This is a genomic window from Glutamicibacter sp. AOP38-B1-38 (genome assembly GCF_052377485.1).
Classification (GTDB): Bacteria; Actinomycetota; Actinomycetes; order Actinomycetales; family Micrococcaceae; genus Glutamicibacter.
Genome location: NZ_JBQSWU010000010.1, coordinates 57,672 through 115,342, shown reverse-complemented (window position 1 = coordinate 115,342; position 57,671 = coordinate 57,672). Strand labels below are relative to the sequence as shown.

The 57,671-nt window shown below is 53.7% G+C and carries 30 protein-coding genes (2 of these 30 cut by a window edge); 29 read left to right on the top strand and 1 reads right to left on the bottom strand.

Annotated elements, in window-relative coordinates; translation table 11 throughout:
- From ACT3TP_RS07825 to ACT3TP_RS07790, 8 genes are all read left to right on the top strand, one after another.
- Nucleotides 1–735: the 3' portion of a sugar nucleotide-binding protein gene (locus tag ACT3TP_RS07825; protein ID WP_444620256.1), read on the top strand. It extends 687 nt beyond the left edge of the window; only the last 735 of its 1,422 coding nucleotides appear in the window; the start codon falls outside the window, past its left edge; its stop codon occupies nt 733–735.
- 251 nt (nt 736–986) lie between these two features.
- Nucleotides 987–1,946, top strand: a complete 960-nt coding sequence (locus tag ACT3TP_RS07820) for a hypothetical protein (protein WP_444620254.1) — start codon at nt 987–989, stop codon at nt 1,944–1,946.
- Nucleotides 1,943–3,247, top strand: a complete 1,305-nt coding sequence (locus ACT3TP_RS07815; protein WP_444620252.1) for a hypothetical protein — start codon at nt 1,943–1,945, stop codon at nt 3,245–3,247. Before ACT3TP_RS07820 ends, ACT3TP_RS07815 begins: the two co-directional genes overlap by 4 nt.
- The gene (locus ACT3TP_RS07810; RefSeq protein WP_444620250.1) at nt 3,244–8,682 is read left to right on the top strand and encodes a PKD domain-containing protein; all 5,439 of its coding nucleotides are present in this window, start codon (nt 3,244–3,246) and stop codon (nt 8,680–8,682) included. Before ACT3TP_RS07815 ends, ACT3TP_RS07810 begins: the two co-directional genes overlap by 4 nt.
- Before the next feature lie 2 nt (nt 8,683–8,684).
- Nucleotides 8,685–9,815 carry a glycosyltransferase family 4 protein gene (locus tag ACT3TP_RS07805; RefSeq protein ID WP_444620248.1) on the top strand — a complete coding sequence of 377 codons (1,131 nt, stop codon included), beginning with the start codon at nt 8,685–8,687 and terminating at the stop codon, nt 9,813–9,815.
- Between the two features lie 184 nt (nt 9,816–9,999).
- Nucleotides 10,000–10,590: a CDP-alcohol phosphatidyltransferase family protein gene (locus ACT3TP_RS07800; protein ID WP_444620246.1), complete on the top strand. Its 591-nt coding sequence runs from the start codon at nt 10,000–10,002 to the stop codon at nt 10,588–10,590.
- Between the two features lie 100 nt (nt 10,591–10,690).
- Complete coding sequence (locus tag ACT3TP_RS07795) at nt 10,691–11,980, top strand: Wzz/FepE/Etk N-terminal domain-containing protein (protein WP_444620244.1); 1,290 nt, start codon at nt 10,691–10,693, stop codon at nt 11,978–11,980.
- A 287-nt stretch (nt 11,981–12,267) separates the two neighbouring features.
- Nucleotides 12,268–13,263 (top strand): O-antigen ligase family protein, encoded by a 996-nt coding sequence (locus ACT3TP_RS07790; protein WP_444620242.1) that lies wholly within the window; start codon nt 12,268–12,270, stop codon nt 13,261–13,263.
- Nucleotides 13,264–13,328: 65 nt separating this feature from the next.
- Here the strand turns inward: ACT3TP_RS07790 and ACT3TP_RS07785 are convergent, their stop codons facing one another.
- A complete protein-coding gene (locus ACT3TP_RS07785; protein ID WP_444620240.1) occupies nt 13,329–15,698 on the bottom strand; it encodes a right-handed parallel beta-helix repeat-containing protein in 2,370 nt (789 codons plus the stop codon).
- A gap of 594 nt (nt 15,699–16,292) precedes the next feature.
- On the opposite strand from ACT3TP_RS07785, the gene ACT3TP_RS07780 reads away from it, so the two are divergent.
- From ACT3TP_RS07780 to metG, 21 genes are all read left to right on the top strand, one after another.
- On the top strand, nt 16,293–17,489 hold the full coding sequence (locus tag ACT3TP_RS07780) for a DUF1972 domain-containing protein (protein ID WP_444620238.1): 1,197 nt from the start codon (nt 16,293–16,295) through the stop codon (nt 17,487–17,489).
- 94 nt (nt 17,490–17,583) lie between these two features.
- The gene (locus ACT3TP_RS07775) at nt 17,584–18,024 is read left to right on the top strand and encodes an adenylyltransferase/cytidyltransferase family protein (protein WP_444620236.1); all 441 of its coding nucleotides are present in this window, start codon (nt 17,584–17,586) and stop codon (nt 18,022–18,024) included.
- A gap of 231 nt (nt 18,025–18,255) precedes the next feature.
- A complete protein-coding gene (locus tag ACT3TP_RS07770) occupies nt 18,256–20,817 on the top strand; it encodes a helix-turn-helix transcriptional regulator (RefSeq protein WP_444620234.1) in 2,562 nt (853 codons plus the stop codon).
- Nucleotides 20,818–20,852: 35 nt separating this feature from the next.
- Entirely contained in the window at nt 20,853–23,402 is a 2,550-nt protein-coding gene (locus tag ACT3TP_RS07765) for a helix-turn-helix transcriptional regulator (RefSeq protein WP_444620232.1), read from the top strand.
- Between the two features lie 388 nt (nt 23,403–23,790).
- A complete protein-coding gene (locus ACT3TP_RS07760; protein ID WP_444620230.1) occupies nt 23,791–25,143 on the top strand; it encodes a sugar transferase in 1,353 nt (450 codons plus the stop codon).
- Nucleotides 25,144–25,501: 358 nt separating this feature from the next.
- Nucleotides 25,502–27,097 (top strand): phosphoglycerate dehydrogenase, encoded by a 1,596-nt coding sequence (gene serA / locus ACT3TP_RS07755; RefSeq protein WP_444620228.1) that lies wholly within the window; start codon nt 25,502–25,504, stop codon nt 27,095–27,097.
- A 281-nt stretch (nt 27,098–27,378) separates the two neighbouring features.
- Complete coding sequence (locus tag ACT3TP_RS07750; RefSeq protein ID WP_444620226.1) at nt 27,379–31,458, top strand: heparinase II/III domain-containing protein; 4,080 nt, start codon at nt 27,379–27,381, stop codon at nt 31,456–31,458.
- A gap of 47 nt (nt 31,459–31,505) precedes the next feature.
- Nucleotides 31,506–33,311, top strand: a complete 1,806-nt coding sequence (locus ACT3TP_RS07745) for a heparinase II/III domain-containing protein (protein ID WP_444620224.1) — start codon at nt 31,506–31,508, stop codon at nt 33,309–33,311.
- A 37-nt stretch (nt 33,312–33,348) separates the two neighbouring features.
- Nucleotides 33,349–34,941, top strand: coding sequence for a hypothetical protein (locus ACT3TP_RS07740; RefSeq protein ID WP_444620222.1), 1,593 nt, complete (start codon nt 33,349–33,351; stop codon nt 34,939–34,941).
- A gap of 136 nt (nt 34,942–35,077) precedes the next feature.
- On the top strand, nt 35,078–37,876 hold the full coding sequence (locus tag ACT3TP_RS07735; RefSeq protein WP_444620220.1) for a hypothetical protein: 2,799 nt from the start codon (nt 35,078–35,080) through the stop codon (nt 37,874–37,876).
- Nucleotides 37,873–38,706: a hypothetical protein gene (locus ACT3TP_RS07730; protein ID WP_444620218.1), complete on the top strand. Its 834-nt coding sequence runs from the start codon at nt 37,873–37,875 to the stop codon at nt 38,704–38,706. Before ACT3TP_RS07735 ends, ACT3TP_RS07730 begins: the two co-directional genes overlap by 4 nt.
- A gap of 193 nt (nt 38,707–38,899) precedes the next feature.
- On the top strand, nt 38,900–41,200 hold the full coding sequence (locus ACT3TP_RS07725; protein ID WP_444620216.1) for a glycosyltransferase: 2,301 nt from the start codon (nt 38,900–38,902) through the stop codon (nt 41,198–41,200).
- 187 nt (nt 41,201–41,387) lie between these two features.
- Complete coding sequence (locus ACT3TP_RS07720; RefSeq protein ID WP_444620214.1) at nt 41,388–43,166, top strand: hypothetical protein; 1,779 nt, start codon at nt 41,388–41,390, stop codon at nt 43,164–43,166.
- Nucleotides 43,167–43,481: 315 nt separating this feature from the next.
- A complete protein-coding gene (locus ACT3TP_RS07715) occupies nt 43,482–47,897 on the top strand; it encodes a glycosyltransferase (protein WP_444620212.1) in 4,416 nt (1,471 codons plus the stop codon).
- Between the two features lie 117 nt (nt 47,898–48,014).
- The gene (locus ACT3TP_RS07710) at nt 48,015–49,928 is read left to right on the top strand and encodes a glycosyltransferase family protein (RefSeq protein ID WP_444620210.1); all 1,914 of its coding nucleotides are present in this window, start codon (nt 48,015–48,017) and stop codon (nt 49,926–49,928) included.
- A gap of 49 nt (nt 49,929–49,977) precedes the next feature.
- Nucleotides 49,978–51,153, top strand: coding sequence for a glycosyltransferase family 4 protein (locus ACT3TP_RS07705; RefSeq protein WP_444620208.1), 1,176 nt, complete (start codon nt 49,978–49,980; stop codon nt 51,151–51,153).
- A gap of 24 nt (nt 51,154–51,177) precedes the next feature.
- Nucleotides 51,178–52,908 carry a glycosyltransferase family 4 protein gene (locus tag ACT3TP_RS07700; RefSeq protein WP_444620206.1) on the top strand — a complete coding sequence of 577 codons (1,731 nt, stop codon included), beginning with the start codon at nt 51,178–51,180 and terminating at the stop codon, nt 52,906–52,908.
- Between the two features lie 131 nt (nt 52,909–53,039).
- Nucleotides 53,040–54,272 carry a UDP-N-acetyl-D-mannosamine dehydrogenase gene (gene wecC / locus ACT3TP_RS07695; protein WP_444620204.1) on the top strand — a complete coding sequence of 411 codons (1,233 nt, stop codon included), beginning with the start codon at nt 53,040–53,042 and terminating at the stop codon, nt 54,270–54,272.
- Between the two features lie 30 nt (nt 54,273–54,302).
- On the top strand, nt 54,303–55,487 hold the full coding sequence (gene wecB / locus ACT3TP_RS07690) for a non-hydrolyzing UDP-N-acetylglucosamine 2-epimerase (RefSeq protein WP_444620202.1): 1,185 nt from the start codon (nt 54,303–54,305) through the stop codon (nt 55,485–55,487).
- 123 nt (nt 55,488–55,610) lie between these two features.
- Nucleotides 55,611–56,615, top strand: a complete 1,005-nt coding sequence (locus tag ACT3TP_RS07685) for an NYN domain-containing protein (RefSeq protein WP_444620200.1) — start codon at nt 55,611–55,613, stop codon at nt 56,613–56,615.
- Nucleotides 56,616–56,672: 57 nt separating this feature from the next.
- A protein-coding gene (metG, locus tag ACT3TP_RS07680) for a methionine--tRNA ligase (protein ID WP_444620198.1) crosses the window boundary here: on the top strand, nt 56,673–57,671 show its 5' portion. 552 nt of this gene lie beyond the right edge of the window; the window shows 999 of its 1,551 coding nt (coding positions 1–999); its start codon is at nt 56,673–56,675; its stop codon lies beyond the right edge, outside the window.

The following is a 57,671-nucleotide window of genomic DNA, read 5'->3' as shown; positions in this document are numbered from 1 at the left end:
TTGGACCAACTTGATTGGTCTGCGTACTCGCATGTCGTCAATGCCGCCGCTTATACAGCAGTTGATGCCGCCGAAACCCCCTCGGGGCGAAAACGCGCGTGGCAGGTCAACGCTCAAGCGGTGCAGGAGCTGGCGGCGCGCTGCGTAGCCCACCACCTCGGATTGGTGCACGTCTCGACGGACTATGTATTCGACGGGATGGACAAGGTCTATGCCGAAGAAAGCAGTATCGCCCCCTTAGGTGTTTATGGGCAGTCGAAAGCCGCCGGGGAGACAGCCGTCGGTTCGGTGCCCCGGCACTACCTGGTGCGTACCAGCTGGGTTGTTGGCAAGGGCGCAAATTTCGTCGATACCATGATGCGACTAGCGCATAGCGACATCGATCCGCTGGTCGTTGATGACCAAGTTGGTCGGTTGACCTTCGCCGATGACCTGGCCGCAGGGATTCTGCATCTCATCGATTCAGACGCCGCATACGGAACCTACAATATTCAAGGCGGTGGTCAGCCGCTGAGCTGGTATCGGGTCGCGCAGGAGATCTTCGCTTTATGCGGGCAAGATCCGCAGCGTGTAGGCAGCACGACTACCGCGGAGTACGCATCCACGAAATCTCCTTTTGCGCCACGCCCGGCGTACGGAGTATTGGATACCTCGAAAATCCGCGCCTCCGGCTACGTGCCGGGCGACCAGTTGGATGCCTTGAAAAATTACGTGTCGCGGGCAGAGCGAAGGTAGCTGCCCAGCGCACACAGGCTTGCGATAGGGACCCATAGCGGTCCCTATCGTCAGTTAACTTGCCGTTGCGAAGGCCAAGGCTAGCAGAGCAGGTAGTTACGGTGCCGATTAGGTATCGATTCACACCCCAAGCGGGTAGTTAGATCTCTAGAGTTCAGCATGGGGAAAGTTTTAGATTCTGGGGGGGGGGAATCACCATGCTATTGAGCTCTATCGGCCATCTGCATAGCAGGAAAAAAGTTGCTGAATCCGTGGCACAACAGATTTCGTGTACGAATTTTGCCTCCGACGACAGCAGCATCAGCCACGGTGGTGTTGCGGCATCGTCCCGAGGCCATGAAGCGGAGTCGGTGGTACGCCAGTCGCGCACCATATTGGCGAGCCCCCCAGCTGCCACCGGCTCCTTGCCACGGGGCGCTACGCGACCGCAGGCACTGGCGCTCCGCGGTGCCGTCGTATTGGGGCTGGCGCTTTTCGGCATGACGGCTTGCACCATCCAGCCGGCGGAAACGCTGCGCTCACAACAGGCGCAAGCCGAAGCCTCACGGGCCGAACAGCAGCGCGCGCTGATTCCGCCAACGACTGCCTCCGGCGCACCGGAAACGGAAGCGACGAAAGCGCCGGCCAAGCAAACGCCGGCACCGAAAGATGCCGCGGAGCAACTTCAGCCAAGCACGGTGCCGACCGAAGAGCCCGAGTTCGAACCGAGCGAGCCATATGAGCATTCGGCCGTGGCCTATGAGGCCAAAGGCGATGGCTTGGCACCGGTTACGCGTGAAGGCAAGGAAGTCTCCGCGGATCAGAAGTTGCCAGTTTCCGAAAAACCTTCACAAGGCACCGGGACGTATTCTGACCGGCTCGAAGTTTCGGTGGATCTCAAGGACCAGGGAAAGGTTCAAAGCGAGGGGCCAGGCTACTTCACCGGCGCACCTTATGCGCTGTTCACCGTGACGGTCTCGAACCATGCCGAGCAGGAACTTGATCTTTCTCAGGTGCTCATCACCGCCGTCACTGCGCAGGGCGACATCGCCCAGCCGCTTTACGGAGAAATTGAAGCCTATGACTTCAGCGGCGTCCTGCCAGCCGGGGAGAGCCAAAAAACCGACTATGCCTTCATGATTCCGCAAAAGGCCGAGCGTCTGCAGCTGCACATCGATCTGGACGCAACTCATGAACCTATGATCTTCGACGCGACGATGGACAAGAAATGAGCGCGGCTTCCGCTCTCCTCGCGCGCTTGCGCGGTGTTGGCACGGCAACCATTGCCCAAGCCACGCAATCGGCTGCGGCTTTTACCGTGACGATGCTTGCCGCCAGGCTCCTCGGGCTCGAAGCGCTGGGCTTATTTTCCATCCTCTATGGCGCATTCATATTGGCCACGGGGATCGTCTCCGGGTTCGTGGGCGACTCGATGATGGTCCTGGACCGCTTCAGCTCGCGCATCCGGGCTGCGCTCGTTGGCTGGTTTGCCGTGCTCACCGTGCTGGTTGGCGCCGCCAGCTTCGGCTTCAGCCTGACCGGAACCGAATTCACCGTGGGTGCCGCGGCGCTGTACGCGCTGGCCTCGGTCAGCTACGTGGCGGAGGATCTGGTACGCCGAAACCACATGGCTACACTGACCTTCGGCCGCATCGCGATCATGGATTTGGCCGTGCTCTGCTGCACCGCGGCGGTGATCCTCGGGACTTACTGGCTGGGCACCATCCGGATAGAGTCCTTCCTCATCGCAATCATCACGGGGCAGATCGCAGGGCTGCTCGTGGGCTGGTTCACCCTCCCTGGCGCAGAGCGGCAACCGGTATCCGGCCCGGCGGCCTGGCGAGAAGTCGCGAACTACGGTTCCTGGCGGGCAGCGCTGCAGGGGCTGCGTCCGGGACAGCTGACGCTCACCCGGCTGCTGGTCGTCGCGGTGATCTCGATGACCGCGGCCGGGTCACTGGAAGCTGCCCGTATCTATGCGGCCCCCGCGATGCTTCTGGTTTCGGGAGTCTGCTCGTATTTATTCGCATCCATGGCACGAAACGTCTCCGAAAATTTCAAGCAGCAATTGCGCGTCACCGATCAAGCGGTGACGCGACTGGTGCTGACCACGGTGGCCTGCACCGTCATCGGCTTGCTGCTGCTGCCATGGGGCGGGCCGCTGATTACCGGGCATGAACTCTCAGGCATCGCGGTATCCGGGTGGCTGATCTACTCCATGGCCGTGGCCATGGCCACGCCTTACGGCTTGCTGGCTTCGGTGCTCGAAAAAGCCCGGGCAGTTTTTGTGGTGCGTCTTCTGGACAGCCTCTTGTCACTCGTTTTGGTGGCAGCAGTGGTGCTCGTCACCGGTGATTACCGGTGGGTTCCTTGGGCGGCAGCGCTCGGCGCGCTCGCCGGTGGCTATGCGATTCGCCGCTGGGTGCTCGGCGCCCTGGTTCGTGAAATGCAAGACTCGATGAGCAACAGGAAAGGAACCGAAGTGCCTCGTGAAGCCGGTCCAACTCCTGAGAAAGAGGATCGGTTCTCATGAAAACTCTTGTTCCTGCAAAGCACCGTGTGACTCGGGCATGGAAAATATTCTTGGCCATGTTCTCGGCGTTCGCGATGCTCACCGTAGGCTTGGTGGCGGTTCCGGCGGCTTTAGCGGCCGAACCGGAGGTAGAGCTGCCACAGACGGTGAGCTCGGACTTCATCGCGAGCCCGCAGCTCAATGGCGTCGCATGGGACCTTCGCGTGCGCGGCGACATTGCCTATGTGGTTGGCTCGTTTACCCGTGTGCGTCCCAGCGGTGTTGCCGCAGGCGGGGCTGGTGAGGTCGTCCGCAACAATGGGATGAACTTCAACATCACCACCGGGCAAATTCTTGATTGGAACCCGAACTTCAATGCTCCCGTGCTGGACATTGAATTCAGCCCCGACGGGAACATGTTCTATGCCGGCGGCCAGTTCAGCGCCGTGAGCGGACAGGCGCGGAGCAAGGTAGCGGCCTTTAATACGTCCAATGGTTCCCTGGCCTCCTTCAACGCCAGCGTGGGCGGAAGCGTCGAAACCCTGGCGGTGACCGGCGATGCCGTGTACATCGGTGGATCTTTTAATACCGTCTCCGGGCAGAGCCGGAAGAACCTGGCAAAACTCTCGCGCAGCGACGCAGGGCTGCAGAGCTGGGCTCCGGTGGTTGATGACATTGTGCATGGAGTGATCGCCACCGATTCCAGCGACAGGGTGATTGTCGGCGGACGCTTCCAGACGCTGAACGGTACGCCAAAAGTCGGCATTGGCGCGGTGCACAGCGACTCGGGAGAGATGCTGCCATGGAATTCGAATCCACTGCCGGCGCGAATCAGCGATAACCAACGCGCATGGGTTGTTGACTTGAAGCTAGAAGATGGAGTCATCTATGCGCCCAACAACGGCATGGGCTGGCACTGGTTCGACGGACGATTCGCGGCCTCATATGAAACAGGCGACCTGATCTGGTTGGACAACTGCTACGGTTCAACGTCCTCGGTCAGCGTGATGGGAGATATCCTCTATTCCACCCCGCACGCCCACGACTGCAGCTCGGTCAACGGCTTCCCGGAAGAAAATCCGATGATCTGGAAGCGCGCCCTGGCCGAGACGATCTACCCCACGGGCGTGGACCAGACGGCACCGTCAAATAATTCACCGGTGAGCAACCAGCCAATACCGACGTTGCTGCACTGGTACCCAGCAGTGAATACCGGCTTCTACACCGGCCAGTACCAAGGCGGCTGGGCCATGGACAACAACGGCGAATACCTGGTGATGGGTGGAGAGTTCACCCGGCTGAACAACACCAACCAGCAGGGTCTGGCGGTCTTCCCTAAGCGGTCCGACACACAGAACCGGCGTCCGGAATACACCCCGGAACTCAAGCCTTCGGTGATTTCCCAGGGCGCCGGAAACGTGCGCGTAGCCTGGCCGACCACGTGGGACTATGACGACGAGAAGCTCACCTATGAGGTGCTCCGCGACAATTCCCTGACCGCCTTGGATTCCCAGGACATGGAATCGATCTGGTGGAAGCAGGGCTCTCTGGGCTTCCGCGACAGCAGCGCGGAAGTTGGCAGCACCCACACCTACCGCATCAGGGTCAGCGACCCGGCCGGGAACAACTACATCGGCCCGCGCTCGGATGCGGTCACCGTGGAAAACGGCAGCGCGCATCCGCTCACCCAAGCCTTGCAGGATGCTGGAGCCGTGGATCACTATCCGTTGAATGAAACCTCGGGAACCGTCGCCTATGACCACCGCGGATTCGTCGACGCGGACGCCACCGAAGAACTGGCCCTCGGGCAGGAAGGAATCATCGAGTCGGACACCGCGGCCGGCTTCAACGGGCAAAGCCTGGCGACTCGAAGCACCACCCCGGCGCCGGACACCTTCTCCACCCAGGTCTGGTTCAACACCACCTCGACCAGCGGTGGCAAGCTGATCGGATTCGGCAGCAACCGGACCGGGAACTCAAGCAGCTATGACCGGCACGTCTGGATGGACAATTCAGGTAAATTGCACTTCGGTACCTGGCAAGGCTGGGCCGCACTGGTGTCTTCAACGGAAAGCTACAACGACGGGGAATGGCATCAAATGGTGGCAACCCTCGGCGCCGAGGGCATGACCTTGTCCGTCGATGGACTTCCAGTGGCGCAGCGCTCAGATGTCACCAGCGGGCAGATCTACACCGGCAACTGGCGCATCGGGCAGGACAACCTCAACGGCTGGCCAAACCAGCCCAGCAGCACCGCCTTCACCGGAAGCCTGGATGAGATTGCGATCTTTGATGCGCAGCTGGATGCCGAATCGATCCTGCAGCTATTCCAGGCGACCGGCCGCACCGCAGACGTTCCGGAACCACCGGCCGATGCCTATGGGCTGAGCGTTTATGGCGATGACCCTTCACTGTATTGGCGTTTGGATGAAACGAGCGGAGCCACAGCGCAGGACGCCACGATCTTCAAAATGGACGGAAACATCGACTCTTCGGTGAATCTGGCACAGCCAGGCATTCTAGAGCCCGGCAACGCCTTCGGCTTCGGCGCGGCAAATGCCGCGGTGGTGGCCGAAGCGCCGGTGAATAATCCGAATGTATTCACCACCGAAGCGTGGATTAAGACAACCACGGATCGGGGAGGCAAAATTGTCGGTTTCGGCAACGCGGCCTCCGGGCTGTCCTCCAGCTATGACCGGCATGTCTATATGCGAAATGACGGCACGCTGCTCTTTGGCACGTATTCGGGAGTGGAGAACGTGGCCACTACCACCGAAAGCTACAACGACGGCAATTGGCATCACGTGGCGGCATCCATGGACAGCGAAGGCATGAAGTTGTACGTGGATGGTGCCTTGAAGGCCACCAACCCGCAGACTACAGGCCAGAACTACAACGGTTTCTGGAGGATCGGCGGAGACCGGCTCTGGTCGGGAGCATCCTCGCAATGGTTTGACGGACTCATCGACGAGGTGGCCATCTACCCCCGCGCGCTGAGCGGCAGCGAAGTAGATGAGCATTATTCCCTCGTCGGCGCGCCGAATTCGGATCCCAGCGCCGCGTTTGAACACACCGCGCAAGGCCTGAACGTCCAATTTGACGCTTCGGGTTCTGCCGATACCGATGGCAGCATTACCGAATACGCGTGGGACTTCGGCGACGGCACCACCCAAGCGGCCAGCACCGAGGGAATCACCCATCTCTACGCCGAGGCAGGGGAGTACACCGTCACGCTGGTGGTCTCCGATGATCGTGGAGGCAGCGCCACCACGAGCCGCCAGGTAGCCGTTGAAGAACTGCCGCAGCCGCCGGTCGCGGTGATTGCGAGCGAGCAATCCGGGTTGAGCGTCTCGCTCAACGGCGGTGAATCCACGGATCCGGACGGCTCAATCACCGGCTGGCTGTGGGATCTGGGCGACGGGAGCGAGCCGCAAACCAGCGAAACCGTGAACCACACCTATGCCGAAGACGGAAGCTACACCGTGACGCTGACCGTCACCGATGACCAGGACCTGGAGCACACCGCCACCACCCAATTAGTGGTTGCCAACGCGGCACCGCAGGCGGCCATGCAGGTCAGCCTGGACGGGCTTGACCTGACGGTGGATGGCTCTGGCTCCTCAGATGCCGAAGCCGGCAGCCTGAGCTATGCCTGGGACTTTGGCGACGGCAACAGCGCCACCGGGGCCACCGCGGAGCATTCCTACACCAGCGAAGGGAACTACCAAGTGGAATTGGTGGTGACCGACGAGCATGGCGCAACCGATAGCACCACGCAGGAAGTCAGTGTCCAGCTAGCCAACGTGGCCCCGGAGGCCTTGTTCGACAGCACTATCGATGAACTGACGGTTCAATTCGATGCGTCGGCGTCCAATGACCCGGACGGAGAAATTCTCGAGTACGCCTGGGACTTCGGGGACGGCCAGACCGGCACCGGGCCAACCCCGGAGCACACCTACGCGACGACCGACGCCTACGGGGTGACCCTGGTGGTCACCGACAACGACGGCGCGACGCACAGCCTCACCTCGGTAGTGCAGGTATTCGCAGCCGAAGTACTGGATCCAACGGCCGCCTTTACCTCGACAACAGATGGGCTGGTGCTTTCGGTAGATGCCACGAGCTCTTCACCGCCGGAAGCCGGCGGCCCGATCACCGGTTATGCATGGGACTTCGGCGATTCGGCAAGCGCAGATACCGTCACCGCGACGCATACCTATGCGCAGCCCGGAACCTACGAGGTGAGCCTGACCGTTTACGCGGGGGAGCGGAGCAGCCAGATCACCCAGACCGTCAGCATCGGCGCGGTGCAAGGACCGAACCCGGAATTCAGCACGCAGCTGAACGGGCTGGCCCTGGAAGCTGATGCTTCGGCCAGCACTCCGGGAGACGCACCGATCGCCGAGTACCAGTGGGACTTCGGAGATGGCAGCACCGGTAGCGGGGAGCAAGCCAGCCACCGGTATGCCGAAGACGGAGAATTTACCGTCACGCTCACGCTGGTAGATGGCAATGCGGCTACGGCCAGTACCAGCAACACCATCAACGCCGCCAACGACCTGCCGGTTGCGGCCTTCAGCGCCACGGTCAATGCCTTGACTGTGGAACTGGATGCCTCGAATTCGGCGGATCCCAATGGCGCGCTGGAATCCTATGCCTGGACTTTCGGAGACGGGGCTGCCGGCAGCGGAGTGCACGCCACACATGAGTACGCCGAGGATGGCGAGTACGAAATCACCTTGACGGTCAGCGATGAGGACGGCGCAGAAAGCACCTTGACCCAGACGGTTCAGGTCGAAGGGGTCAGCACACCCCAGATACTCGCCCGTGATGATTTTGACCGTTCGGTCACCGACGGATGGGGATCCGCCGATCAGGGCGGAGCCTGGAGTACGAGCAGCAGCAATTCGAACTTCGCGGTGGGCAACGGCATCGGCCAGATCCGCATGGCCAGTCCGAGCAGCGGACCACGGATCTATCTGCCGGTGGAAACCCGGCAGTCCGAGCTGAGCGTGAAGATCGGCCAGGACAAGAACTCAACCGGTGGCGGCGTGTATCACTACGTGATGGTCCGCGACGTGGTCGGAGTCGGCAGTTACCGGCTGAAGCTGCGCACCCTGTCCAACGGGGACGTCGCTGGTACCTTCGAACGGGTCCTGAACGGATCGGCCAGCACGCTGACCGCGGAAACCGTGATTGGCCAGGTTGCCGGCGGAGCCGGCGAACAGCTGCAGGTGAAGATCCAGATCACCGGTTCGGCTGACACGACCCTGCGCGCGAAGGTCTACAACACCGGCGGCAGCGAACCAGGCGATTGGCAGATCATGGCCAATGATTCAAGCCCAGCACTGCAAACCGAGGGCCGTTTTGGCCTCGGCGTGTATCTATCCGGCTCGGCATCCAACGCGCCGATCGAGGGCTCCTTTGCCGATCTGCTCATTACGGAGGTGCCTTGACCATGAAGGGAAAGCGCCCGAAGCTCCTGCTGATCCATTCCTCGGATGAGCTCTACGGCAGCGACCGAATCCTGGTGGAAGTGGTCGATGCGCTGCGAGAGGACTTCGAGATCTTGGTGTGGCTGCCAACGGATCACCAAGACGGCAAACGGCGTCTGTTCCACCTGCTCCGTGAGCGGCAGGTGTCCGTTGAGCACGTGGATATGCCCATTCTGCGCCGGGCTCTGCTGAACCCGCGGGGGCTGGGCCGGATGCTGCGGCTCGCGCCGCGGATGCTCAAGCTGATCAGGGGGGCCCACGCGGATCAGGTGTACCTGATGACCAGTGCGTGCTTATTGCTGGCACCCCTGGCTCGGCTCGCTGGAGTGGCCAGGGCGACAGTGCATATCCAAGAGCCTTGGGGAAAGCGCGAATCGCTCATCTTGCGCCAATTGGCGCGCTTGACCCAACAACGCATCGCGATCTCTGAGATGGTGGCGCAAAGCACCGGATTCGCAGACCAAGACATCTGCGTGGTCAACAACGCGGTGGCGCGGCTGGACCGGGCAAACCCGCCACGGAAGCTGCAGCTTGAACGGGACGCGTTCGAACGCCCGAGCTACGTTGTGGCCAGCCGCTGGGCGGCGCACAAGGGCCACGAAACGTTACTGCGTGCGTGGGAGCAAGCCGATTGCCCCGGATTCTTGTATGTCCTGGGCTCCGCCCCGGACGGGCCGCACGGCGTGGACATTGCGGCACTGGTTAGCCGGCATGTATCCAGGCCGGAAACGGTGAAGATCATCGGGCAGGTCGACAATCCGCAAGATTGGTTTGAATCCGTTGATGCAATGATCCTTCCCACCGATACCGTCGAGGGATGCGGGCTTGTTCCTATTGAGGGATTCCGGCATGGGAAGGCGGCCATAGTCTCCGATTCAGGCGGTCCAGGAGAGGTGGTGAATCACGGAAAGGATGGGTGGATCTTTGCCACGCGAGATGTGCCAGCGCTGGCACAGATCCTGCGTAGCAGCACCAAGAACGACCTTTCGGCTTTGGGGGCCGAGGGACAGCGAAAGTACGAAGAAAAATACACACCCGAACGGTTCAAAGAAACCATGAGGGAAAAAATGTCGGGGGTTCTGCTGGGACGATAGGTCCGCAGAAACTCCGCAGGCAGGGTCAATGGGGGACTCAATGTTGCAAAATGCTGGGGGATACCGTTGGGCGTTGACGGAATTAAACCAACGCCAGAAAACGTCCAAGGGAGCGCCCGCGTATTCGCGGTACGTCAACCGTCCACTGGGGCGAAGGCTGGCAGCTCTGGCCTATCAATTGAACATGACTCCTAATGGAGTGACGGCGGTCAGCGCCTTGTGCACCTTTAGCGGCATTGCGCTGATAGCAGGCCTTGCGCCGAGCTGGCAGCAGGGAATCGGCGTGGCAGGGTTGCTGGTCCTGGGGTATGCCTTGGACTCGGCAGACGGGCAGCTAGCCAGGCTTCAAGACAGCGGCTCTCCGGCGGGCGAGTGGCTGGACCATGTGGTTGATTCGGTGAAGACCGCACTGCTGCATCTTGCGGTCTTGGTTAGTTTCTACCGTTTTACCGACCTTGACCAGCGCTGGTATCTGGTGGCTATGAGTTTTCAGGTAGTCGCCTGCGTGCAATTCTTCGCGATGATTCTCACCGATCAGTTGCGCCGGCTCAATCAAGGGACCAAAACGCATTTCTTGCGGGGTTCGGGAAAATCCTCACCGCTCTATTCGCTTGCGGTGCTGCCTACCGATTTTGGCTTGATGTGTTTGGTGCTGGGACTGATGTTCTGGCAGCCGGGTTTCCTTGCCATCTATTCGCTGTTGCTGATCGCGAACTTCTTGTTCATCGTGCTGGCACTGAGTAAGTGGTACCGGGAGGTGCGTTCCTTTGACTAAGAGTGCAGATGTCACGGTACCGTCCTCGGTTCCCACGCCCAGAAGGCCAATGCGCGAAATTTACCGCATGGATCCGCACTTTTCCACAGGAACGCAGGCCATGGAACTCAATGACTATTTGCGGGTGATTCGTACTCGTTGGGTATGGATTGTCTTGGCCACCGTGATTGGCGCTGCGGTGAGCCTTGGGATCACCTCGATGATGGCTCCGGTATACAAGTCCAAAGCCAGCCTCTTTATTCAAGTCGAATCTCCGGGAGACACCTCCTACGCGCGCAGCCAATTCGCCCTGCAGCGCGTGGGGTCATACCCGCAGTTGATTAACGACCCATTGCTGATTAACCAGGTAGTGGACGAGCTGGATCAAGAACTGGATTTTCAGACGGTCAAGTCATCGCTGATCGCCGCCAACCCGAGCGAGACCGTCCTTGTTTCGGTCACCGGTCAAGCCGCCGATCCACGGCAAGCCGCGGATCTGGCCAACGTTGCCGCTTCGGTGCTCGCCAAGAATATTGAGAAGCTGGAAAACGTCAATCCGAAGGAACTGACGGTTACCGCTCAGCTTTCGGTTCGCGCCACCCCACCGATCGATACAATCTCACCACGCAAGTCACTGAATTTGGCTTTGGGACTGGTAACCGGGTTGAGTTTCGGACTGCTGCTGGCGATATTGGTGGACCGGATCGATCCACGGATCTTGCGGGTCAAGGACACCGAGAGGATCATCAAACTTCCCGTATTGGGGGATGTCTGCCGCGAACAAGGCCACGGCCAGCACGGCAATCGACGAAAAGCGAATGGCTATCGCCAGCTGATTTCAAATGTGCTGCTTGCCAACGACGGACACCTGCCGCAAAGGATCCTGGTGCTCAGCGCCAACAAGAATTCCGAATTTGATGCCGAGCAATTTGCGACAGCTCTAGCCAGCATGGGGAAAAAGGCGGTAGTGATCTACGGAGACGAGCAAGAGTTCGCTCAGCGGGATGATGTGCTGAGTGAATTTGGAGTGACGGAGGTTTTGACAGGCCAGGCGAGTCTGAACACCGCCGTGCAAGTCCACCATGAGATTCCCATGGGTGTGCTTCCAGCTGGTGCGAAACAGCCTTCACTGCGGAAGTTTGATGTGGTCTCGCAATTGGAATCTTTGATCTCGGAGTTGGAAGCGTCCTATGACGTCGTGATCGTGATGACAACCATGAATACCGAACCGATCGATGGAGCCGCGGTGGCGTTGCATTGTGATTGCGTGTTGGTCACTGCAAAGCTGAAGAAAACAACCTACGGCAAGCTCAAGGCGGTCATTGAAGATCTCACTGCGGTGCGGGCCGGGGCTACCGGACTGGTGATGACACGGCACACGGCAGGTGGCTTGCGATGGCTCAATCGATAGTCTCGCGTAGCTCCATCACGGCGCAGTGGCGATCCTTAGGCTCCACCGCTTCCAGGCCGGGCGGTGATTCTGCGGATCCGGGTGTATTCCACCTGATCGGTATCTGCTTTCTCAGCGTGGGTTGCGTTGTCGCGTGGAGGCAAGGAGCATTCTTCACCGGAGGGCTGGACCCGGTGGTGGCGCTCAAGGCCTTGATGCAAACCGTCGCCTTGGGCTGGGCTTGGTTGGTCTCCAAACGCCATGGGGTTCGGTACCCGTTGGGCATTCGCAGCTTGAACTTCTTGTTCTTGATCTTGCTGATCAGTGTGCTTGGTGCCTTTGCCGGTGGTAACCTCATGGCCTCGGCAGTCATTGCAGTGCGCATTTTCATGATGGCGCTGACCATCGTCTTGGTGATGCGTTCATTTTCTACCGCGCAAACCCTGCTGGCGCTGTGTTTATGCTTGGCTATTATCGGTGTGGTCAGTTCTTTCAGTGGACTGGCGCTGGGCGGAGGTGCGCGTCTGTCAGGCGGGATCCCGCCACTGAGCCCCAATGAGATCTCACTGCTCGCTGGCCTCCCGGCCTTGGTGCTTTTGCATGAGGGCTTGCGGGCACGAATCCACTGGTGGCATTTAGTGCTGCTGGCGCTACTGGTGGGCCTGCTATTTCTCTCCGAATCGCGTACCGCATTGATCGGGGCAGCCGCAGCGGCCGGCATCATGCTACTGCTGGTGAGACGGTTTCCCATTCAAACGGTAATTACCGCGCTGGTGGGGATACCGGTGATGCTCTATATCGCGTTGCTGACACCGGCTTTGCGTAATATCGTGCTGCGCGATGACAGCGCTTCGCTGATGACCCTGAATTCGCGAACTATCAGCTGGTCAGTGGTGCTGAACTATCCCTGGGACTCGTGGGAGCGCTGGATCGGTTCGGGGCTCAGCATGAAAACTATTGAAGTTGAAGGCCAGTACTGGGAAGAACAGGTGTTCGACTCGTCATGGATCTCGTTGCTGGCGCAGAGCGGGATTGCAGGAGCGGCGATAGCGGTATTTTGGGTCTTGAGCTGCGTGATGATGGTTTTGTCAACGGCCAAACTCCGCACGCTGTTTCTTCCCCTGCTGACATTCGTCTTGGTTCGTTCATTTATGGAGAATGGGCTGATCGACGCCGGGGCGATGTTCCTTGTATTTTTTGTCCTTTCGCTGAGCCTTGAACGGCCCAGTATCGCTCAAAGCCTTGATTGGCAACAGTGCGGGACCTTGAATCTCAGAGAGAGCCCAGCGCGAGAGATGCGGTAAAAGCAACATGGTGGCGGATCCAGAGAGATGGATCCGCCACCAAAGCATGTGGGGGAGTACTTCGCTTAGCGCGAGTACGCTCCCAAACGCTTGCTTCCGGCATTTTCTTCGATGAGTGAGGCAATCGATGAAGGCAGCACCGTAGCACTGCTTGCCTTACCGGTGACTGCTGACGTTGGCTGGTGGTCGCTATTGAGCACCGTTGACGCAGTTACCTCGAACGAGGAAACATCTTGTCCCTCGGCTTGCTGGAATGCTGCCAAAGTAGTGTAGACCGAAGGGTTGGCTGCGGCATTGGACCAGACCGATGACCAGCGAGGGTTTGTGCTGCCGGTGCGGTGATAGGCGTTGGAATCCAAAGTGATCTTCATTTGCTCTGCGGTGAGCTGCTTGGAATAGTCTTCAACCGCCACGATGGCGTTGCCGCCGCCGGTGTTGGACAGCACGTTATTCTTCACGGTCACGTTCTTGATCACCCACGGCATGGTGGAGTCCGGGAATGACTGGCGCGGGTCATGGCCCGCGTCTGACTTGTTTGCGCCGCGACGTGTGTCCTGCACGATGTTCAACACGCGGTTCTTCCCGCTAATAGTGTTGTTCCAAATGGCTACGTCATTGGTGTTGTTCAGCTTAATGCCGTTTCCGCCATTGTCGATGATCCGGTTGTTCGCCACGGTGGCCTTAGCGGAGATCTCCAGGGATAGGCCATGACCGGTGTTGCTGATCAGGTCGTTGTTCAGAATCATTGAATTGTAGACCGACTCATCAATCCACAGACCCGGACCATAATTGTTCTTCATCACGGAATCGGTCACCGCGATGTTGCGCGAACGGGTGATTTTCAAACCACCGGAGACCGGTGAAGAGTTGAACTTCTCCACGTTGTTCGATGACGCATTCAGCTTGCTCACCTTGAGGCCGTCGGCATACACGGCGTTCATGCCCAACATGCCTGAGCGCTGAATCGAGACATTTGAGATTTGGTTGTTGACTGCGCTCACGTTGATGCCGGTGGTCGCCGAATCTTCCACCGTCAGGTTCTTCAGCGTGATTCCCGGCTTCTCTGCCGTGACCGCTCCCATGTCAGGGACGGAGGGCGCAAACTTGCGCACATTGATCCCGTCGACGCTCGAACCATCGGCCCGAATGCTCAGGGCTTTTACTAGCGTGCTCGCCTGCACTCGCTTGCCTTCGGGATTTGTTCCCAAGGTGAGTTTGTTTCCGGCCTTATCGACGTGAAAGGATCCGGGCTCCACCGAGGCAAGGGATTTGACCTGCTTTTGACGCACCCCATCGATCCAGACCTGTTCGGGATGAGCGGCCATTGGATAGCTGTCGTTGACGAATCCCCAGGCTTCTTGCGTATTGTCCTCGGCACCGCGCGTGTATGTCGGTGAAGAGTCGAAATCATACTTCCAGGCGGTGCTGTATCCGTTGGAATTGCTGGTGAACCCGTTCAAGGTGGACGAACCATCCAGCCAAACTTTTTCACCCGGGTAGTTGCTCAGGTGCAGTTTCTTGCCCGCAGGTATTTTCAGGGATTCGTGGTAGCTTCCAGCACGAACCACGATGCTCTGTCCTGCATCGGCTTGAGCGACTGCAGCACCAATGCTGCCTAGCGGGGACTGCAGGGTTCCTGCGGCACCGGAGCTGCCCTCGGGGGATACATACAGGGCGCCAGCCGGGAGGTTCTGCTCGGGGCTAGGAGTCGGCGTCGGCGTTGGTGTGGGCTTCGGCGACTCGGTCTCCTGCGTCGGAGGGATGTCAGCTTCCAGCGGCTTCGCCTCAGCAAGAGGCAGGTCAAGCTCCAATGGCTGCGCCTCGGCGACATCCAGTTCTGAAGCCGAGGCTGCACGCAGATTGTCTACGTGGATTCCCGCTGATTTGCTGGCCGCTGCCGAAAGATACCCGCCGATACGCAGGCTGCCAGCGGTAGAAATTACCGACGCGCCACTCTGCGTGGCCTCGATCTGCCACTGCGGAACGGAATCACCAGCGTAGGCACGTGCCTTGAGCGTTGGGGCCTTTGCTCCGGTTACCTCGAATTCAATTCGATAGGCCTTGCCGACGGTCGCTTTCGACGCAATGAGGTGTGAGTCGATCACGGTCTTCTTGCCGGCGATGGTCTTCGAGACCTCGAGGGTGAGCTTGCCCGAAGAGGTCAATCGCAGCGAAGATTCGTAGCGCGAGTCGCCCGAGTGACGGAGCCCCAAATGCGCGTAGACGGAGCCTGACTGCGGGAGGGAATCAAAAGAAACATCAAACCGTGCAGAGACATTCGCTTCCTGCAACGGGCTGGTGGCGTAGCTGTTTTTCCCTGGCAGGATCTTCATGGCACCGACGCCTTGAGAGATTGAGAAGCGGTTGGCTGCGTTCAGCGTATAGGGCGACCCGACGTTGGGTGTGCCCCACCCGGAATCGCGCGACCTGTCCATGGAGTCAACCAGGAAATTCGTCGCTGCGCTCGCCGGAGTCGCAGAGTTCGGGAGAGGCGCCAGTTGAAAGCTGGTCGCCAGTAGGGCGCCTAGAGTGGTGGCGACCGCAACATGTCGCAGAGCCTGAAAGTTCGAGGCCGGACGTTCGGTTTTGTTCGTGGGGGATTGGTTAAAAGGGGGACGCAACAAAGAATATTCCTCGTTGTGCCCGCCGCGCTCCCCAGCAAATCGACGTGGCACCTGATCGGTGTGTATAGACGTGTAAAAACGCAGATTCGCGCAAAACCTGCAGTTACGAGTCTGCCACGGTAAGTATCGTTATGTAAATGTGACATTCGTCCGTTGGGCCAAAAATACCCCTAGATTTCGCCGATCAAATGCACTAACTGACGCTCTAGAGTAGCCGTGCAAGTATTCGCGAACCGAAATGAGTAGTGCATTACCCATGTGTCCGAGTAAAACGAACCATAGTATCGGAACCTAGATCAGCGCACAGATTGACGCGGATTGTGGTGCATGCGTGGGGACGCAACATCACATTATTTCCGCGTTGGGGGAACTTGTGCTGAATAGGCATGACTATGGGGGAATGCAATGCTGGGCTCGAAGCGCCACGAAAATGATTCGTCGCTAAGAATTTCACTGATCGGTACTCGGGGAGTGCCGGCCAGGTATGGCGGATTTGAAACCGCTATCGAAGAAGTCGGTCGCCGGCTGGTGCAACGTGGGCATACGGTCACCGTGTACTGCCGCGGTGTTGAACCTGACGATCGAGAATCCAAGTACCTAGGCATGGAGCTTGTGCATTTACCTGCGTTGAAGAAGCGCAGCTTGGAAACCTTGAGCCACACTGCATTGTCAGTCGGGCACGCGATGTTCAATCGTCCACAAGCGGCCTTGGTGTTCAACGCAGCAAATTCTCCGCTGCTGCCACTTTTGCGCATGGCTCAAATTCCGCTGGCGACCCACGTAGATGGTCTGGAATGGAAACGCGCCAAATGGGGTCCCATTGGACGGCGCTACTACTTGATCTGTGAACGCTTGGCCGTCTGGTGGTCTCATGCATTGATCGCAGACGCCAGCGGGATTGCCGATTACTACACGGAGAAATTCGCCGCTGAAACGAGGCTGATCACCTATGGGGCACCGGTCATTGCAGATAAACCAGCACAGCGAATTGCAGAGCTTGGCCTGGTATCCAAGCAGTATCATGTCGTGGTTGCACGTTTTGAGCCGGAGAACCATGTAGAGATGATCGTCCGTGGTTATGCGCAATCCGGGGCCAAACTTCCTCTGGTGGTCATCGGCTCCGCACCATATGCGGAGGAATATACCCAACAGGTCCATGCTGCCGCCAATGATCAAGTTTTATTCCTTGGCGGAATATGGGATCAGGAACTGCTGGACGAGCTTTACGCCCAAGCATTGGTCTATTGGCATGGCCATTCGGTGGGAGGCACCAATCCTTCCTTGCTGCGAGCCATCGGTGCAGGCACCGCGGTGAACGCATTCGATGTGAACTTCAATAGGGAAGTTCTCCTCGATTCCGGCAAGTTCTTCGCCAACTCGGCTCAGGCCGCCGGGCTGTTCAATGAAGCCGAAGCAGACCAGGACGATATCCAACATCGTGCTGGCCGCGCCAGGCAGCGAGCCAAGGCTTATGACTGGGATGTGGTGACGGATGCCTATGAGTCGCTTTGCATGGACCTCGCTGGCGTTGGCAAGAAATCCGTCCAGGCCAAAGGCAGAAGAGCTGGGGCCTCCGGGAAGTCCCGACTGCCCGTGCGCTGATTTTTAGCTTCGATGGCCACGCGAACCATCGGATGAGGCCGCAGTATTGACAAGCAGAAAATGATTGCACGCAAAGTTTCTTGGGGGAACAATCATGATCATCGGTTACGCAGCAGGTGCCTTCGACTTATTCCACGTCGGTCATCTCAATATCTTGCGTCAGGCAAAATCTCGCTGTGACTTTCTCATCGCTGGCGTAGTTTGCGATGAACGAGTCGAGTTGGCCAAGGGGTATCGGCCGGTCATTCCGACGCGAGAACGCGCGGAAATCGTTGAGAACATTTCATACGTGGACAAGGTGTTTATCGAAACGAGCGAAAACAGGCTCGATACGTGGGCCGAAGTCGAGTTTGATGTGTTCTTCAAGGGAGACGACTGGAAGGGAACCACCAAAGGCCGAGAACTCGAACGACTCTTTTCGACGGTGGGTGTCCGAGTCGAATATTTCCCTTACACGATGCATACGTCGAGCACGAAGCTTCGCACGGTATTGGACACGCTATCTGGTGCGTTGCCAGGCGCCGTGAAGGCTTGATTTATTGCAAGCAGTCCTATGGACGGGGTCGAAGTTGGATGAATGGGCCACGCCTTGCGTTTGTGAAAGGAAAACATCGAGGAACCATGAATTAAATCGGGTAATTCAATACTGTTTTGTGAAATGTGGGCCCATCTCGTTGGCTGGGCTATAGACTAAGTTGTTAGTTCGCGTAGGAAATTCTTTGGGGGAATTTCCAATCAGTACAGCGCGGGTTCTTTGGGGGAACAAGTGAAAACTGCAGGAAAAATTGGGGATAACTCGTACGCGGAAGCACTTGCCGGCAAGACTTCGGTTTCTTCCGTTGTTGAATGGATGGCAGAGCGACTGCAAGGTGCACTCGCAGCGCCAGGGGCTTGCGGCGCCGTAATAAAAATGGGCGTGCATGCGCAGTATCAAAGGCACATAGATCAGGCCATTGATCACCTGCCTGGGTCGCCAGAGGCGGTTCGAGTCTCGTGCAGCAAATTTTCGCAAAAATTGGGCCTCGGAGCTCTCTTATTCTTGGTCTCTGGCAGCTCCGCCACCGACTTGAGCAGCGACACCGAGGTATTTCATGCGCTCAAGAGACGATTCAGCGCCCAAGCCACGCTGACGCCAATCACTGTGGTCGCGGAACATGCACACCTGATGGATACGCGCAGCGAACGTGTACTCAGCCGATTGGTGGCTTCCGGAACTATCAAACTCTTACTTCTCACCAATCACGCTGAGCATCTTGGCCCTACCTTTAGGTCGCTTTCACGACAGCAAAAGCTGCCGGTATTCAACGAATACTTGACCGGCAGCGTTGAGCTTGGCGACTACCTCGAACGACGCTTGGGAACACGCACGTCGCCCAGCATTGCGGCGCACTACTGGGCCGCAACCAGGGGTTCTCTGGACCGGCTCGCATTCATTGTCGAATGCGACTTGGCCGCGCAGCGGCTAAGCCTCGAAAACGGTTGTTGGGTTCTGGACCCAGCACGGTCGCAAGAATCCTTGCAAGATCGGTCAAATTCCGATGAGTTTGTACAGCTTGGGAGCAAGGAACGCGAATTGCTGGTCCGGATTGCCGGTCAACGCTATCTGTTGGCCAGCGATGTGGCACGGGACAAAGAGAGCGCAAATTCCTTGGCGCGGCTATTTATGCTTGGGCTGGTAGAGAATATGGCAGCCGGACGCATAGGCCTCAAAACTCCCTCCCGGCAACAGCTTATTGCGAACCAGCGCCCGGTGCATTACGGAATGCCAGTCGGCGAGACCGGGCATTGCCCAGTTTCATATGAGATCGAAAGGATTGCCGCGGGACACCACCTGGACGCCATCAAGAATTTGGAAAGTACTACCTACGATTCCCGGCATCAATGCGATGTTCAAGACTGCCAGTGCATCCGTGACCTTGCTGTCTATTGCGCCAAATTGGATATTGATGATGTTTCGGGAGCACAAGCAACCCTGGATCGGACGTTTGGTGCTCAGGCTGTCCACGGGAGAGCTGCTCAGATAGCAGCTTCCGAATTAGATGTGCAGCAGTGGTATCTCGATTTACGCGCCGGAAAAATACCACAGGTTACTTTCAACGATGACTCCGCAGCAGGCATCCTAGCCTGTCTTCACGATGCGCGGTGGAAAGATGAATCAACACGGATCATCGGTGTGCTTTGCGTTGCCTACAACTGGCAGCATCGTGGACTGTCCACCGGAAGCAAGCGCTTGGTGCGTTGGGCACTTGAGGCGTTTGAAGGAAGCCAATTTTTCCTCCGTGATGAACGCGCCACTTTGTGGATGCCGCATATTGTGTTGCTACTGAGCTACTTATCCCTGTGCCACCAAGACTGGCGCTCGATGGACCGTGTCGATGAACTACTTGCTCGTGCCGAACATACTGATGAGACCGCCTCCGGATTTGCGGCATATTTCGGTGCATTGCGATTGCTGAACCACGGTGAAATCCAGAAGTCCCGAGATATCTTCTCAGTGCTCTTCACTCCAGAGCGAGGGACCGTTCCGCCGAAGATGTGGGACTCCTATCGAGAGGTTGAAAGAGTGCTTCTCGCAATGGACGGACATTTGCTGAGCAAGGAAATAGCCGTCGCTAGCGTTGATCATGATTTTGATACAACGACCGTGATTCGATGGAATGCCGCATACACCCGCCTGCTGCAACGTGCTTTTCAGGAGCCGGAAGAATCCTTAACTGCTGATCTCCACGAGTACACCGATCGCCTGCTTGCGAATGGCCAAATTTTCTCAGCTACGCAAGCTGCAGCCCTCTGCTTGAGCCTAGGTCGGCCCGTGCAAAAAGCACACATGCAGCACATTGCGAATACGGGGGATAACGACTACGTCCACGCGCTTCAACTGCTCAATAACGCCATCGAGTCCGCCGACGAAAATGCAGTTGTTGAGTTCTCTTGCGACTTAGCCAGTCGAGGTCTTTATTTTCACGCCGCGCTGCCTCTGCAACGAATCGACAAAGGCAAAACGGTGCTCCGCCGTAAACTCCAACGTAGTATCGTGAGCCTCGCCGCCGCTCGAAAAGATCAACCGGTCGGGGTACACAAGCGGCAGAACGCAGCAGTGAGCAGCGGGGAGCACGATCAGTGGTGCGCACCGCTGACCAGTCGTGAGCGCAGCGTTGCGGTGATGGCTGCGAAAGGTTTGAGAAATGCCGAATTGGCAGAACATTTTGGCATTTCTGTACGCACCATCGAGGGGCACCTCTATCAGATCCAAGTCAAGCTGAACCTGAGAAATCGTCGAGAGCTTCGTGAACTTGTGGCCAATGAACCCCAGGGGAGGTTCAAATGACGTGCCCTGCCTACGCAGAAGATTCAAGGCATTTGGTGGCACGTGAAGTTCTCGACTCGATGGCAGACGGAATCCAGAACTTTGGTGTTGTTTTGGCTCATTTCGGCTCGGGACAGGCCGAGTTCAGTTTTGCGCTGCGAAGCCTTGCTGCGCAGAATCGAAAAAATGTTCTGACCGTAAGCTGTCTGCCTAGTGAACTGAACACTCCCTTTGGCACAGTGGGCGCGCTGCTTGATGAGACACCAAACCAGGCCGACTTGCTTTCGGTCATGAGGCAACTGGAAAGCAGAATTTTCCAATCGAAAGCATCCTTGTCGTCTCGGACACTTCTAGTAGTGGACAACGCCCAAGATATGGATCAAGAGTCAGCGTATATCTTGACCCAATTAGTTCAGGCGAGAAATCTCGACCTGGTGTTGATCACTACGGAACCCGTGAAGAACCTAGCTAACCTAGAGCCCTTCGAAGCGCTGGGTGCGGAGCTGTCTACGGTGCTCGGCCCGTTAACCGACATGCAGATGGCGGATGCTTTGCGGCGGATAACTGGCGCTCCACCGACTAGCGGTAGTTTGGCGATGATTCGGTCACTCACCGGAGGAATCTACGAAGTATTCGGGAGTCTCTGCGAGGTCATTAGGGGCGAGCGAGTTTGGCAATTGGTGGCTGGGTATAGCGTAATTCCGGTAGAGCATCTCCTTGAACACCCTCGGATGAGCGACGCACTGCGGTTGCTGCTTGATCAGGTCGAACAGGATGATTTGGAGGTATTGTCCGCAGTATCTTTAGAACGAATTAGCTCGCGAGAAGCCGTTCGCAGCGCCCTGCAGGGGGAGATTTCGTCAATCATTGATTCCGGCTTGCTCACTTTGCTCGGCGAACATGAAGTGGTGGTTGGTGCTGCCTTACTGAGCGCATTAATCATTCGTACAATTTCACCGGCTGAAGCCGGAAGGCTACTGGAATCCTGGACATCATTCGCTGCAGGTCAAGAACTATTGGACTGGCGGAGGACACTTTGGAAAGTGGCCGCAGGAGAAGCAGTTTCGGAGGAAGAACTGGCCAGCTCTGCCCAACAGGCGAACGCCAGCGGACACTACAGGGAAGCACATGAGCTGGCCACTGCGCCGACAGGCAGAAAAGCATCGGTTCTGCGACGGATCCAGGAGCTCGTCGCAATTGCCAGTTCGGGGCAATCCCTTGAAGCCATGGCAGAATTTGCACAACTCGCCGAAGAACCTTTATCTTTGGTCGAGATTGAATCCTTAACGTCGTCGTGGATGACGGTGCTGCCGCTGCTTGTGGGCCATGAAACGGAATTCGAAAAGGCCCAGGCGTTATGGACCGAGCTGGTGGGACTTTATGGTCTTGAAGACAACGAACAGTTGAGCGCCAGGATTCATGCGGTCCGACTAATTGCCGAGAATGATGGTGCAGCTGAGGCAGCCATGCAATTGAAAGGCATCATCGCACAGCGTCCCACCGCAGATGTTCTGTTTCTTGTGCTCACGTTTGGCCTGGAAAATATGCTCCTGGAAGTCGATGATCCAGAAGTTCTAGCAGCAGTCTCGATCTTGACGGATGACAGGTCTTTTGGAATTCGGGTAGGAACGTATGGAACGGCCTTACTAGCCCAAGAAGTCAGCGGAAAAGAAATCGCAGTGCTCTCTGAATTGTGGCGAACTCTGGTCGGAAACGAGCGAGTAATTCGTCATCTGTCTGCATTGGACTCAATGAGACGTGGTTGGGAAGCCGAGCGAGACGGACGATGCGAGCAGTGCACCGCTGAGCTGATTCAGGCAACTGCCGATTTTGCGGCCGCAGGAATGGCGCGGCACGCGCAGTATGCAGCCATCAATGTTATGGCTCGCAATCCGCTTCTGGAGGATTCAGCCGTTACTGCCCTGGTGGAGGACGCAAGGGAAGGGGTAAGGGTGGGAAGCCCGCTGTTCACCGAATTCACTTCGCTGTCTGGGCTCATCGCGTACCAAGACGATGTGCCGGCCTTGACGAAGTCGTTGGAGGAGCTGGTTCGTGGCGCGAGCCCAGCAATGGCGCTTCAAGGACTATGGCACGTCTACCGTTTCCACTCTGGTGCGGCTCGGCAAGTCATTTCTGAGATGAAGGAGCGCGTGCATTACCTTTCACAACGCACGAGTTCCCCGCGGTATCGCCTGATTGGCGAGGTGCTCACTAGGGTGAATGATCATCCTGAAACGCTAGTAGTTTCGCCTCACGTCGAGAAACTACAGCTCCATCCCGAAATAGCCGCTGTAGGTTGGGCCGCCGCGCTTGCCTCAGACTCGGTTAATGAGGAACTAGCTGCCAATGCGCGTCGATACCTCTACCGAGGTGTCAAGAATTATTCGAATATTCCCGTGGTATCCGAGGCCTTGGAAGCTCACGGGTTGTCGTCCCGCGAGTTGGATATCGCTAAACGCGCCGCACGTGGAAAGAGCAATAAGCAGATTGCGGCTCAGATGAACTTGTCGGTGCGAACCGTTGAGGGGCATCTCTACCGCGCATTTGCCAAGTTGGGATTGAAAGACCGACGGGGATTGGCGCCGTTGGGGTTGGAAAAGACGTGAACCCGAGAGCTCTAGGTAGCAACTACTGCATACCCAAGTACAACCAAGTACGCCTCTTGGGGCAAATCTGCTGATCAAGCCCACCTTCGGGTAGTCGGCACTCGTGTGTTTGGCCAGGCCACCGCATAGATTGTCAATTGTAGAGAGTTGTGGGGAACTTCTAGTCGTTCAAGCAAGGTAGCTTGAGTCCCGGTTGGATTTTGTGGTTCCCCGCATTCCCTCGACATATTGCGATCTATGAGGGGAAGTGGAATACATGGTAAGTGGGGTAGGGGAACCTCGTTTATCTAGTCCTAAGGTTTTGGGGAAAACCTGGACAAGAACAGAAACGCGCGAAGCCGCGCATACTTGGGCTCCAGCCCGCCATCGTAGGCAACGCTGGGTCAATATGCTTGCATCCATTGATGTCCTAGTCTCTGGTGCCTGGATGCTCGCAGCTGCCGTAGTGCTGAACATTGGAATCGATTCTCAGTACGTGGGTTATTTGGTTTCCACGCTTTGCATCTGGCAGCTAGCTTTGTATCTGAAAGGTTCTCGACGTACCGATACCTTAGGCGTTGGTTCCGAGGAGTATAAGCGTGTCTTGAGTGCCAGTCTTTTCACCGCAGGAATCGTGTCAATCGCTTCGATGGCAGGAAGCCTCGAAGTCGGTCGCGAGCTCGTGCTAGCCGGAATTCTGCCGGGAACGCTGATGCTTTTGTTCTCGCGATGGATGATGCGGCGTGTACTGCATATGAGAGCCAAGCAGGGCGCCACTTTGCATCGAGTCATTGTTGTGGGTGAGGCAACTGATCTTACCTACCTCGCCCGCCAGATCTCTGCAAAATCAGCGGGAATGTACCAAATTGTGGGACTGATAGAGGACACCAATACACCGGTTGCCGTGGATGACGTTCCAGTATCCTATTCGCTGGATGACCTTGACTACATGATTAAAATCCACGGTGCCGACTCAGTGATGGTCGCCGGCACCTTGAACGACGGACCCGAAGCCGTAAAGAATCTGGGTTGGAGATTGGAAAAGACGAAAACCGAGCTGATACTGGCATCCAACCTTACGAATGTTGCGGGTCCCAGAATCCATATGCGACCGGTAGAAGGCCTACCCCTGATGCATGTTGAACCACCGGCTTTCGACGGTGCGAGGATGTGGGCGAAACGGATACTCGACATGGTGCTGTCCGTGAGTGCATTGCTTGTACTGATCCCAGTATTTGCGCTGATCGCGCTCGCAATACGTATCGATTCGGCAGGCCCCGTGTTTTTTGCGCAGCGCCGAGTGGGCAAGGACGGCCAAGAATTCACCATGCTGAAATTCCGAACAATGGTGATTGACGCGGAAGCGCGGTTGAAGGATCTGAAAGGTTCGAACGAAGGCGCTGGACCTTTATTCAAACTCAAAAATGATCCGAGGGTAACGCGGATAGGAAAGGTCCTGCGGAAGCTATCGCTGGATGAATTGCCGCAGATCGTGAACGTCATGCGCGGGGACATGTCGCTGGTTGGGCCTAGGCCTCCGTTGCGGACTGAGGTGGACTGCTACGAGCAACACACGTTCCGGAGGCTCCTGATCAAGCCAGGTCTTACGGGTTTGTGGCAGGTCAATGGGCGAAGCGATCTGAGCTGGGACGACAGCGTTCGGCTGGACCTGTACTACGTGGAGAACTGGTCGGTGGTGGGTGACCTGATCATCATGTGGCACACCTTTAAAGCCATGGTGAGACCTCAAGGCGCCTATTAGGCGTTTTGATGAATCGGAGTTTTGAGCCAACGCGAAACTTTCGATTGCGACCCCTGTTTGGGCCCCCGCAAATAGGGGAGCGTAGCCTCGTGTCTTCCCAACGATGCGAGGCTACGCCTTATTAACGCGCCGCACGGCGCTGCAACGGAACAGATAAATCAGAAGCAATGTTCTCTTGGCCGAAGTACATTCTAATCTTCAAGTGAAAGTTTTCACAAAGTCGCCCTGAAGCTGCGTAATATGCGTAAATTCAACGGAGTCTAGGACTGCCCGGCGATAGGGTGGAACATGTTGGCGATCATCAACGATCGCCAACATGCCAGCATCAGCCCAATGAAATCGCAAAGGTGCCACACCCGTGTCTGACAACAAGCCAATCGTACTTCTGGCCGAACAACTATCCCCAGCAACTGTCGCTGCGCTCGGTCCCGACTTTGAAATTCGTCAGACAGACGGAGCAGACCGCTCCCAGCTGCTCGAAGCTGTCGCCGACGTAGATGCAATTCTCGTCCGTTCGGCCACCCAGGTGGACGCCGAGGCAATCGCCGCGGCCAAGAACCTGAAGATCATCGCCCGTGCGGGCGTAGGACTGGACAACGTAGATATCAAGTCCGCCACTCAGGCTGGCGTCATGGTAGTCAACGCTCCGACCTCGAACATCATCTCGGCGGCGGAACTGACCGTGGGCCACATCGTTTCGCTGGCTCGCCGTATTCCTGCCGCGAATGCCTCGCTGAAGAACGGCGAGTGGAAGCGCAGCTCCTTCACCGGAGTCGAGTTGTTCGAAAAGAAGGCCGGCATCATCGGCCTGGGCCGTATTGGCGCCCTCGTCGCAGCCCGCCTGCAGGGCTTTGGCATGGATGTCATTGCCTATGACCCATATGTCACCCCGGCTCGTGCTTCGCAGCTTGGTGTCACGTTGGTGACCCTTGATGAATTGCTGGCTCAGGCCGACTTCGTGACCATCCACATGCCAAAGACTCCAGAGACGCTGGGCATGCTGGGCAAGGAAGCCTTCGGCAAGATGAAGAAGAGCGCCTACGTCATCAACGTGGCACGTGGTGGCCTCGTTGACCAGGACGCGCTGTATGAAGCACTCAAGAACGAAGAGATTGCCGGCGCCGGCATTGACGTATTCGTCAAGGAACCAAGCACCGACCTTCCATTCTTCGAATTCGAGAACGTGACCGTCACCCCGCACCTCGGCGCATCCACCGATGAAGCACAGGAAAAGGCCGGTGTATCCGTTGCTAAGTCGGTACGCCTGGCACTTGCCGGCGAGCTGGTTCCGGACGCGGTGAACGTTGCCGGTGGCGTCATCGACGAAAACGTGCGCCCGGGCATCCCGCTGATCGAGAAGCTCGGTCGCATCTTCAACGCCCTGACCTCGGGCTCGCTGACCAGCATTGATGTGGTGGTTGCCGGCGAAATCGCTTCCCTGGACGTGAAAGCCTTGGAGCTTTCCGCACTGAAGGGTGTCTTCATGGATGTCGTTTCGGACCAGGTGTCCTACGTCAACGCTCCGGTTCTTGCCGAACAGCGCGGAGTGGCTACCCGCTTGGTCACCACCCCTGATTCACCTGAGTACCGCAACCAGCTGACCATCAAGGGCGCAACCAATGAAGGCACGCAGCTGGCGGTCGCTGGTACTTTGACTGGTCCAAAGCAGATCGAAAAGCTGGTCGGAATCAATGGCCACGAGATAGAAATCCCGATCTCGGATCACATGATCGTTGTGCGTTACTCGGATCGTCCGGGCGTTGTCGGTTCGCTGGGCAACGTGCTGGGGGAGCAGGGCATCAACATTGCTGGCATGCAGGTTTCGCGCGACGAAGAGCGCGCTGAGGCCGTTGCCGTGATCAATATTGATTCGGCTCTACCACACGGTGTGCTGGATGTTGTTGGTGCAGCGATTGGTGCGAGCGTTGCGCGCGAGATCAACCTCGCTGATTAGAACAACGTGAGAGTTGCCCAGCAAAACGGCTAGTACTTTAACGAAGAGTATCAACGAATTTAATCGTTGATACTCTTCGTGGCTAAGCGACTGTGTTTTACTCGGGAATCGTACTACTCGACTGCTTGATGATAGTTTGCCCGAAATGGTTATGAGTTGGATAAAAGCTACGAATATACCCTCCTGACAATTCGTCGTGCTGGCTTCAGATGAGCGTAAATTATGTAAGGGTATTGCGTAGTAGGATTTACCCTGAGCTCGAGGAATGAGGTCCTGACTTAATGAGAAAAAATCTACGCAGAATGGTAGGTATCGGCGCGGCTGGGGCGGTGCTCGTGGTTCTTCTGTTTGCAGCGGCATCATTCACTCGTCTGTGGTACTTGGCGGGAATCGCGGCAATTATCGGAATCGCCCTTATCGCAGTTGGCTACTTAGTCACTATCCGAATTGCTGAATACAGTGCCAGCGTGAATTATCGGATGTCCACTCGGGCGAAAAACCTCGAATCGCGTGAGCGGGACCTTAGCACGCGCATTCAATCCTGTGAGCAGAACGGACTCGCGGCGAATACTCGATTGTCGAAATTGGATAAACAAATCGAATCTTGTGCGCAAAGCGATATTGCGGCGCAAGTTCGATTAGCGAAGTTGGAACAGACCGAACACGACAATGCTCAAAAGCTTGAAGAGTTGCAGGAGCAACGGGGGCGCATCACTGTCGAACTGGCACGCCTTGAAAAATCAGCGGTATCATCGGTAGCTAGTGTTGCGAAGGAGGCAGCGGCGCTACGCCAGATGCTCGAGGCTCAAACAGCGTCCGTCGACGATCTGAGATCAAGACAAATTAGTACCAAAGAACTTGCTGATCGTAGTAACAAGGATTTGCGTGTACTGCGCAGTCGAGTTTCGGCAGAGTTTAAGCAGGAATTAATTGCTGACCTAAAACAACTAAAGAACTCGTCGGACGAATACAAACAGTCGTCGCGCGAACTACTACGCACGACATTTGAATCTTCAATACTTCTCGGACAGAACCCAGCCACAGTCCTTTCGCAGTTTCGTGCGAAGACCCTGTTGGATGAGTACCTTGAAGCTGGCGACGTGGTGCGCACCCGTCCCCTCATAGAGAATTTTGACCTGCTCGATGAATTGCGACTTCCAGAGTTGCGCAAGATTTACCGAGGTTTCAGAGCCGCGGGATATTGGGAGCTCGCTGCGAAAGTCCTCGTTGTTGTATCGGAAAAGTCCAAAAACGAGAACGACGCCCGAGCGGTAGACAAGATCGAACATGAAATCCTGGCCTATTCGTGCGATATTCAGGAGAATGCGGTTTCCATTGGTGGAGACGCCTATGACCCAGAAGGTCCGATCATGCACATGGTGGGGCGGGTGCTTCCGGAAACCCAAACTGGGTATACGTTGCGTACTCAATACACTGCAAATGCCCAAGCGCGTCGAGGACTGCCGGTAGTGATTGTCGGGCAACCGGGTATTACGGAGCGTCAAGTCCGGGATATTGAACAGTACCGATTTGACGATATCGACTACTATCTCCTTCCAGGCCCTTCGCGAAAAGACGCCTTGCTGGACGAATGGTTGCTCGGTGCCATAGAAGAACTCTCTTTGCTGGTACAGGACGTACGACCAAGTATTCTGCATGCACAGTCAGACTTTTTTAATGCACTAATCGCACTAGCTGTCGGAGACCGGTACGGCATTCCGACCGTCTATGAATCCCGTGGCTTCTGGGAAGAATCGTGGCTCTCAAGGACGATAACATCACAAGGATGGGATGCTGACGCTGACAAGCTATTCGAAATGTACGGCTTCCCTGACGCGTACACTTTGCGACAGCGAGCCGAAGAAATTGTTCGCGAACGCGCTGATCATGTCTTCACGCTGGCGGAAGTCATGCGAGATCACATTGTCGAATCGTCGAATGGGGCAATTGATCCAACTCAGGTTTCTATTGTCCCGAATGCAGTAGAGCCGACGAATTTCCCAGTTCAGGAAGTCGACCTCGACTTAAAGAGCAGTCTGGGAATACCGGTAGATACCGTCGTGGTTGGTTATATTTCGTCTATCGTCGAATATGAGGGGATCGATACGCTCCTTAACGCTTATCATCGTGCCGTTGGAATTTCGGAAAGTCCAATATGTCTTTTGCTTGTGGGAGATGGAGACTATCTTCCCACCCTCAAGGACCATGCTGCTCAGTGCGGTATTCAGGACGTTTTCTTTACTGGGCGCGTCCCGCATTCCGATGTGCTTCGTTATTATGGGCTTATTGATATATTTGTCGTTCCCCGAAAACCTGCTGCAGTATCAGAGTTAGTAACTCCGCTAAAACCGTTTGAGGCGTTCGCAACGGGTAGAGCTGTAATCCTTTCCGATGTCGGTGCCTTACAAGAGATTGCTCGTCAATCACAAGCGGTGGAGAGTTTTATCGCGGGTGATTCCGAAAGCCTTACTCAGAAATTGTTATTGTTGGCTAATGATCCGGAGTACCGTGCTGATTTGAGTCAACGTGCGGCTGCGTGGGTACGCAACCATAGAACTTGGGACAACAATGTTAGTGGTTACTTGGATGTTTACCGACAGCTTGGCTATGAAGGTACATCTTCTCAGATCCTCGAATCCGAGTTGCGTCTACGGCAGCGCGGTATGAATGCTGGTGAAATTATTGATAAGCTCGCTGAAGCCGAATTTCCGCCATTGACCGGGTGGTTTATAATGCAAGAGACTACGCAGAAGGCTCAAGATATTTTAGCTAACGGCTGGGTTTTTGCGGAGTTCGCACCTGTATTCGTTGCTTCCAGTCTAGTTTGGAACAGCTATAGCGAGGAACACCGGTCTTGGGGATTCCATCTACATGCATTCGAATTTATGGATCCTTTTCTGCGTGAATTCTACGACACAGAGGACCGTATTTGGCTTGATGCGGCCGTCGACATTGCACTTGGCTGGCTCGATGCCCACTGCGGTCAAGAGCCTTTAGGTGATTCGATGGCTTGGTACGATATGTCGTTAGCGTTGAGAACTCCACGATTGTTAAGGCTTTTATCCCTTACAACCAGATTCCAAGATTTACGCTCCAGTTCAATGATTCTCATTGACGGGATTTTACGCCACATTGATGAGCTGAAAAAGGATGAAGCTTTTAATGCCGGTAATAACCACGGTTTCTACACCGCGGCAGCACAACTGCACCTGGCTCGTTTTGGCGATGCCATCCCGGGATCACATGAGGCTGGTGAACTTGGAGAGCGTCGGATGAGAATTATGGCCGAACGTCAGTTCGCGGCAGATGGTGTGCATCTAGAACATTCGCCAGACTATCACCGCATGTTGCTCAGTTCTTTCGAAAGCGCCATCCATGATGGATTGATCGATGACGTTGAAGTGTTCGACCGTATTCAACGAGCGAAATATGTGTTGAGCTGGATGATTCAGCCCAACGGACACTTAGTACAGTTTGGTGACACTCCGAGTAAATTGCTCGAACTTGCCGATGTTTCAGAACCACATCCTGAGACTGAGTTCCTCATATCCGGCGGAGCCTCAGGTCAGGCTCCCACATCGGAATTAGCCGTCTTTAATGACGGAGGCTATGCCTTTGTGCGTTACCCTGCGCCAACGAACGGTATAGAGATCTCCTCTGCATCGTACTTGGCATTTAGCGCAGCGTTCCACTCTCGGGCACATAAACACGCTGATGATTTGAACTTTGTTTGGTATGACCAAGGCGTAGAAATTCTAGTTGATTCAGGTCGCTTCGGATACGGAGATCTACTTCCAGCCGATTCCCAACTGCGAGAACAAGGATTCTATTATGCAACTCCTGAGCGTCAATACGTTGAAGGAACGACGGCGCATAATACGTTAATGATGGATGGTCTCGACCAGTCGCGGAGGGACCGGAAAGCATATGGCAGTGGAATTCTTGAGTGTACACAGAAAGACAATGTATTTGATCTTTCTGCACGCGTAAGCCATGAAGACTATATACATCGACGAAGGATAGTCTTTCGTCCGGGCCAAGAGATACTGGTTCTTGATTCGGTTTTCTCGCAAACGGAGAAAATGCGAGAAGCTATTATTTGGTTTAACCTGGACGGCAATTTCGAACTTATATCATCTAACGGAAAATTAGTGTTCAAGCGTCTCCTTGGAGACGAACAAATGCTCCTCGAGATTACTGGACCGGGAGAACTGATTGAGCCAGTACGTGGGGCAGAATCACCATTGCGAGGTTGGAGATCTCGTTTAGACCGCCAGCTCGAGCCTGTCTGGTCAATTGGTTTTAGAGTGCCAGTGGAAACCCGTGCCTCCGTATCTACACGTTTTCGTATCATTCGCTGAAAATACCAACATGTCACGAGTGACGTCCAAGCAATTAGGAAGAATTGATGACGCAAGAATTTTCTGGTTTCGACGGCGATGCATTTATGGAATCACTGACTCCTGTGGAAGACGAACTGTATAAATACGCCCGATCTGCTTTGCAATCACGTGGCGCGGACCCCGACGAAGTCGTAGCCTCCTTGGCTATAGCAACGCTTCCGAGTCTGAAGGGCTGGTTTACTATCAGCCGTAGTCGTCAAGACCCACGCGTGATCCTCGCGAGCGGATGGAAATTCGCTAAGTTCGAACCTGTGCCTGTATCTACACTCACGAATTGGGCGAAATATGGCGAAGAACATCGTTCTTGGGGATTTCATTTACATGCATTTGAATTTATGGATCCCCTTCTACGTGCTGCCGACGAAACTAAAGATCCACGATGGCTACAAGAGGCCGTAAAAATCGCCTTGGGGTGGATCAAATTGCATAGGCAGCTGGACGACGAAGTTGACACCATGGTTTGGTATGACATGTCGCAGTCTCTACGAATGCCGCGTCTCATCGCATTGGCGATGCGTGCAGCACGAGTACCAACTATGCACGAGCATGCAGTCGTACTTGCAGAAGCGCTAGCCTGGCATCTAGACGAACTACACAAGGACCGCGCTTTCAATCCGCGGAATAATCATGGGTTCTACACCGCCGTTTCGCAAGTTCATGCAGCCAAGCACTTAGGAATGTTTCCCGACGCCGTTGAGACGGCAACTGAAGGAAGCACCCGACTAGCGCTTATGGCTCGCTCGCAGTTTGGACCAGATGGAGTGCACCTTGAGCACTCGCCTGACTATCATCGAATGTTATTAAACTCTTTCGAACTGGCGGTGCGTGACGGTCTAATCAATGACGATGAAATCCGGTCTCGTATTGTCAGAGCAGCGCACGTACTCGGTTGGATGGTACAACCTGACGGGACTATCGTTCAGTTCGGCGATTCGCCTGCTACAAATGTAGTATCTTCAAACGCTGAATCCATCGACGCGGCCACCCGGTTTATTCTCACTGACGGAAAATTTGGATTGGCAAATGACCGCGAGTTAGCTGCTTTCGCAGACGGCGGTTATGCCTTTGTCAGATCCCCTCAGCCTAAAAACCCGGGCGAACTAGCGAAGACTGGATACCTAGCTTTTAGCGCAGGATTTCATTCTCGCGCACATAAACATGCCGACGATTTAAACGTTATTTGGTACGACCGCGGCCATCAGATTTTGACTGATGCTGGTCGATTCGGCTACGGAGATCTGCTGCCAGCAGATTCCGAGCTTCGTAAAGAGGGCTTCTACTACTCATCTCCCGAGCGTCAATATGTGGAAAGCACAATAGCGCACAATACGCTGATGATGGATGGCGAAAACCATAGACGCGTTCGCAGAACACCATATGGAAGTGCCCTCGGAGAATGCGTCGCCAAATCTGGCCGCTTCGACCTAAGTGGACGTGTCCGGCATACGGATTACGTTCACCGGCGCCGTATCATTTACGTTCCAGGTGAAGAGCTGCGTCTGCTCGACGCCGTTCATTCGGCTAAGGAAGAATCACGCGAAGCTATCGTTTGGCTTAACATAAATGGTGCCTTTGAACTTGCAGACGTCTCTGGTGGCACCGTGAAAATGACTCTGGATGATGCCGAGCATCCGTTGTCCTTGACTCTATCCGGACCTGGGAAATTGGTAGCGCCCGTGCGCGGTCAAAAGTTGCCAATGAGAGGATGGCGTTCGCGTGTGGATAGGGATTTAGAACCGACATGGTCAATCGGCTTCAGAGTCAAGATCGAAACTCGTGCAAATCTCGAGACAGTCATTAAATTATCCTGATCTGATTAATTACTTCTTCCACGACAAAGGAACGAACTTGAATATCACATTTGCTTGTATCGCTCGAACCACACCAGCTAAACAACTCCTTCCACGCCTTTTCGAAGCTGTCGTAGAAGATGCTCAGAGGATATACGGCGAGGCTAAAGATCACCATTATCTGGATGAGAACATGGCTATGTTCAACGCGGACAGAATGAGCGGCGCGTGGAAACCTGCAACCTGGCATGAGTCTGAAGGGCATATTTTTGCAGTCTCACAACCTCCGGTGCCAGTTGATGTGGATTCTAGCGAGGACTCATATTGGCAAACAGTTGCGCCTCTGATCATCAATGGCCAACAGTCCAGGCTCCTGCCCAACCATTCAGGGATGCACCGTCGACCAGATGGTTCGGTGCAAATTTGGACCGATAGTCTCGGCCTTGGCCGCTGCTATTACGTGATTACACCGCATTATGTAGCAGCATCAAATCACATAGGAATCTTGACCTATTTTTTGGATGGCCCCGTAGAACCAGATTTGAAAGCGATTGGTCGATACATCCATGCAGGATGGTTCACTGGCGACGATTCACCGATTCAAGGTATTCACCGTCTTCGAGAATCTGCAACCATAAACATTTCAACTACTGGTGAAGTTGCAATGGGTGAACACACGGATCTGAGTTTGCTTGTTGGGAAGCGCGACGTTCGTCCTGATTTTGACGAAGTAGTCGATCAGACCAGCCGGATTGCCCGCAATCTAGATAAGTTGAGCGTCCGTACCTCCAGTATTTACCTCAGTGGTGGTCGCGACTCGCGAATGACTGCTTCTGTTTGGCTGAGCGGCGGTGGCGATGCCAAGGTGGTAACTCTTGGTACATTGCAGGATGAAGCTGATATTGCCCAGGAGCTGATGTCTCAATTCGAGCCAGATCATGCCAATAATCAAGATGTACGACATGTGATTACGTATCCGAATCCGGTCTCAATCACGATGGGGTTGGAAGAACGCTTCAAAAATGCGTTCGATATGTGGGATGGCGATGCAGCACCAAGTAATGTCCGTCCAAATGTACGCATACCCGAAGGCCGTTCGGGTCTAAGCATTGGAGGAGTGGGCGGCGAAATCATGCACGGATATTATTATCAGCGCCCAGGCGATGCTGATCGTATCGCTAAGCTTGAGAACCCGGTTGATTACGCCGCAAAGAGTTTTAGGAATCCGTTTGCCACCAGCGAAGCGGCTGGGGCCATGGACGGATTTTTTGATCAAAATTACCTATTGGCACGTAAACGAGGTCTAGACGACATGGGTTCTCTGGACTACCTCTATTTAGTTGAGAAATTCAGGCGCTGGGGAAACCAAGCCCTTGGTTCGATGGCAGCAATCATGCTTTCCGGCCCCGCGTATGTCAGGGCATGCTTCGACCTCACGCCGCAGGATAAAGTTGACAAAGTATTCCCAGACGAAATCGTGCGCAGAGCCTTACCGGTATGGAGCGATGTCCGATACTACAAGGCGAATAGCGCTGATTCGAAGAAGAGTATGAAAAAAAGCTTGCCACCTTCGACACTGATCCAGATTACTTCTATGACGTATTCAAGAATCCTCGGCTGTGGCCGCAATACCTTCAGGAAGATCAAATAGATAAGTTGTTGGAATTGGTTCGTGCCGAGGAAGCATTGCCAGTCCATGAGTCTCGATTGAATTATGCAATGTGGATTGATCATATTGGAACGCACGTGAACAAACTAAACCGCCGTGTAGCTGAGGTGCGTGCACGATGAACCGTAGTCTACTTACCGGGCTAACTACAGGATACTTCAGCGATCGATCTACTGATGGCAAAGATGCTGTACTCCTCAGCCAGGGGCAATTAATACTTGGCGAACACACCCTGAACGTCACGAATTCAGCGACTTTCGATGATTTGGGAGATCTGCCTCGTGTGCACATGCTTGCACTCCTGTCGCTTCGATGGATAGACGTGCTTCGCAGGTCGAAACTAAGCGTTGTCGACGCGGACGTCGCGTGGTTGAAAATCTTCAAAGCGTGGTCGAGTTCTAAAGTCGCTCAAGATCCGTCTTCAGATGCGTGGAGACCGCTTCCCCTCGAACAACGTGCGATCGCTTTGGCTATCGGTGCGCCGAAGTCTGAAGAAATCAAAGAGTTCATATCACTGCACATTGATCGTGTGTCCCAGCTTGCATCGAAAGACGTGCCTGCCGAACGACGTTTGCAGCTACTTCGAATACGGCTAGCTTTGATGACGCGTCGTGGTGACAGCGAGCATGATCTTCAACGTGCCGGAGTCGAGGCTGCTTCCGCTGCTTTTACTGAGGATGGCTATGCAATAGCAAAGGATTTGTCGGGAATACCGAAAGCTGCACACCAATGGGGCCAGCTGTTAGGACAAATCGGGGTACCGAGGGATCACGAAATCTATACGCGATTTGTAGCTTCAGAGTTCTGGCGACATGCAATGGCGCCAGATGGAACACTTATCCCCGTGGGCGGCGCACTTCCTGAAGCTGTGCCTGGCGCTGAAACGACGCAGACACGTTACATCCTCACAGGCGGTGCGGAAGGCTCTGCACCTGAAAAAATTTCGCGCATAGACAAAACCGGTTTGGTTAGCTTGCGCAGCGGTTGGGGAGAAACTGAGAAGGACGCTAGCGATGAGACGCTGACCACCATGGTTTTGGGTCCAGTAAGGGACGGTACAGCGCATCAGGATCCAGGCCGAATTACCTATCATTCACAGGGCCGGGCTTGGCTCATCGATCCCATCGACGAAATAGCCTCCGGCAAGGAAATGCACTCTATCGTCGATGTTGAAGATGTTCGTTACCGCTCACTTGGAGGTGCAAACCTCGTGCGTCACTACGCAGATGACCAAGTAGAAGGATTGGTTGTCTCGACTGACGTTCACCTACAGGTTCAGTGGCAACGCCACGTGGTTTTTGCGCGCACCGGTAATTATTTGGTCGTTGAGGATGTTATCCGTTCGTCGAGACACTACGACGCGCATCTGCAATGGATGGTGGCTCCGGACGTCGAGATCGAACCTACATCACAAGGATTCCGGCTACACGCTGATAATCGCACTGTCGCATTACATATTTCTACAGCGACTTTAAAAGACTACGCAATCGATGAGGTCCTGAACGTAGAAGGGCTCCGGATTGCCTGGCGAATTCGCGTGCCACTTTCAGGCACGAGTAATCGAGCGGTTTCTATAATTGCAGATGTTAATGACTCCGAGGTATTCGAAGCCCGTCGTATTCCCCGGAGCGGTAAAGAATTTACAGTGAAGTTGCGCGATAAGCAACTAGCCGAAACTCTCGTCGTCACACCAGAAATTTCTGCAATAATGCCCTCAGAGCTGGACGTTGAAGAAGCGGTGACGAGAACAGTTGCCTACGGTGCAGCAGGCGAGCTTAACCTGGAAGAGGCACTTGAACAGAGGGTTCTAGTGCGATCTGTAATTGAAGAAGTGAAGAATGCTATTCGATACGAGGGCGGCGACCCCTCAGCTCGACTAAGGGGAATCCATAACCTAATTTCCGCTGGTAACGATCTGAGAGTTTCTGGACTACGGGACCATGGCTTTGGTGCCGCATTGGTCGATCTTGCGGGGACTGATTTGAGGGGGAACATTGAACATCACCCGCAGATTGGGAACTTAAGGCGAGGTCCACTGGTTAGATTCGCCGATGAAAATCTAATCCAACCAAATTATTCAGTACCGGTCCGTACCACTCTTGATTCCGATTCTGTTCCTGATGATGTGCAAGGTTCTTTTGTATGGAGTGTTGATTTAGGACAGCTAGTCCCTTCTGCGTATGTACATGATGCGCCCGGTGATGTACTTACTGTGTATTTCCACGGGGCAACGGATCGTACTAAGTTCACGATGCCGCGTTATGAGCGTCTCCGTTCAATGCCTTCTTTAGGGCTGGGGCCAGTACTATTCTTTTCTGATCCCTGTCTAGATCTTGATTCAAGAATGTTACTTTCTTGGTATGTAGGTACCGAGGAACGAGATCTTCATCGTGAAATAGCACAGATGATTGACGCCTATGCTCGTCGTCGAGGAATTGAGAAAGTTCTCATTGTAGGGAATTCTGGGGGTGGTTTTGCCGCACTTCAGTTGGGCGCGTACTTGAAGGGCACGAGAGTAGTGTCGTTTAATCCGCAGATCCAGATAGATCGGTATGTACCTCGCATTGCCGAATCGGCGCACTGGGCTTTATTCGGACGTGATACTGTCAGCGATGACGTTGAACAGGCTCCTCGGATGGACCTAATAAAACGCTACAAACAAATTGCTTTCGATCAAGACGTGCTGATGATTCAAAACCCTGGTGATGACCATCATTATAAGGAGCACTTCATCCCGTTCACCAGTGACTTCGAAGAATCAATAGGGCGGAATAGGCTCCGTACACTTACGCCTTACCTTGGTCCAGGTCATAGAGTCCCCAGCCCAGCTGAATACATGAAAATTGTTCATGACGAGTCCGTCGCTGTCCTTGAACAGCCCTGGTCGCTCCAAGGTCTAAGGGGTTCGGACGAGTGAGCGTTAGGATCAACATTCCATCAGACACGGAGGTCTTGATTCAACATGAAATTCGGAAGACAGCTTTCCTTCATGCGATGGGCGGTCCTCTCGACACAGGTGGCCGAGCAGCTATAGCACTAAGATTCGATCATGGCTTGGCTAATTTTGCCCGATATATATTGCCCTTGACGGTCGCACGCAGAATAAAAGTTGCACAAGCATATAATCCTCGTAATTCACAACTGCAAGAGAATAGGGGGGTCTCCTTTGCAGAGATTGATGACTGGGTCAAAAATAGGCATGTCGAAATTTGGAACCACTCCGCCTCACACACAGCTGTACCGACCAGCGATCGGCTTTTCGACGAAGTTGTTAACTCAATACCTGAAATCGAGAGCCAGTTGCCCTCAGTTAAAGGGGCCATATGGGGATTTAACCCCCCAGGTATACCCGGCCATGACTATTTCGGTTTTCGTAAAGGCGCCACTGCGGAAGAATGGGCATCGGAAGCAGGGAAGCTCATTCTGGCACATCACGCCGTTGCTTCAGGGCATATTCCGGGTACAACGCAGAGGGTTCTCGACGGGAATATTCGCAACGGTCTCGCCCACTTCACAATAGATTCACGATCAGTTTCAGAAGTAATTGAGCGAATTGATAAGACAGTACAAAAGCGCAAAGGATTGCAAATAATGTTGCATCCGTCTCGATTGGGTCGAGAGCAGATGCTATCTGTCGAGGGATTCACAACAATCCTTGACTATCTGGTTCGTTTACGAGATGAAGACCGAGTGATCATAACTTCGCCCTACCAGCTGACACTTGCCGACGCTACAAACTCGTCTTAGTTGACTAATACCAGAGCATGAACGAAAGTCGATGAGTTATGCAGCTAAATGGTAATAGTTCTTGCTTTCGCATATGCAGGGTTAAGAGTAGTTGGAAAACCAGTCTACGTCGGCTGCTACCAATTTAAACACTCCTCTCCGAAAACCGTGTCATATCTTGAATATTAATCATTTATACTCAGCTAAGGAACAAATGAAGATTGTTAGTAGATTTTTTGAGTCTAAGATAATGCTTTTGGCGTTACCAGTTCTCTCGGTGATAGCCTTAATTAGCTTCCTATTTTCCTACGGGACTGTTCCTGGCCACAACTTTTACGCTTATTGGCCATTGTTTTTATTATCGTTCTCTATAGTCGGGTTTTCGATCACTATCACTTTGATAGTAACTCGGATTATCAAGTTCCGAGTCAGGCGTTTGGAAAAGTATGCAAATATCACTCGGAAAAGTGTTGAATCTTTTGAGAAAAAAAGTAGTGTTATTACTCGTGAGAATTTAGATAAATCGACGAAATCTATCGGGCTTCTTGGTCGAAGAGTGAAATTGATCGAAGACAAGCAAGCGGAACTCAGCATTCTTTCCGAAGAACTATCTGCTGTAAAAGAGCACCTTAACTCTTCTGATTCTTTTCTTAAGTTCGCCCATTCCGAATTGTTAAATAGCTCTATGGAGAAGGCTAGGGTTGATAAATACGTCCGATCTGTTCACGATGAGATCGCGATACAACGTGCCTCTCTGCTACGAGCAGCAGAAACTGAATTCCAGCTTGGATCAATCCAAAATCAATTGGTCTCCCGGGATGAGTTTGATGAAAGATCAGAGTCATTCTCCCAAGAAATTCGCAATGAGATAAAACTAGCACGTTCCAGAGATCTTGTTAAGATGTTCTTCTTTGCTAGCCGACTTGACCGCTGCGACGGGATATTCAGTCATGAAGACTTAGCAATGCTCGCAGAAGAAACAACAAGTTTTGATCCACTAATGGTAGCCTGGATTTTTATTTCTCATGATGCAATTTCTCTACTTCCCATGATCGAAAAACGTCGTCTCACGACCGTTACCAGGCAGTTAGGGTACTGGCGTATAAGTAACCAGATACTTCGATCCATTGCTGAAGATACAAAAAATGAACGCGATCTCACCGCGCTCTCTTTGCGAATGGACGAATTGGAGGTTTTCGAAGGAAAGCGCGCACCAGTGCTTGATATCGTTCCGGAGCAATATTTGCCGGAACGAGGGCATTTATTGCACGTAGTGGGAAAGGTCCTTCCCAAGACTCAGAGTGGTTACACGCTGCGAACTCACTATTCGGCCAGCGCTCAATTGCGCGCAGGTTATAAGGTGTCTGTGGTGGCACTGATTGGTGAAGCTGAGAATTCACCTCGCCGAACGAATGAATTGATAGATGGAATCGACTACTACGGGCTAGTAGGCCTTGCGCGAAATAAATGGGAACTTTCGAAATGGCTACAAGCTAACGTCGACCAACTAGCAGAACTTGTTAATGACATTCGTCCTTCAGCGCTTCACGCGCATTCGGATTTTTTGAATGCCTACGTTGCAAGTACAGTGGCTCGGAATTTTAATATTCCTGTTATTTATGAATCACGTGGATTTTGGGAAGAATCTTGGCTTTCTCGAATCTCGAAATCTTTCGAAATTGAAGATTGGTCCGAAACGGGGCGTCATTTTGGTCTCCCAGAAGCATACGCGCTGCGTCAAAAAATGGAAGTTTCTTTACGTTCGAAGGTCGATCACGTTGTGACTCTGGCCAATGTTATGAAGGAACATATCGTTTCTCTGGGCGGGGAAGCTGACACGGTCACGGTTATTCCAAACGCTGTGGATGCTACGGAATTCCCTGTGTCACCTCCTGACCAAGCGGTGGCCGAGGAGATAGGAATACCTGCTGGAGCGGTCGTTGTCGGATACATTTCCTCCATAGTTGAATATGAAGGAATCGACTTATTGATCCGTGGTTTCAATGAGCGCGCGACGGAGGAACTTATAGATTCGCATTTGCTTATTGTTGGTGATGGAGCTGAATTAGAGACGTTAAAGAATCTAGTTCAAGAACTGGGTACCCCTCGTGTTCATTTTACTGGACGAGTACCGCATGCTTCTATTTTGAAGTTCTACTCGATAATTGACATTTTTGTGGTTCCTCGACGACCAGTAGAAGTCTGCCATTTGGTCACTCCACTTAAACCGTTCGAGGCTTTTAGTACTGGCCGGGCGGTAATTATGTCCGATGTTCGAGCCTTGACAGAGATCGCGGAACAAGGCGATTGTGCGCGGTTGTTCCGTGCGGGCGATTACCTATCCTTGGCCGAAGAACTTGTGTTCCTAGTGAAGAATCCATCTGCTCGTGAAGAGCTCGGGAAACGAGCTGCTTCCTGGGTGCGTTCGGAACGTTCGTGGGACAGGAACGCAGAGTCGTACGCTAATGTATATGAGGCTCTGGGAGTGTATAAGTTAAATACCATTGAAGATTAATGCAGGTAACTGGGTAGGGATCCGGTCCAGGCGCGATCGGAAATTCTTAGGATTCTTGTTTCTTTACGAATAGATAATAGTTATCGGATCCCATTGGTTTACGCGAGAGACTTACGAAAAGTGAAGTCAACAACTACCTGAGCATTTATTAGCTTTCTGTACTCAAATAGCATCGAAGGATTTCCCAATGTTCACTGATATCCCGGTTTTGGTCCATGACGCGCGCAGTGGACGGGAAGGAACGTCTATTGTGGGAGGCCAACGTGTCCGTACGTCGGGTCGCTACGTTGTTCTTGGCGTTCATGGAGTAGGGGTAATCAACACGAGTCACTTCATTACTACCCCGGAGGATCTGGTAGCCGCCTTGGATGGGTATGATGAGACTGCGGATAAATTAGGTTCTTCTATTCGTGGGGCCTTGACGATATATATCCAAGACAGTATGACGGGCAACTATTATGTGCTCACAGATTTTCTCGGAAGCTCGACTGTTTTCAGATTTACATTCGCTCAACGGGATTATGTGTCTTCGTCTTTGCCGAACTTGATGGGAATTTTAAGAGATCACCGTCTTGAACCTCAAAAGTCATTGTCCTATGCAGCTTTGATCGCATCGTCCAGTTCGGGAGGTCTTTTAGAATCCCCATACGAGGGGGTAGGAGTTCTCGGGCAATTTCAATATCTAAAGTTCGAGGAATCCGGGATATCATCGGAGACGTATCAGCTTCGTGATCGAATTTTTGAACAATTTCGAGGATATGGTACGGATCTCAAAAACCTTCGTGAGCTGGTCCTAGCAGACGTCCTTGCGAATGTTGATGCGGCATCTAGGTACCCGGCATCATCTCACATTTCCCACATTTCTGGTGGTCTTGATGAACGTGTTTTAGTCGCAGCCATAAGAAAATCCGGTTTTGAGTCTTTGTATAAGATGTACAACGGTGGAGCACTCAAATCGGAAAGTACGGAAATCGCACTTAGCCTTGCCGGCCGTTATAAGTATCCGGTCAGTCGAGACCCCGGATATGACGTTTCGCTAATCGCGGGTTCTATGGCAGAAGATAGTCGATGGCGCTTCCATGAGACCTCTGGAGTTGTACGGGGACCGGCGACGCCCGGGCTCCGTACAAATAAAAGCGTGGTCCTCACACCTGGTTTTGGGAATTTATTTCGTACACAATCGGAATTCGAAGGTCATAGAGACGCCGATGATAGTTCCCTTGACGCGAAGCTTCTGTCGTTATTTGTGGGGAATCTGGGAAATCGTAGTGGCTTGAACTCTAACGTGCTTAGTGACGCTCTCTTAGAAGATCTGAAAACCAACATAAGGTCCATCGCTCATAAAGCCAAGAGACTGAACGTACCGAATGATGCCATGCAGGACTATTTATGGATGGCTACCAAAGGTCGGTATAACGATGGCGAAGGATCTCGATCGATGTCTCCCTACACATCCCGCTTCGACCCTTTGTATTCACCGTGGCTCATACCTGCGGCATGGAGCTACGCGGAAAATGAACGAGAAAAGAACTTCTTCCAACTTGACACAATTGCGGAATTAGATCGAGACCTAGTGACGCTCCCGTATAACAGTAATGTCAAAGTGGACGCTTACTTTGATGAGCGACCGATGCTGCGACGTCAAAGCTTCCAGCATTCGAAGTCGGATTTGTTGCCGCGTAGTCCTTCCTCACCTTTCCTCAGGATTCAGTCGGAAAATATCAAAATCACTGATCGTCATAAGTTAGAAGCGTCGAATCTAGGGGTGCCAGACCGTATGGTTGCAATGGCTGAGTCGTATCTTCCACGGATTTTTGAGCTGCTCTCGAGCATCGATACGGTCGTGCTGGAAGAGACTTTTAATTACCCGATGCTGATGCGCACTTTGAAGGCTAAACCACGGAGGCTGGCTGATTTCCGTAGGATACAGAACCTTCATGATTGTTTGGCTTGGTATGTAGAGTAAGTCCAAAGATATTTTCAGGAATCTCGTAGGCATATGCCGATGTCGTTTTCCATAGCAAGGGTAGAAGCATCCGTTTTTGTCGTCATGGGATGGCGTGGATCACTTATGCATAGTTTTGCTAGCTCACCGTTCAACTGAATTCCATATACTTGGTTCCTCGTGCTGGTTTACTTCGTGCAATCTCACAGGTTTGACGTAGACATAGTGCACAAAGCCAAATTCTCGACGTGAAAGTTGACGGATGACAGGTAGGTCAACAGTCGATTGAGTAGACTTATAAGTATTCGTGTCAGTTTCGTAGACGGAGTACCTTAGTTGGAATCATCAAAACGGAGTTTCGGTTCATCCACCGCTTCGAGAGCCCAGTTGTTCAGCATTCGCCAGCGGTATGAAAAGTATGGTGATGACATCGAACATGCGTTGCTTACCGATCTCGCTAAGTATGAAGCCCAAAACCTTACCCTCAAATCAGAGAACGAGAAACTTCGGAAACAGTCGGTTAAATTAATTGGTTCAGTTTCTCGTCATGAAACCAAAATCAAGAAGACGGAAGCTGAAAGGCAGAAATTTAGCCGCATGGCTGCGACGCTAAAGACGCAACTAGCTAATGAGCATGCGCGCGCAGAGAAATTCAAGCTCGCATATGAGAATCTACGCGATCATCCGGTAATTCGCGCTGCGAGGGAACTGAAGAGTCCGTTTAGTAAGAAACCAACGACGGCGCTCCCCGTGGCTACAGCAATCGTGCAAGAGGAATTGACTCCGGTTGCTCCGGAGTCTCTGTCCGCCGATGAGAATGAATCTATTGAGCTGAGCCTTCAACAAATCGCGAAACTGGAAGTCGAAAAATACCGCGATTTAGGTGACATTACTGAGCCAGCAAACACTCTACGCGAGCTACTAGCGGTTCCTGAGGCCCCAAAGAATTTCGGTCCGCTTCATCTTCAAATCATGGGCCAAGAACGGTTGCTGAAGACGTTACCGGACCTCCCTCCAAAGTCATCTTCACCGGCATATGTCCCGCAAGTCGATAAGGTCATGTATTGCGCGCACAGCACCGGTGAGTTTAACAGCAATGGATACTCAACTCGCACGACTGGACTTACCAAGGCCGTTACTGACGCTGGAATGGATTTGTTTATTGCCGCGCGTCCCGGTTATCCATGGGATTCCAAGGTAACGAAGAAGGCACCCTCACAAAAACGCCTCATCCGTGACTTCCAGGGAGTCAAGACACACTTTAATCCTGGAGTTTCTCTTCGTAACGATCCTCTGGACAAATTCATCCAGCTTGCGGCGGATATATACGTACGAGAAGCAATGATGAACCGCCCTGCGGTCATTGTTTCCGCATCGAATCACATCACTGCACTTCCAGCACTCATCGCCGCGCGTCGACTCGGAATCCCATTCATCTATGAGGTTCGTGGGCTTTGGGAAATTACTGCAGCCGCGGACAACGACACCTGGCTAAATTCAGAGCGTTTTGAACTTGCACGCAACCTTGAATCACTTGTAGCAAATGAAGCTGATCAGGTATTTGCAATCACCGAAGAGGTCCGCGACGAGCTGGTATCACGCGGTGCGACCAAGGCGAATATTTCGATCCTTCCTAACGCCGCAAACATCTTCCAATATGTTCCGCTTCCCACTGAGCGTTCCTCTGTAGTCACTAAGAAGGTCGCCGGAGAATTCTTGCTCGGTTATGCAGGCAGCATCGTCAATTACGAAGGTTTAGACCAACTTGTAGAGTCAATCGCTGGACTTCCCGAAGAATTCAATCATGTTGGTGCATTGATCGTCGGTGACGGCAAAGCTTTGCCTGCTTTGAAGCAGCAAGTCGCTGAACTGGGCCTAGAAAAACGCATCCGATTTACGGGACGCGTTCCGAATGAGAAGATCAACGACTATCTCGCGATTTTCGACGCAGTAGTCTGCCCTCGCAAATCCAATATCGTCACTGAGTTGGTTTCGCCTCTGAAACCTATTGAAGCTATGGCCGCGGGCCGGCCCGTTATTGGCTCAGATGTCTCGCCAATTGCTACCTTGCTTGGTACTGACTCGGAACGCGGTTTGCTCTTTGCGGCGGATAACGTGGATTCCTTGAGCGAGCAAATCAAGAAGCTGGCGCTCGATCCTAAATTGGGTCAGAACATCGGCCGTAGAGCTCGCCAATGGACGGTAGAAACCCGGACATGGCCTATTGTTGCTCAGACTTTCACCGAGCAAGTGCGTACGGCCCAGAAACGAACCGTCGCGGGTAAGAAACTTAAAGATATTCGTATGGCAATCATTGCCGACGAATTCACGACTTCCACTCTCAAGCGTGAAGTGAACCTCGTTGCGCCAACCCCAGATAACTGGCGCCAAGTTCTTGCGGCTCAGCCGATAGATGTCCTCTTTGTTGAGTCGGCGTGGGCGGGCAATTCCGAATCGTGGACTCGCAAGGTCGGTTACTACGATGATGATCAGTGCTCAGATCTTGACGCACTGACAAAGTACTGCCGTAAGAACGGTATTCCGACAATTTTTTGGAATAAGGAAGATCCTGTTCACTTCAATCGATTCCGCCGGACAGCGAAGCTGTTCGATGTTGTTTTGACTACCGACGCGAATTGTCTCGAGGACTATTGGGAGAATCGCGGTGGATACATGCGCGCCCTGGGTAGCCTTCCATTCTGGGCACAGGCCGAAATTCACAACCCCTTGGGATCAAGTCGTCCATACTCACATTCGGTAGCTTACGGTGGCTCCTACTATGGCGAACGCTATGCGGAACGGTCTCAAGAACTGCGATTGATCCTTGAAGGCGCACGCAAACAGGGATTGACCATCTACGATCGCCAAGCCGATAACCCCGAATCCCCATACAAGTTCCCAACCGCACTTCAGCCGTTTGTTCAAGGCGGTCTGACTTATGACCAGATGGTTGAGGCTTACAAATCTCATCCAGTTCACGTTAACGTCAACTCGGTCAATGGTTCGCCGACCATGTTCTCTCGTCGCGTCTTTGAAATTGCAGCATGTGGCACCCCTCTGGTCAGCGGCAAGAGCTTCGGCGTCACCTGGATGTTTGACGGCACCGTACCTGTTGTTCGTAGCCGTGAAGAATCTGAATTGATTACGTCGCTGTGGATGCAGAGCGAAGCGGATCGTGTCACAGATGCCTGGGCACCAATGCGCGTCACATTCCAACGGCACCTAGCACACCACCGCCTCGCATTGGCACTTCGTATGGCGGGGATTGCAGTTGAAATTCCAACTCTGCCAACTCTGGGCCTAGAGCTAGAGAAGCTAGATGCAGTAGTTGCGGGGCAGATTCTGGCGACTACTATCCGTCCGAGCGAGGTATACGTCGCCCAGACGGAAGAAAATTCAGCTGCCATGGAGACTTTGAAGGCACGAGGGATTCGAACTCTAGATCCTGCTGCGCCACGACAGGCCGAAGTCTCCGTTTCACGGGTGCAAGATGTTCTCGCGGACTCAGACCTTTTCGAAGACTTGCTGATCGCTTACCAGTATGGCGGAGCATCGAGCGTTGAAGCGTCCGAAAAGGACCTCGACGTGCGCGGTCTATCGTTATGGCTGAAGGACGAGCCTTCTGTTGATTCGCCGCTGCTAAAGATGGAGCAAACGAATGATCCGTCGCGCGATGTCCATCTTCGGCTACGTCGTCCGCTTGGAGCTGCACTTCCGAAAAAAGGGCTGGAAGAAAGCATTTCTCAAAACGAAAACGTGATTCCTCAGAACGTGGTTATTGCAGGACACGATCTCAAATTTGCTGCTCCCATCATTCAGTCTCTTGAATCCCATGGACACGGAGTAAACATCCACAAATGGGTTGGGCACGCTATGCAAGACGGCGGGACAAAGCCAGAATTCGTTGAGGATGCTGAAATTATATTCTGCGAGTGGTCCTTGGGAAACTTGGCGTGGTATTCGAAAAATCTGAAACCTTCACAACGCCTTGTCACAAGGTTCCACTCACAGGAACTGTTCACTGACTTTCCGAACCAAACGAATTTTAATATGGTTGACACAGTGATATTTGTCAGCGAACTGGTCCGTGGCATGGCGGTTCAAAAATTTGACATCCCGATCGAAAAAACCATTGTGGTTCCAAATCCTGTGAGCACAATAGCGCTCGATCTTCCGAAGGAGGCGGATGCCCGATTTGTCTTGGGATTCGTCGGTATGGTCCCGCAAATGAAGCGCTTTGATCTTGTGCTGGACTTGCTGGAAGAACTCCGTGCTACCGACGAACGATTCACCTTGCGGGTGAAGGGGAAACGTCCCGAGGATTATCCTTGGATGGCAGCAAGGGTCGAAGAGATGGCGTTCTATGAGACTCAGTATGCCCGGATCGAAGAGTCGCCGCTCCTGCAAGGTGCAGTAACCTTCGACCCACACGGCGACGACATGGACCAGTGGTATCAGCAGATTGGTGTTGCGGTATCCACCAGCGACTTTGAGTCCTTCCACTTCACTCTGGCTGATGGCGCTGCTTCCCGCGCGCTTCCTGTTGGACTGGCGTGGCCAGGTTCTGAGTGGCTCTACCCCGAAGGATGGCTTTTTACCGATACGGAACTTGCCGCCAAACACGTTGCTGGAATCGTTTCAAACCAAGAGCGCTTCGAAAAATCGGTAGAAGAAGCGAGAGCTTTCACAGTGGAAAACTACGATTCCAAGAAGATCATGTCTCAACTGGTTGAGGCCATCGAAGCGGACTAGTTATCGGAACGAAGTTCAAGATAGCGAGGTGCGTCCTAGTCCCGAATAGAGTCTGGGGCGCGCCTCGCTGTAATATTGGTAATTCCTGCCTGCGAATATTTTAGAGTGAGTTGAGAAGTGAAAATTGCACTAGGCGAGTTTCGAAAAGCGCTGTGGCACCTTCGGCAAGGTGGCCCGCGACAAGTCCAAGAATGGTACCGTCGTAGCAACTACGAATCTCGCGCCGGCGGTTTTAATCGCAGCTTCCAAACTGACATCGAAATGACACTCGGGCTTCAGCTGCCAACGGTAGCTTCCGAACCTGCTCAGGGCTCCGAAGACGCACTAAAAGTTGCAGTCATCCTTGATGACTTTAGCGCGAGGGCTTGGGGTCCAGAGTGGGACTGCACCTTTATCACCCCAGATGACTGGCGCGAGCATCTTGAAGCAACAGATTTTGATTTGCTCTTCGTCGAGTCCGCGTGGGCAGGAAACGGCAGAGCATGGCAATATCACCTAACAGGTACGAGTGCTCCAAGACCTGCCTTGGTCGATATGGTCAATGCATTCAAAGAGAAAGCCATTCCGGCAGTCTTCTGGAACAAAGAAGACCCCCCTCACTTCGAAGACTTCCTAGAATGCGCACGGCTATTTGATTTTGTATTCACCTCGGATGAACGCAAAATCGCGGACTACCAGCGTGAATTAGGCCATGAACGGATCGCATCGCTGAGTTTCGCTGCGCAGCCGGTATTTCACAACCCGGTGCGTCCGCTGAGCCAGGAACGTCGTGATGTAGCTTTTGCCGGTATGTATTTCGCCCATAAGTTCCCAGAACGTCGCGAGCAGATGGAAATCGTCCTCGGGGGAGCAACAGATATAGCCGATAAGCTACCGCACGGACTCGATATATTCTCACGCCAGCACGGGGGAGACGAAAATTACCAGTTCCCGGCTCCTTACGCCGAACATGTGGTTGGGTCCTTGGACTATGACCAGATGCTTGCCGCCAATAAGTTCTACAATGTATTCCTCAACGTAAATTCAGTCGTCGACTCTCCGAGCATGTGCGCACGCCGCATTTTCGAGATCACTGCGGCCGGTAGCGCGGTAGTTTCGGCACCAAGCGCCGCTATAGGAAATTTCTTTGACCCATCCGAGGTATTAGAAGTTTCGACGCGTGAAGAAGCAGCAAACGCAATCCGCAGCATCGTGCAGAGCCCAGAGCTCCGCGATCGAATGGTGCATTCGGGGCAACGGCGTATCTGGAGAGAGCACACCTATGCCCACCGAGCGCGTCGAGTAGAGTCGTTTGTTGGACTGTCGCAGGTTGAGCCCTCGGCCCGATCTATGGCGTCACGGCCCAAGGTGAGTGCAGTGGTTTCGACGATCCGCCCGCACCAAATCGACCACATCATTTCTTCCGTCGGATCACAGCTCAATGTCGATACCGAGCTTGTTCTTGTCACACATGGGTTTGCCGTTGATCGTAAGGCTTTTGAAGCCAAAGCCGTCGAGGCGAACCTCGCTGACTACAAGATTCTCGAGTTGTCAGCGGAACTGTCCCTGGGCGATTGCCTCAACGCAGCAGTTGCTGAGGCGACCGGCGATTTCATCACGAAAATGGACGACGACGATCTCTACGGAGCAAACTACCTCTTCGATCAAGTTGCAGCCCTGCGATATAGCGGAGCTTCGATCGTTGGGAAGCAAGCCCATTTCATGTACCTTGCAGATTCGGACGCAACTCTGTTGCGATTTGCTCATCGGGAGCACCGGTTTACGAACCTGGTGATGGGACCGACCATGCTCGGGCATGCTTCGGTATTCAAGAACACGCCCTTTGCGTCACGAAGCAGGGGGGAAGATACCCAATTCCTGCGTGATGTCATAGATGCTGGCGGAAGCGTCTATTCAAGTGATCGTTTTAACTTCATGCAGATGCGTAGCGGCGACGGAAAAGCTCATACTTGGGGACTCAGCGACGCTGAACTAACCGCTACTGGTAGTATTCAATGGTTTGGACGAAATGACACGCATCTTTTCTTCTAAGATTGATTGGGTGCGAGTTTGTATACGAAGGCAAAGGGGTGAGCAGTAGATGAAGATCATGTTGCTGACTCATTCGTTTTCTCCAGAAATCTCACCTCCGCAACGCCGTTGGTCCGTCATTGCCGATGAATTAACTAAATTAGGACATGAATTTACTGTTGTTGCTCCCCAACCACGGGGCATCACAGCTCAAACTTCCCAGTCGCTTCACGATAATGAACGCATCCACATCAAACGTTATCGTTCATTGCATAAATCCAAATCCATGGTTGGAAAAGTCCTCAAACATGGTGCGGACGCGGTGTTGAGCGTTCCCGCAGCGTTGAAAGAAAGCCGTCCGGATGTAGTTGTTGCGACTGTGCCGGCATTACCGACGCTGATTGTCGGGTACGTAGTCAGTAAAATCCGCGGCGTACCGTTTGTCGTTGACCTGCGAGACGCATGGCCAGACCTTTTACGAGAATCCCAAGTCTTGAAGTGGCGTTGGCTGGAGCCAGTTGTTTCTCATGCGCTGTCGTATCTGGTGAAACGAAGCGACCTGCTGGTGACCGTGACACGCGGCCTCGCAGTAAAGATGCGGTTGAACGGGGTGCGCAACGTAGCTACGATTTCCAACGGAGTTGAAGTTGAACGCCCTGAAGTCGTTATAAGCAATGAGCCTCGAACTGAGGTGTTGCGCGTGCTTTATCTCGGAAATATTGGTCGGAGCCAAGGTTTAGACACACTTATTCACGCGGCCAAAATTCTCGACAATAAGATTTCGCTGAGGATAGTAGGCAATGGTACCGAGAAACGGCGCTTGATTGAACTGGCCGCTGAGCTCGATGCAGACGTTGACTTTCGTGAGTCGGTCTATGGAGATCTCGTTCTGGAAAATTACGCCTGGGCGGATACATGCGTCGTTTCGCTACGACCCGACTGGCCAAGCTTCGATCACACCGTACCTTCGAAGCTCTACGAGTTACTATATCTCGACCGCCATATTACAGGCCTAGTGCGCGGCGAAGCCGCTGGGATCATCACCGCTGCCAATTCCGGGCATGTTGTCGGCCAGAGTCTTGATGAACTAACGCAATATCTGAAGCACTTGGCAGAAAATCCGGACATGCTGAAAACCCACAATCATGGTTCACTCTGGGTGCGGAAAAACGCGTCATTGCGCGACGCAGCCAAAGTTTATGCCAAGTTGCTCAGCGAAACTGTCACGAGATTCGGCAAGAACTAGGAAACTATTTTGAATTCTCAGACGATGGCAAATATTAAGAATACCGGTCGATTGGCCCTCTCAAATGTGGCTGACGACCCGAGCTATTTTGCGCTTCAAGTAGCCAGAAAGTTCAAGAATCAAGCTCCTGTGAAGGTTCTCGGTAAAGTGCTTTCACTTGGGAAGAATGCAACCCTAGCTAATGCCATGTCGGCGATGATTCGCGACGATAGCGTTCAATTACAGGAATCCTGTCGTCGCTGGTTGGAGAAATCCAGCTCACATCGTGGCGCGATTTTTCTTGCGAATCTTTGTATCGCTAGCGGGGAATGGCAGATGGCGTCTAACTTGTTGGCTGAAGCGAACTCATCCCCAAATGCGATAAGAGCACGAGCACGGCTGCAATGGGGCTTAGGCAATATGAGCGAAGCGATTGCTTTGCTGGATCAAATTAAGCCTAACCGCCAAAAACGTCACTACGTTTCTGAATACCAGGTCTACCTTGGCGCAGAGCCGAAACTCCCGGCGACTCCGTTTGCTGATTCCAAGAGTGGAACATCAAAATCCGTAGTCTTCCTAGCGACCAATTCGCTGCCTCACACTGGCAGTGGTTATGCCCAACGTACTCAGTCCACTTTGTCGGCACTGGCCGCCGAAGGCTGGAGTGTGAGAGCCTGCACTCGAGTGAATTATCCGTTAAACATTGGCATATTCAATGCTAATAAAACGGATCGGGTCGGAGCCGTCGAATACGAGCGGTTGATTCCAGCCGGAGCAAAATATGATCTATCGGGTCGAATCCAGCAGCAGGCCGAAGAGCTGCTGGCAAAAGTCGTTCGTGACCGCCCCCAAATTCTCCACACCACCACCGACTTTTCAAATGCTCTCGCGGTAAAAGCGGTCTCCGAGGCGACCGGCATTCCATGGGTATATGAAGTCCGCGGGCAGCTGGCTGACACTTGGCTATCGACCCGTCCAGAATCTGCGATAAATTCTGAGCGCTACAAGCTCTTCAGAGAACGCGAAGCATTTGTCGCCAAGAACGCTGACCATGTGATCACACTCGGTGCAGAGATGAAAGAAAATCTCACAGCGGCTGATGTAAAACCAGAAAACATCGAGATTCTTCCCAACGGCATTGGCGAAGAGTTCCTCAACAAACCCGTGTCGCGGTCTGTTGCTCGTGAAGAGCTTGGGTTGGATGTTCAGGCATTTTATGTCGGTACCGTGAGCAGCTTGGTGCCCTACGAAGGATTAAACACGCTACTTCGCGCCGTCGCGAAAATTATGCCCGTTGCAGAGACACTTAGAGTCCTCATTGTTGGAGATGGCACTGAGAGAGAAAATCTCATTCGACTTGCGGACGAGCTCGGAATCTCCGAATATTGTGAATTTCCGGGGCGGGTTCCGCGTGAAAAAGCGCATCTCTACCACGCGTCCCTGAATGTATTTGTAGTTCCTCGCGTCGACTCGTCGGTTACTCGTGCGGTGACTCCGCTCAAGCCAGTTGAAGCACTAGCATCTCGTGTCCCGGTCATTGCCTCTGATTTGCCCGCATTGCGCGAGCTTGTAAATCACGGTGAAACCGGTCACCTTGTACCAGCTGGTGACGTAAATGCTTGGGCGAATTCCATTGAATCTTTGATTCATGAACCAACGAAAGCTGAGCTCATGGGCAGGTCAGGTCGGAAATTCGTTCTAAAAACCAGAACTTGGAATAAAAATGCCAAGAGGCTGGCCGAGATTTACCAGCAAGTAATAAGTAAAGCATTCTGACATGAAAGCTGACGACAGTTGCACTCTTGCGATATGGTTTACAAGGCTCGCCTTGTAATCAAAGCGTTATAAGATCAGCCTGAACGCCCAGTTTTGGGAATGACACTCGCACCAGAAGGAAAGTCACTTTAGTGAATAGCATTAAAGAAGTCGCCGTCATCGGTTTGGGATATATCGGCCTGCCAACCGCCGCGATCCTCGCATCGAAAGGAATCACCGTCAAGGGTGTAGATGTTACTCCCCGGACCGTGGAGGCCGTCAACAAGGGCGAAGTTCCGTTCGTTGAACCAGCGCTGGGCGAATTCGTTGCTGCCGCTGTTGCCGCAGGAACGCTCAGCGCCAGCTTCGAGACTCCTGCCGCCGAAGCATATATCGTTGCCGTGCCAACTCCGTTCAACGATGACTACACCGCAGATCTTTCGTACATCGAAGCCGCAGCAGAAGGTATCGCACCGAACCTCAAAGGTGGCGAACTGGTCATCCTCGAATCCACCTCGCCTCCAGGGGCAACTCAGCACATGGCTGACTACCTGTTGGCCAAGCGCCCAGACTTGAACGCCGATAGCCTGCTCGTGGCGCACTGCCCAGAGCGCGTTTTGCCGGGTTATGTCATGGAAGAGCTTGTGACCAACGACCGCATTGTTGGCGGCATTACCCCGGAAGCTGCCGATAAGGCCAAGGCTCTCTACGAGGTATTCTGCCAGGCTGCGATTTTGACTACCGATGCCAAAACCGCCGAGATGGCGAAGCTGGTTGAGAACTCGTTCCGCGACGTGAATATTGCCTTCGCCAATGAGCTTTCGGTGATCTCTGACAAGATCGGGATCGATGTCTGGGAGCTCATTTCTTTGGCGAACCGTCATCCGCGTGTAAACATCCTTCAGCCTGGTCCAGGCGTAGGCGGTCACTGCATTGCGGTGGATCCATGGTTCATTGTTTCCGCCGCTCCGGAAGAGTCCAAGCTCATCCGGATGGCTCGCGAAACCAACGACTCCAAGCCAAACTGGGTCATCGACAAGGTTGTTCAGGCCACCAAGTCGCCAGCGTTTAATGGCAAGGTTGCTGTATTAGGGCTTGCCTTCAAGGCGAACATCGATGACATGCGTGAATCGCCATCCATTGAAATCGCTCGCAAACTGGCCGTCGAGAATCCAACCGTCGAGTTCTTGGCTGTCGAACCACACGTTGATGCACTGCCCAAGAAACTTGACGGCATTGCGAACCTCACCCTGACTCCACTGGATGAGGCGCTGGAAGCCGCAGAGGTTGTGACCCTGTTGGTGGATCACGATCAGTTTAAATCGGTTCCCGCCACTGCGCTTGCAGGCAAGGATGTCATTGACACCCGCGGTCTCTGGCGCTAAATTCCCCACTTCTGACAAGGTAGATTCCCCATGAAGAAGATCATGCCGATCTATGGCACTCGTCCCGAGGCCATCAAGGTTGCTCCGATCGTTAAGGCCTTGAAAGAGGCCGAAGGTTTCGACTGCGTAGTTGTTGTTACCGGACAGCACCGCGAGATGCTGGATCAGGTCAACGAATTGTTTGGCATCAAGCCGGACTATGACCTTGACGTAATTCAGCCGCGACAGACCCTCAACGGTTTGCTGACTAAGACCATTGCTGGTCTGGATGAAATATTTGAAAAAGAACAGCCGGATGCCGTAGTCGTCCAGGGTGACACCACCACTTCTACCGCAGGAGCTATCGCAGCCTTCTACCGTGGAATTCCAGTGGTACACGCCGAGGCTGGTCTGCGTAGTTACGACCTTTTCTCGCCATTCCCTGAGGAAGCCAATCGCAAGCTCACCAGCCAGATTGCCAGCCTTCACTTGGCGCCAACCTCGCTGAGCAAGCGTAACCTCGAGCGCGAGACCTTCAACAGCAAGGACATCGTCATCACTGGTAACAGCGTTATCGATGCGCTGCTGACCGTGGTTGAAAAGAAGATCCCCTTCACGGATCCACAACTTGAAGAAATCGTGAACTCCGGCAAGCGAATTGTTTTGGTGACGACTCATCGTCGCGAGAACCAAGGCGAGCCGATGCGTGGAATTGGCCGAGCGATTGCGCGCTTGTCCGCAGCAGAGCCCGATATTCAGTTTATCCTTCCACTGCACCGCAATCCTGCGGTACGTGAGGCTCTGCTTCCGGAAATCGATGGTATTCCGAACATTACGTTGACGGAGCCACTGGCTTATGGCGAGTTCACTCGAATCATCGATGCCTCAACAGTTGTCCTGACTGACTCCGGTGGAGTGCAGGAAGAAGCGCCAAGCCTGGGTAAGCCAGTGTTGGTAATGCGCTTGAATACCGAGCGTCCGGAAGCAGTGACGGCTGGTACCGTTCGACTCATCGGAACTGACGAACAGCGGATTTTCGATTCGGTTTCGGAGTTGTTGAATGATTCGGCCGCATATGAGGATATGGCCAACGCGGTTAATCCTTACGGCGACGGAAGAGCTTCTGAACGCACTGTAGCTGCCATTGCGGAGCTGCTTGGTGTGGGGAATCGAATTGAAGAATTTGATTCGCGTCTATCCGATGCGGATGACATGATGCGAGCAACAAGCATCTAGCATGTCTATCGGGAGGGACTAGAACATTCTGTTCTGGTCCCTCACGCTTTTAAAACGAACCAATATCTGGCGTAGCTCTTATGGTGCAGGATTCTTCGCTCTGTACTGACTAGTATCAAAAGTATGATGAATCAAACTGCAATATTTGTTGATGCCGGGTTTTTATTGTCTTTAGGCGGGCATAGGGTTGCTGGAACGACTCTCCGTTCGGCCTTTACCACGCATTATGAGTCGTTAGTTCGTGGAATAGTCCAGACTGTCAAGAAGAATACGGGACTGAATAACCTCCGGGTCTACTGGTATGACGCTTCCAAGGACGGTCTATTTACCGAACAGCATAAGCGTATTGGCCTGATTCCAGGTGTAAAAGTCCGGTTAGGTCGCATTTCCTATAATGGCGAGCAAAAGGGCGTTGATCTCCGGCTGGCCTTGGATTTGGTTGGCGTAGCACGACATGGATCGGCGTCCGTTGCTTATCTCGTTTCCGGAGATGACGACCTGGCCGAAGCAGTAGAAGAAGCCCAGGACTTGGGCATGAAGGTAGTATTGCTTGGTTTGCAAAAGGACCAGAGCCGTTTGGGAGTAGCCTCGGTTGCCGAACACTTAGCTCTGACGGCCGATGCTATTGAGGTGATGCCCGATTCCATTATTGATAGTTCATTCACTCGAATCATTGACTGGGATAAAGATCATTGTGATAAAACCGCATTGGTGGCAGGTGCTCCAACGGCGAAGCCCTCGGCGGTAGCAAAACCTGGAATCCCAACTCCCGCCTTATTGGCGCAAAAGGCCCAAGTTCTGCGCAGCGCCGAGCCAACGGCTCAAGCGGAAGTCGTCTACTCTTCAGATAGTGAACGTTCTGGGTTCCATGGCCATGCTGCCTACGAACAAAAGGAGCTGACCGCGGCTGAAGAAATTGGGGCCAAGGTAGCTCAGTCCTGGCTTGCCAGCACTACCCAAACAGAGGTTGTTGAACTGGTCGCGGACAAACCACAGCTGCCGCCAGAAATCGACCGAACCTTGCTTAAGGACTGTGCCCAGGTGCTCGGGGAATGGAAAACGGATCAACAAACCATCCGTCGTACCCTTCGTGGCGCTTTTTGGGACTATCTGGATCAGATCATGTGACGCGATGATCGCCTCGAAGAATCCAGCTTCCAGCACTGACTAAGGTAAATTTGTATCGTGACTTCTCAGCAGAAACCCTTTTACATCACCACAGCTATCTCCTACCCGAATGGCACCCCTCATATTGGGCATGCCTACGAGGTTGTCGCAACGGATGCCATGGCGCGTTTCAAACGGCTCGACGGGTATGACGTCTTCTTCCTGACCGGCACGGACGAACATGGTCAGAAGATGATGCAGACTGCTGAGAAAGAGGGCATCACCCCAGCGCAGCTGGCGCAGCGCAACTCGGATGCGTTCCAGTCGATGAATGATGAATTGGGCACGAGCTACGACCGTTTCATCCGGACCACGGACGCGGACCACCATGCCGCGGCGCAGGAGCTGTGGCGCCGGATGGAAGCCAACGACGATATTTATCTGGACAAGTACGCCGGCTGGTACTCCGTTCGTGACGAAGCCTTCTACACCGAAGAACAGACCGAAGTTCGCGAAGACGGTATCCGGTACACGACCGAAACCGACACCGAGGTAACTTGGACCGAGGAAGAATCCTATTTCTTCCGACTGTCCAAGTACCAGGACAAGCTGCTGGCTCACTACGAAGAGAATGCTGAATTCGGTGCCCCGCGATCACGGTTCAACGAAGTTGTTCGTTTCGTTGAAGGCGGGCTGACTGACCTTTCGATTTCGCGCACAACCTTCGACTGGGGAATCCCGGTTCCAGACAACGAGAAGCATGTCATGTACGTATGGGTCGATGCCCTGACGAACTACTTGACCGGTGCCGGCTTCCCCGACGTGGAATCTGCGTCCTTCCAGAAGTACTGGCCCGCAGACGTACACGTTATCGGCAAGGACATTTCCCGGTTCCATGCCATCTACTGGCCGGCCTTCCTCATGTCGGCAAAGCTGCCGGTGCCCAAGCGCGTGATGATTCATGGCTTCCTGCACAATAACGGTGTGAAGATGTCCAAGTCTTTGGGCAATACCGTGTCACCCGATGATTTTGTGGCGCGGTATGGACTCGACCAGGTGCGCTACTTCTTCCTTCGC

What these genes read in the sequence shown, in the direction of transcription:
- ACT3TP_RS07810 (WP_444620250.1), top strand. Translation starts at nt 3,244, where the DNA reads ATGAAAACTCTTGTTCCTGCAAAGCACCGTGTGACTCGGGCATGGAAA.
- ACT3TP_RS07685 (WP_444620200.1), top strand. Translation starts at nt 55,611, where the DNA reads ATGATGAATCAAACTGCAATATTTGTTGATGCCGGGTTTTTATTGTCT.
- ACT3TP_RS07705 (WP_444620208.1), top strand. Translation starts at nt 49,978, where the DNA reads ATGAAGATCATGTTGCTGACTCATTCGTTTTCTCCAGAAATCTCACCT.
- ACT3TP_RS07750 (WP_444620226.1), top strand. Translation starts at nt 27,379, where the DNA reads ATGAGAAAAAATCTACGCAGAATGGTAGGTATCGGCGCGGCTGGGGCG.
- wecB (WP_444620202.1), top strand. Translation starts at nt 54,303, where the DNA reads ATGAAGAAGATCATGCCGATCTATGGCACTCGTCCCGAGGCCATCAAG.
- ACT3TP_RS07780 (WP_444620238.1), top strand. Translation starts at nt 16,293, where the DNA reads ATGCTGGGCTCGAAGCGCCACGAAAATGATTCGTCGCTAAGAATTTCA.
- ACT3TP_RS07720 (WP_444620214.1), top strand. Translation starts at nt 41,388, where the DNA reads ATGTTCACTGATATCCCGGTTTTGGTCCATGACGCGCGCAGTGGACGG.
- ACT3TP_RS07735 (WP_444620220.1), top strand. Translation starts at nt 35,078, where the DNA reads ATGAACCGTAGTCTACTTACCGGGCTAACTACAGGATACTTCAGCGAT.
- ACT3TP_RS07795 (WP_444620244.1), top strand. Translation starts at nt 10,691, where the DNA reads ATGGAACTCAATGACTATTTGCGGGTGATTCGTACTCGTTGGGTATGG.
- ACT3TP_RS07700 (WP_444620206.1), top strand. Translation starts at nt 51,178, where the DNA reads ATGGCAAATATTAAGAATACCGGTCGATTGGCCCTCTCAAATGTGGCT.
- ACT3TP_RS07745 (WP_444620224.1), top strand. Translation starts at nt 31,506, where the DNA reads ATGACGCAAGAATTTTCTGGTTTCGACGGCGATGCATTTATGGAATCA.
- ACT3TP_RS07725 (WP_444620216.1), top strand. Translation starts at nt 38,900, where the DNA reads ATGAAGATTGTTAGTAGATTTTTTGAGTCTAAGATAATGCTTTTGGCG.
- ACT3TP_RS07805 (WP_444620248.1), top strand. Translation starts at nt 8,685, where the DNA reads ATGAAGGGAAAGCGCCCGAAGCTCCTGCTGATCCATTCCTCGGATGAG.
- ACT3TP_RS07775 (WP_444620236.1), top strand. Translation starts at nt 17,584, where the DNA reads ATGATCATCGGTTACGCAGCAGGTGCCTTCGACTTATTCCACGTCGGT.
- ACT3TP_RS07815 (WP_444620252.1), top strand. Translation starts at nt 1,943, where the DNA reads ATGAGCGCGGCTTCCGCTCTCCTCGCGCGCTTGCGCGGTGTTGGCACG.
- ACT3TP_RS07800 (WP_444620246.1), top strand. Translation starts at nt 10,000, where the DNA reads ATGACTCCTAATGGAGTGACGGCGGTCAGCGCCTTGTGCACCTTTAGC.
- ACT3TP_RS07760 (WP_444620230.1), top strand. Translation starts at nt 23,791, where the DNA reads ATGCTTGCATCCATTGATGTCCTAGTCTCTGGTGCCTGGATGCTCGCA.
- ACT3TP_RS07785 (WP_444620240.1), bottom strand. Translation starts at nt 15,698, where the DNA reads ATGGACAGGTCGCGCGATTCCGGGTGGGGCACACCCAACGTCGGGTCG.